Below are 57,671 nucleotides of genomic sequence, written 5' to 3'. Positions count from 1 at the left end.
AATTTAGGGAATACCGTAAAAGTCGAGAATTTTGGCTTTGCGACACAATTTTTGCGCGATGAAATTATCCGTTCGCAAGCATTGGGAGGCACTCAAATCACCATGCATCCAGGTGCTCATGTCGGTGCGGGTCCGGACGCTGCGATTGCGCAAATTGTGAAAGGGTTGAATGAAGTCTTAACTGCTGATCAAATTCCGCAAATTGCCCTCGAAACGATGGCAGGTAAAGGGACGGAAATCGGCCGTAGTTTTGAAGAAATTGCGCGCATTATTGACGGCGTGACACTAAACGAAAAATTATCGGTTACGTTGGATACGTGTCATATTCATGATGCTGGTTACAATGTCAGAGAGGATTTTGACGGTATTTTAAATGAATTTGATAAAATCATTGGTTTGGATCGCTTAAAAGTCATTCATATTAATGATTCCAAGAACATTCAAGGCGCGAAAAAAGACCGCCACGCCAACATTGGTTTTGGTGAAATTGGTTTTGAGGCCTTACATAAAATTGTTCATCATCCGCAATTAGCTCATTTACCGAAAATTTTAGAAACCCCTTATGTGGGCGAAGATAAGAAAAATAAAAAGCCGCCATATGCCTTTGAAATTGCGATGTTAAAGAGTGGTGTGTTTGATCCTACTTTATTAGAAAAAATTGAGAATCAAGGATAAAAGATAGCTTTACTTGCATAATCAGTAAAAAAAGCTCTTTCTTTTAAAATCTTTACCGATTGCGCCTTTTCTTTTGTTTTAATATCTAGTAAAATGTTTAGTTGAGAGTACTCGTAAGGAAGGAGTGTTACCATGAACTGGGGACTAGCTATTTTATTTATTGCAATCGGTGCAGCGATCGGTGCCGTCGGTGGTTTCTTTCTTGCACGTAAATACATGCAAGATTATTTAAAGAAAAACCCACCAATTAATGAAGATATGTTGCGCACAATGATGTTATCAATGGGTCAAAAGCCTTCTGAAAAGAAAATACGTCAAATGTTGCAACAAATGAAAAATCAAAAATAAACGATTTTTTAAACGGGCTGATTATAGCCTGTTTTTTTTTAGGAGAGAAAAAATAAAGGAGTGTTAAAATGTCTATTTTTCGCAAATTAAGTTGGTTCTTTAAAGAAGAGAAAAAGCACTATCTGCTAGGGGTTTTTGCGCTCGTAGTCGTTGCGATTGTGCAACTTGTTCCCCCGAAAGTAATTGGAATTATTATTGATAAAATCGCAGCCGATGAAATTAATCTTCAAGAAATTTTTGCCTGGATTGGTTTATTACTGCTAGCCGCCATTGCGCAATACGTCTTTCGTTTCATTTGGCGAACGAACATCTGGGGGAGCGCCGCACGTTTAGAAAGAAGTCTGCGTCGTCAGTTGTTTCATCATTTCACCCAAATGGATCACTTGTTTTACCAAAAATACCGGACCGGTGATTTAATGGCTCATGCAACCAATGACTTATCAGCAATTCAAAATGTGGCAGGTGCCGGAATTTTAACGTTTGCTGACTCGATGATTACCGGTGGCATGACCTTGATTGCGATGATGATTTTTGTGGATTGGCGTTTAACCTTGATTGCGCTGATTCCCTTACCGTTATTAGCGGTCGCTTCACGCGTCTTAGGCTCAAAGTTACATGATGCGTTTCGGGATTCCCAAGAAGCCTTCTCGTCGATTAATGATAAAGCACAAGAAAGTATTACAGGCATGAAAGTCTTGAAGACATTCGGTCAAGAGCAAGAAGATATTGCCGAATTTACCGAAAAAGTCCAACAAGCGATTCAAAAAAATCGACGAGTGAACTTTTTAGACGCCCTGTTTGACCCAGTCATTACACTAATTATTGGGTTGTCTTATGTTTTAACAATCATCGTAGGTGGACAATTTATTATGAATGACATTATCACGATTGGACAATTGGTTTCATTTGTGAGTTATATTGGGATGCTGATTTGGCCGATGTTTGCCATTGGTCGTCTTTTTAATGTTTTGGAACGAGGCAATGCGAGTTACGATCGTGTTTCAGAGTTACTAGGGGAGAAAACGCATATTGTCGAAGCATTTAATGCGCGGAAAGAACCTGCTAAAGGGAATATCATGCTTGATTTAGCTTCTTTCACGTATCCAGATGCTGATACAACAGCCCTAGAAGAGATTCAAATTTCACTAAAAGAAGGAACTGTTTTAGGCATCGTTGGCAAGACGGGCGCCGGTAAAACAACGCTCTTAAAATTGTTAATGCGTGAGTATGATCATTACGAAGGCACGATTTTATTTGATGGGCACAATATTAAAGACTATACCTTAGACGCTTTATTGCAATCAATGGGGTATGTGCCACAAGATCACTTCTTATTTTCGATGAGTATTCGGGATAATATTCGTTTTGCGAATCCGCAGTTACCACAAGAGCGTGTCAATCAAGCGGCTGAATTAGCAGGCATTCATTCGGATATCGAAGCCTTCTCGCAAGGATATGATACATTAGTCGGAGAGCGTGGTGTGTCCCTATCAGGCGGACAAAAGCAGCGCATTTCAATTGCCCGTGCCTTAATTACGAATCCTGAATTATTGATTTTAGATGATGCCCTGTCGGCCGTCGATGCGAAAACGGAAGAAATCATTCTTTCTAATTTAAAAGCGTATCGTCAAAACAAAACAACGATTATTGCTGCTCATCGATTGAGTAGTGTCATGCACGCGCAAGAGATTATTGTCTTAGATGAAGGAAGAATCGTCGAGCGTGGTGTTCATGAAGCGTTAATCACAACAGGTGGTTGGTATCAAAAAATGTGGGAAAAACAACAGTTAGAAGCTAAAATTGAAGGGGGAGAAGAATGATGGAAAAAAAGCAATCCGAATGGGCAAAATCAATGCCCTTTAAAGAACAACTTGTCGTGATTAAACGCTTGTTTGCTTATGCGAAACCGTTTAAAATGACGTTTATCATCGCTATTGGTTTTGCACTTGTTTTAGCGACAATTAATGTTTTAATGCCAAGAATTTTGCAAACGTTGATTGATCGCTATTTAACGACCCAAAGTGCAACGTTACAAATTATTTTGTTTTTTGCGATGCTATATTTATTAGGGACGATTTTGAAAGCTGTCATTTGGTTCTTTCAATGGTTTTTATACTCCAATGCGTCACTCCAAAGTTATCAACATATTCGTGTCAAATTATTTGAAAAATTACATACCCTCGGGATGCGTTATTTTGATCAAACGCCGGCAGGATCCGTTGTCTCAAGAGTTTCTAACGACACGGAAACCTTATTTGAATTTTGGCACGTTTTCTTAACCGTGTTAACCGGGATTTTTGCGGTCGTATCATCGTTTATTGCGATGTTTCAAATTAATCAAAAAATTGCCCTACTAATCTTAGCTTTCTTGCCAATTCTCGGGTTTGTGATTTGGTATTATCAAAGTTTTAGTTCCCGTGTTTATCGCCAAATGCGTGAGAAATTAAGTCAATTAAATACAAAATTGAATGAATCGATTTCAGGTATGCAAATTATTCAACAATTCCGACAAGAAAGACGATTTATGAAAGAATTCGAAGAGACGAATGACGAGTACTTAGCTACCCGATACGCGATGATTAAGATGAACTCCCTCTTATTGGGCCCAATTATCAGTCTACTTTATACATTTGCTTTAGCGGTCGTCTTAACGGCTTTTGGGTTCAACGCCATGCAATCACCCGTTGAAGTCGGGTTAATCTTTGCCTTTACAACCTACGTTCAAACATTTTTTAATCCTATGACACAAATGATGGACTTTTTAAGTACGTTTACGGATGGAATCGTAGCGGGTAGTCGTGTGTTGCGAATTATTGATGAGACAGAGTACACGCCCCAACAAAAAGACAACGCCCATGCGAAAATCATCGAAGGAAAAATTGAATTTCGAAATGTGACGTTTTCTTATGATGGAAAGGTGAATGTGTTAGAAAATATTTCGTTTATCGCAAATCCCGGAGAAACGGTGGCGTTAGTCGGGCATACCGGGAGTGGTAAAAGTTCGATTATTAACATCTTAATGCGTTTTTATGAATTTGGAGAAGGTCAAATTTTAATAGACGACCAAGATATTCGTGATTTTTCTTTGGAAGAATTAAGACAAAAAATGGGTTTGGTTTTACAAGATGCCTTTATGTTTTATGGGAATGTCGCGGATAATATCCGCTTGTTGAATAAAGAGATTACGGATGAAGAAGTCGTTCAAGCGGCAAAATTTGTCCAAGCAGATCGCTTTATTGAAAGCTTACCAGATACTTATTATTCAAAAGTGATCGAGCGTGGTGCGAGTTATTCGAGTGGGCAACGACAATTAATTTCGTTTGCACGAACAATGGTGACGAAACCTAAGATTTTAGTTTTGGATGAAGCGACGGCCAATATTGATACCGAGACAGAGAGTCTGATTCAACAAGGCTTGACGAATATGCGACAAGGCCGGACAACGATTGCCATTGCGCATCGCTTGTCGACGATCCGTGATGCGAATTTAATTTTAGTCTTAGATAAAGGGAAGATTATCGAACGCGGAAATCACGACGAATTAGTTCAGTTCGACGGCTTATATTCGGCGATGTATCAACTGCAAAGTAGTGACGTCTAATTTTCACGAAACACCTTTAAATTAGTGCAACAAAAAAGACAACGACTTTGAGGTCGTTGTCTTTTTGTTAGCCTAATGCTTTTTCGATAGGATCAATCATTTCTTTTGGACTTGTTTTTGGAGCGAAACGCTCAACGACTTCTCCGTCACGATTAATTAAGAATTTTGTGAAATTCCATTTGATATCGTTCGTTAAGAGACCAGGTGCTTGTTCTTCTAAGTAGAGGAACAAAGGATCGGCTTCTTTGCCGTTAATCACTGTTAGTGTATGCATTGGGAACGTCACACCATAAGTCATCCGACAAGCTTCTGCGGCTTTTTCTCCTGAATCGGGTTCTTGATGAAATTGATTCGATGGGAAGCCTAAAATGACGAGACCTTGATCCTTATAGGTCTGGTAGATGGCTTCTAGTTCTTTAAATTGAGGGGCTAAACCACATTTTGACGCTGTATTGACAATGACAATGACTTTTCCTTTGTATTGTTCGAGAGAGTAAGTTTCTCCTGTTTCCAGAGTAGCATTAAATTGATAAATTGACATCGTATTCATCTCCTTTTTTTAAGTATACAAGATTATAAAAAAAGATGATAAAAAAACGACTTACAAAAAGCAAGTCGTTCATTTTTTTAAACGGAAACTTCATCTAATGTGGTCGTCTGTTGCACGAGTGACTTGGATTCCCAAATTCTGGAGCGCCACCGTCGAATCATTAAAATCGACCGCAAGGCCTCATCAATCGCATAAGCAATCCACACACCAACTAAGCCAAATCCTGCCCAAATTGCAAGAGAATAGGAGAAGGGTAAACTAATCACCCATAAGACAAGCAAACTACAAATGAGTGGGAATTTGACATCGCCACTTGCATTGAGCGAACCCACTAAAATCATATTAATCGAACGCGTGGTTTCGAGGACAATTTCCACTAAAAAGACTTCTTTCGCGATATGGATGACTTCCGGATTGCTTGTGAAAATCCCCATGATTGGTTCGATAAAGATAAACGTAATCAGACAAATAATCAAAGACGCACTTGCACCGATGATCGTCGTTCGCATGCCTCTGTTATACGCACGCTCAAATTCGCCTGCTCCGACATCGCGACCAATCATAATCTGATTCCCTTGACTTAAAGCTGAAGCAATCAAATAAACGAATTGGGTAATCGCACTAATATAAGATTTGGCAATTAACACACTAGCACCCAGTGATGCCACAATCATTGTCACCACAACTTGGGCGCCTTGATAAGATAATGTTTCTCCTGACGAGGGTAAACCATACGTCAAAATGGCTTTCAAAATAGGAAACGAAATTTTTCTGAAGCGGAAAGAGAAAATAGAAAAGCCGATGTAGCGTTTTAAGAGTGCTACTGAAATGATTAAGCCAATCATATTACCGAACACACTCGAGTACGCGAGGCCACTGACACCAAAACTTGGCAAGCCAAAAGGTTGATATAGTACAAAATAGTTACCGATTACCGATAAGAGACTAGCTGTCATTGGAATGAGCAAGGCTGGTTTTGTATGACCATGTGTTCGTAAGATGGCAATAATCACCGCAGAGAGCGCAGAAATAATGAGACTACCACCGAAAATTTGCAAATAACTATTTCCAATTTGGATTAGTTCCTCATTTAAGTTCATGAAAGTGAGTAAAGATTTGGAGAAAAAGAAGAACACGATACTAATAATCATACCAATTGTAAATGAACCAAATAATGCCGTGTGAATCACGTGCTTAATGTCACGTAACTTATTGGCCCCAATGTATTGAGCAATAATAATCTGGGTACCAATCGTAATGAAACCGTAAACAAATACCATCAGGTTTAATAATTGGTTGGCCGCGCCAATGGAAGCGACAGCAGGTTCTGAATAGTGGGAAATCATCCACACATTAATATTTCCGATGACGACTCTGAGAAATAATTCCACAAAGATCGGCCAGCTGAGAAAGAGTAACTCACGATCAGATGGCGTAATTTTTTTTATGCTTGTCAAATTGCTTTTCCTCTCTTATAGTTATTATTTGTAATGTCTTGGCAATTTTACAAGATAGGTATAAAATGTCAAGGGTTTTCAGCCACTTCCATTCATTTTATTGGAGCATATTGTTAGACAATGGATAATGAAAAGAATAAAGTGATTGTAGTGAAAATATCGGAGGGATACAATATATGTTAGATGTAATAGTTATCGGTGCGGGACCGGCAGGAATGACGGCAGCATTATACGCTTCAAGATCCAATTTATCAGTTTTATTAATCGAACGTGGTGCTCCAGGTGGCCAAATGAATAACACCGCTGAAATTGAAAATTATCCAGGGTTTGACCGAATCATGGGACCAGAATTAGCCGAAAAAATGTATAGTCCCCTTGAAAAATTTGGCACAAAACATGCCTATGGAATTGTAGAAGGGATTAACGATTGTGGCGACTATAAAGAAGTCAAAACAGACAGCGAGATTTATCAAACCAAAACGGTTATTATTGCAACGGGCTGTGAACACCGTCAATTAGGTGTCAAAGGCGAGCAAGAATTTGCGGGTCGCGGTGTGTCCTATTGTGCGGTTTGTGATGGGGCGTTCTTCCGCAATCGCAAACTATTAGTCGTAGGTGGAGGCGATTCTGCTGTCGAAGAGGCTTTGTTTCTGACACAGTTTGCTTCAGAAGTTGTGATTGTTCACCGTCGTGATGAATTACGTGCACAAAAAATCATTCAAGATCGGGCATTTGCGAATCCTAAAATTTCTTTCTTATGGGATTCGGTTGTCACAGAAATTAAAGGAAACAAGATGAGCATGACGGGTGCTATCATTGAAAATGTACGAACAAAAGAAACTCATGAAGAAGAAGCAGGTGGTATCTTTATTTATGTAGGGTTAGATCCACTAACTGAAGCTTTCAAAGATACAGGAATTACCAATGAGGACGGATGGATTATCACAGATACGCAAATGCGTACCTCAGTTCCGGGTGTTTATGCGGTTGGTGATGTTCGTGAGAAAGAATTACGTCAAGTGACTACTGCAGTCGGCGATGGTAGTATTGCTGGACAACAAGTTTTTCAATTTATTGAAGAGCAAAAAGATCTTAAGACAACCGTCTAAGCAAAGACACAATCGTTCAAAAAGTAATAGATAGATAACAGTTATTTTCTAAAATAAAAAAGTGATTAGCTTTGAAGGCTGATCACTTTTTTAGCGTTTAGAAGAATGATAACAGAAAGAAGACAAGCTCTTTTAGTCTAAAGTTAATAATGGTATAATTGGTTTATCTACTTATTTTGAAAGTGAGGTTTTTTTATGTCTTGGAGAAAAATTTACGAACAATGGTCTACTTATGAAAATTTAGATGAGTCGTTATCGCAACAATTGGCCGCGTTAAGCGATCAAACAGATGCACTAGAAGATGCTTTTTATGCGCCACTTGAATTTGGAACGGCAGGAATGCGTGGTATTTTAGGTCCTGGTATTAATCGAATGAACATTTATACGATCCGTCAAGCAACGGAAGGGCTAGCTCGTTTCATTGATACACAAGATGAAGACACACGCAAACGAGGAGTTGCAATTGCCTACGATTCGCGTCACTTATCGCCAGAATTTGCCTTAGAAGCGGCCTGTACGTTAGCCCAACATGGCATTCCTTCGTATGTCTTTGAGAGTTTAAGACCGACACCCGAATTATCATTTGCGGTTCGTCATTTAAATACCTTTACGGGCATTATGATCACGGCATCGCATAATCCAGCGAATTACAATGGTTATAAAGTTTACGGAGAAGACGGAGGGCAAATGCCGCCTGCCGATGCTGCGGCCTTAACCACGTTTGTTCGTGAAATTGAAAATCCATTAGACATTGCCGTTTTATCTGAAGAAGCAGCAAAAGCACAAGGATTGATTCATTTTATTGGTGAACCAGTCGATCAAGCCTATTTAGCTGAAATTAAATCCGTAACGATTAATCAACCATTAATTGATGAAATGGGTGATGAGTTAAAATTGATTTATACGCCTTTACATGGAACTGGAAAAATGTTAGGAGAACGGGCATTAATGCAGGCAGGATTCAAAAAGTTTATTATTGAACCGACTCAAGGCGAGCCTGATCCAGATTTTAGTACCGTAAAATCACCTAATCCTGAAGAACACTCCGCTTTTGAGTATGCGATTGCCCTAGGAGAAAAAGAAGGGGCAGATTTACTCATTGCGACCGATCCAGATGCTGACCGTTTAGGTGCGGCGATTCGTTTGCCAAATGGTGAATATCAAGTGTTGTCAGGAAATCAAATTGGCGCGATTTTGATCCACTATATTTTAGAGGCCCATCAAGCAGCAAAAACCTTACCGAAAAACGCGGTTGTCTTAAAATCGATTGTTTCAAGTGAACTCCCTACCGCGATTGCCAATAGCTATGGCGTAGAAATGATGAATGTGCTTACAGGCTTTAAGTTCATTGCTGAAAAAATTCAACAATTTGAAACCGATCACTCTCATACGTTTATGTTTGGTTTTGAAGAGAGTTATGGCTATCTAGTAAAACCTTTTGTACGGGACAAAGATGCGATTCAAGCTTTAGTTTTATTTGCTGAAGTTGCCGCTTATTATAAAAAACAAGGCAAAACATTGTATGATGCGTTACAAATGATTTTTGATACGTATGGTTATTTCTCTGAAAAGACGATTTCAGTGACAATGAGTGGGCAAGAAGGTTCAGCTCAAATTGCAGCCTTGATGCAGACGTTCCGAGAAAAAGCACCAACGCATTTTGCCGATGTAAAAGTCATTCAAACAGAAGATTTCAAACACTTAACGAAAACGTTTGAAGATGGAACAGTTGAAATGCTAACAACGCCACCGTCAGATGTTTTAAAATATGTCTTAGCGGATGATAGTTGGATTGCGGTACGACCATCTGGAACAGAACCAAAAATGAAGTTTTACATTGGTGTCAAAGCGGACTCACAAGTAGCTGCGGATGAAAAAATTGAGGCCCTCGAAGCAGCGATTAACGAAATCGTTGGTTAGTGGTTTTCAAAAAAGTAAAAATAAAGAGATTAATCACGGAGGTGTAGGATGCAAGAGTTACCGACGCTTCAAGAAATCGAGAAAGTCAGCCGGATATTTAAACTTTTGAGTGATGCGACACGTCTGAAAATTTTATTGACCTTGGAGCAAGGTGAACGAAATGTGACGTCAATTGCTGAAGTAGTCCAAATGGAGCAATCGGCCGTATCTCATCAACTGAAATTATTAAAAGACAATCGAATGGTGAAGGCTCGTCGTGAAGGAAAGACGGTTTTTTATCGCTTAGATGATCAGCATGTTTTTGATATTTTAGAAGAAACCCTCGAACATATTCGTCACTAATTTGTGAAAAAAGAGGAGGAAGACAATTCTTCTCTTTTTTTTTGTGGCGGTTTTTGATATATTAAGAGTAAACATTAAAAAATGATAATTTTTTCTAATAATTTTTTAAGAATAGGGGAGCATATGAAAACAGAAATGAATATTGGCCTATTAGGGTTAGGCGTCGTCGCAACGGGTGTGGTAGAAATGCTCGCAATTCAAAAGCATAAAATCGAAAAACAAACCGGAGTCACGTTGAATTTATCAAAAGTCCTGGTCTTGGACAAAGCTGAAAAACAAGCACTAGCAGCAGAACATGGCTTTGAATTAGTAACGGATTTAAAAGAAATCACAGAAGATCCAACGATTGATATTGTCATCGAATTGATTGGTCGTATTTCACCAGCCAAAGACTATATTTTAGCTGCATTAAGGAACAAAAAACATGTGGTGACAGCGAATAAAGATTTAATTGCACAACATGGAGAGGAATTAATTCAAGTCGCAAAAGATCACCACGTCGGGTTTTATTATGAAGCTAGCGTGGCAGGAGGCATCCCGATTTTACGGAGTTTAGCGACTAGCTACATGGCAGATCACATTACGAGTATTCAAGGAATTGTGAATGGTACAACGAATTATATGTTAACAAAGATGGTTGAAGAAAAAATGGATTATGCCACTGCTTTAGCGAAAGCACAAGCACTAGGTTTTGCTGAATCAGATCCAACAAACGATGTGGATGGGATCGATGCTGCCTATAAAATGATTATTTTAGGCGCGTTTGCCTTTGGAAAAAGCTTAACGATCAATGATTTATCAATCGAAGGGATTCGTCGCTTAGACTTAGCAGATATTTTTAGTGCGCAATCACTTGGTTATGAAGTGAAGTTAGTGGGAGAGGTCAAGCAAACTTCTGCTGGTATCTCAGCTTCAGTCGGACCGGTCTTGTTACCGAAAGAGCATCCATTAGCTACCGTTAAAAACGAAAATAATGGGGTCTATATTGAAAGCCGAGGGATTGGGAAATCCATGCTTTACGGCCCAGGGGCGGGGGCTTTACCAACTGCCACTAGTGTCCTGGCAGATTTAATCGAAATTGCCAAGCAATCTCAAGGAGCTCAATTGTATCCACCATTTAATGAATTAAAAGAAGAGCTTCCGTTGGCACCAAAAGAAACGATTGTTAATCATTACTATCTCAGTGTCCATTTAGCAGAAACGATGGCGTCACAAGACAAAGTGAATGCATATTTAGACGACCAAAAACAAGCAATTGCTTTTTCTAAAATTGAGGAAACGGATCGCCTCATCTTATTACTTAAAACCGTGACCGAAGAACAATTGCAAGAACAATTATCTTTTGTGGCACAATTCGGTGAAGTACAAAGTGTACTTCGGATAATGGGGGAAATCGATGAAAATTAGAGTACCAGCTACCAGTGCGAATCTCGGTCCAGGCTTTGATTCTTGCGGCATCGCCTTGTCCTTATATCTTTTTATTGAAGTTTTAGAAGCGCAAGAACAATGGGAAATTCTCCACGATTTAGGAGACGATGTACCGACAGATGCGTCGAATTTAATGATTACAACAGCCCTTAGTCTGGCGCCAACAATGCAACCACATAAAATTAAGATGAGTTCTAATATCCCGTTAGCCCGTGGTTTAGGCAGCAGCTCTTCGGTTATTGTCGCAGGAATTGAATTAGCGAATCGTTTGAATCAATTAAATTTATCACCTAAAGAAAAAATAGAAATTGCGACAAAAATAGAAGGCCATCCCGATAATGTTGCGCCTGCGATTTGTGGGGACTTTGCGGTCGCGTGCTATTTTCCAGATCGTCGACAAGATAGTGTCAGTCATGTGAAGCATTACTTCCCAGAATGTGACATTATTGCTTTTATCCCAAATAAAGAACTACTGACTTCTGCCAGTCGTGAAGTGCTGCCGACTTCTTTTTCTTATAAAGAAGCAGTCGAAGCTAGTGGAATCGCAAATGTGATGATTGCGGCTGTGATTAGTGGGAATCTCCCTCTTGCTGGAAAAATGATGCAAGAAGATCGATGGCACGAAAAATACCGTCAAAAGTTAGTTCTGCATTTAGCGAGTATTCGTCAAATATGCAACGATGAAGAAGCGTATGGTTGTTATTTAAGTGGAGCAGGTCCGACAGTGATTGTCTTGTGTCCTGAAGCGAAGACTGAACGCATGGTTCAGTTATTGAAAGCTTTAGATTCTACGGCGCGAATCGAAACATTATCGATTGATCGTGAAGGGATCCAAGTTTTTTAAATACCAATGAAAACACCCCTAAAAGTTAGACCAAAAATCTAACTTTTAGGGGTGTTTTTAGGCTGTATAACGATTACTGTTGAAGAGTACGTTTGTATCTGTATTACGCTTCGTTATCTTCGGTAATATAGTAGCTATGGTCTTCTAAATTGAGTGCATTTAAAATCATTGATGCCGTTTCTTCGATCGATAAGCTAGCGACATTGATAATAATACAGCCGAGCTTTTCGTACAGTTCATTGGCAAAGGTTAACTCTGTTTTAATTTTATCCAAATCTGAATAAGCAGTATCGGGATTCAATCCGTAAGCAATCATGCGTTCTTTACGAATACCGTTTAGAATCTCAGGGTCGTTCGTCAAACCAACAATTTTTTTAGGATCGATTTCCCATAATTGTTTCGGAATGTGTGCTTGTGGCACAATAGGTAAATTGGCTACTTTTAGATTTTTGTTGGCTAAAAATAAGCTAAGTGGTGTTTTAGAAGTTCGCGAGACACCGAGTAAAACAATATCGGCTTCTAAAAAACCTCTTGGATCTTTGCCGTCATCATATTTCACGGCAAATTCCATCGCTTTAATTCGTTTAAAATAATTTTTGTTCAAATGGTGTAAAGCACCTGGTTCTCTAGATGGAATCACGCCGGTCCGTCGCTGAACTTCAAGAACGGGTGGTGTTAAGACATCAAAATGGAATAATTCACTTGCTTCACAAAAATGATCAGCCAAGGCAACTAATTCTTCGTTGATTAACGTATGTAAGATGATGGCGTCACATTTTTTAGCATCGGTTAACGCTTTAATTAAGGCTTCTTTGGTAGTGATAAATGTGCGGCGGAAAATTTCAAACTCAACCGTTGGATATTGGGCCATCGTCGCTTGGGCTAACTTTGAGGCAGTTTCTCCGGCAGAATCAGAAATGATAAAAAAATATAATGGTTCTTTCTTGTTTTTTTCAGTCATAAGCATCCCTCACTTGCAATTTAGTCACTCTTATTATACCATACAGTCGATGAACTATTCGCATGGATTTTGGCGTTAGGAGGGGAAGTTAGTGGGAAATCAATTATCTGTCAAACATGCACTTCAAATTTTAAAAGATAGCGGTAAAAAACATACACAAACGCGCGAGAAGATGCTTCATTATTTAGCACAATCCAACCGGTATGTTTCAGCAAAAGAAGTGCATTTAAATTTGTTGAAGGAATCTTCTCGTTTAAGTCAAGATACCGTTTATCGTAATTTACATGAATTCTCTGAAATCGGCATTTTGGAAGAAACGGAATTAAATAGTGAAATGCATTTTCGTTTCCATTGCTCAGCACCTGGTTCCGATCATCACCATCATCATTTTATTTGTACCGTTTGTGGTAGCACAAAAGAAATTAATTTTTGCCCGATGGATCTCATTCAAGAACAGTTGCCTGGTTGTTTAATTGAAGATCATCGGTTTGAAATATTTGGTAAATGTGAAGCTTGCCATTAAAAAGAAGAGAGAACAGCGAGATAAATTAGGAAATAGACGATTTATTGTTGTTATTTTAAAAAAAGATAGAAGATTTCGCCAGAACAGCTTGACACTATTTCAAGGCTTCGCTATAATTTTCAAAGGACAGTATTGTGAGCGTTAGATTTTTTGACATTCACAAAAACGGTTACTTTTTAAGCTCGGAGGGAGGGATTAACATGTCAAAAACAGTCGTTCGCAAAAACGAGTCTCTTGATGATGCTCTTCGTCGCTTCAAACGTTCCGTTTCAAAAGCAGGTACATTACAAGAATCACGTAAACGTGAGTTTTATGAGAAACCAAGCGTGAAACGTAAGAAAAAATCTGAAGCTGCTAGAAAACGTAAAAAATTCTAATTTCTAGTTTTCTAGAAGCAAAGAATTGGAGTTGGTAGTGTGTCACTACTCAGCAGATTGAACGATGACTTGAAGTTAGCGATGAAGGCAAAAGAGAAAACTGTTTTGCAGGTGATTCGCATGATTAAAGCGTCGTTGCAAAATGAACAAATTAAACTTGGTAGAGAATTAACTGCCGATGAAGAATTGACGCTGTTGTCTCGTGAGATGAAGCAACGTCGTGATTCATTAGCTGAATTCGAAAAAGCCAATCGTGATGATTTGGTCGAAAAAGTGGTAGCAGAAATCGCAATTGTTGAAAAATACTTACCGACACAATTAACGGAAGAAGAAATTCGTCAAATTGTTGCGTCGGTGATTGAAGATACAGGAGTGACTTCCACACAAGCTTTTGGGCAAGTGATGGGCAAGGTAATGCCACAAGTAAAAGGCAAAGCCGATGGAAACTTAGTAAATGAAATCGTAAAAGAACAATTAAATAACCTGTAACCACAAAAAGTCGTAGGAAACTCTCCTACGACTTTTTTTATGGCTTCTTTTTCAAAGAGAAGTGAGAATAGGATTTGACCCTTTAGGGATGCAAGCGGACAAGCCACTTTAGTCGCGGATGTTTTGTCTAGTTTTCTTTCGTCAAGCAATTCTTCTTTTTCGAAGAATATGGTATCATAGGGTAGAATGTTTTAGAAGAAGGAGCGATTTTTTTGGCAGAAGAACAAATCACCATTGATATCCAGTTGTCAGAGCATGATGATGCACATTTACTACTAGGTGCCCATGATAAACATATAAAAATCATTGAAGAAGCAATACAAGTCATCATCCGGACAAGAGGACAAATGATCCAAATTCAAGGGGCTCCTAGCAATGCTGAAAAAGCGTCTCTCATTATTAAAAGTTTACAAGAACTGATTCATCGTGGTATTCCGGTGAGTTCACCTGATGTGGTAACGGCAATCAAGATGGCTGAAAAAGGCACGATGACTGATTTTGTCGCGATGTATGAGGAAGAAATTCTGAAAGATCGCCACGGAAAACCCATTCGTGCCAAAAATGTCGGTCAAAAAAAATATATTCGCGCGATTGAAAAACACGATGTTGTCTTTGGCATTGGACCAGCCGGAACAGGAAAAACATTTCTAGCGGTTGTACTGGCGATTCGTGCCTTGAAAAAAGGGGAAGTCCAAAAAATTATTTTAACACGTCCGGCTGTGGAAGCTGGCGAAAATCTCGGCTTTTTACCAGGTGACTTAAAAGAAAAAGTTGATCCTTATTTAAGACCGGTTTACGACGCTTTGTATCAAGTTTTTGGTATGGAGCATACGAATCGCTTAATGGAACGTGGCGTGATCGAAATTGCCCCGCTAGCCTACATGAGAGGTCGCACACTGGAAGATGCCTTTGTTATCCTAGATGAGGCACAAAATACAACTGTCGCGCAAATGAAGATGTTTTTAACACGCCTAGGCTTTAATTCTAAAATGATTGTCAATGGCGATACGAGCCAAATTGATTTACCAAAAGGGGTGACCAGTGGCCTTGTTCATGCTGAAAAAACCCTGGAAAAAGTTCGGGCGATTTCTTTTGTTGCCTTCGATGCTAATGACGTGGTTCGTCATCCTGTAGTCGCTCAAATTATTCGAGCTTACGACGAAGGAAACGATAAATAATCTGTGAAAGAGGGGGAGTGCCATGATTATTCAACCTTTAATTAAAATATATGAAAAATTAGGAAAGTTTCTGATCCCTTTTGTTTTAGTCCTTTTCTTTTTATTTTCTTCTCTTCTGATCTTTCCTAACGTTCAACAACGAGCGGTCGATTATAAAGAAGGACAAGTAGCTGAAAAAAGTATTCGAGCGAATAAAACGATCGAAAATACCCAAGCTACTGAACAAAAAAGACAACTTGCTGCAGAATCGGTCACCCCAGAATATACTTATGATGAAGATTTAGTGAAACGTCAAGAGCAGTTACTCAAAACGCTTTTTAGTCTGATTGGCGAAGTAAAGACAGAAGCAGCACTTGAAAATGAATCAAGACAAAAAGCGGTTAAAGAAAATGAGACCTTTCAGGCCGTTACGATTGACGAACAAATTGCTTTATTAAAAAAACGATTCGAACAAGTGGACTCAGATGATTTGACATTTTATCAAAAAATACCGAACCCTTTCTATGAACTCATTTTTTCGATGACCAATACAGAGATAGAAGAGGTCGAGACACAAACATTGGCCATCATGAATGAGCAGATGGGTCAACAAGTTCGAGCGAGTAATCTAGAAGATATCAAACAAAATGCGAACGACAAAATCTCTTTTTTAAATGTTTCAAATGACCAAGCACAAGCGATTCGCTATTTAATTAACCAAGGAATTGTTGTAAATTCTGTCTTAAATGAAAAACGGACGGAAGAGCTCATGCAAGCTGCGAAAGAATCCGTGCAACCGGTAATGATTTTTCAAGGGGAAGTCATCGTACGAGAAGGTTCTCAAATCGATGCTAATATGATTGAAAAATTAAATTTACTGGGAATGACGAAACAAAGTACGAGTATTTTCCCGCTAGTCTCGATGATCTTATCAAACGTGTTACAAGTGCTCGTCTTATTGTATTTTCTAAAACAGATTCAACCCAATACGACACGCTTTATTGCTGTTATTTTTTATACAGCGATGATGTCTTTTAGCATCGTTGTCATGAAGTTCCTTCAACTGTTTCAAATGAACAACACCCAGTATATGCCGCTCCTTTTCCCAGCAGCATTTGTGCCTTTGATATTAACCGTTTTTATTAGTCGAAGGACTGGTGTGCTAGCCGCGTTATTCCAAGTTATCTTGGCAACTTTTATTTTCTACGATTCAATTGGCACCAATTTCTTGAATATTATCTTATTATCTTATTTGTTTTCTGGTTTAATGGGAACTTTATTAAAACGAAAACGAATTTCTGAACAAGGATTCGCTGCGATTGTTTGGCTAATGTTATTTCCATTCTGGATGAACGTTATTTTAGTCATTTATCAAGGAATGAGTTTTACCGATAGTCGTTCATGGATGAATCTTGCGACAAGTTTAGTGGGAGGAATTCTTTCTTTAATTCTAACGATCGGGTTACATCCCTATATTGAGCTATTAATTACCGATAATAGTATGATTGTGTTGAATGAATTAAGCAATCCGAACCATCCTTTATTAAAGCAACTATTAGAAGAAGCACCAGGTACGTATCATCATAGTATGATGGTCGCCAATTTAAGTGCGAATGCTGTAGCAGAAATCGGTGGGCAATCGCTCTTAACGCGCGTAGCCTGTTATTATCATGATATTGGAAAACTGAAACACGCGAACTTTTTCGTCGAAAATTTACCGCCAGGGGCAGAGAACCCGCATAATTTTTTACTGCCAAGTGATAGTAAACAAATTATTTTCGGACATGTCATCGATGGAGCCGTTGTGTTGGAACAAAATAAGATGCCGCAAATGGTAATTGATATTTGTCGTCAGCATCATGGGACGACACTGATGAAGTTCTTTTACTATAAAGCAAAAGAACGCAATCCTGATATTTCTGAACAAGAGTATCGTTATCCTGGTCCGATTCCTCAAACGAAAGAAGCAGCTGTTGTGAGTATTGCGGATAGTTGTGAAGCTGCAGTGCGTGCAATGGATCATCCAACGAACGAAAAAATTAATGAATTTGTGACAAATTTAATTCATGATCGCTTACTGGATGGTCAGCTAGATGATTCTGGCTTAACGATGAAAGAAATTAAAATCATTCAACAATCTTTAGTGAATGGGTTATGCAGTACATTCCACTCCCGCATCAAGTATCCTAAAATGAAATCAGAAGCAGAAGAAATGAAACAAGAACAAGAAAGAAGAGATCGAAATGGAAATTAACTTTATTGATGAGACGAACCAAGTCCCACCCGCGCAACAAAAAGAAGTCGATTCTTTATTACAATTTGCAGCAGACTTCTTAAATCTGCCAGAAGAAACAGAGATGTCTGTGACATTTATGAATAATGACGCCATCCAAGAAATTAATCGAGTCTACCGTCAGAAGGATGTCCCGACTGACGTGATTAGTTTTGCTTTTGAAGAAACAGGTGAAGAGGAAATGGCGATTGTTTTTCCAGATGATTTTCCAGATGCCGTTGATTTCCCTAAAATTCTCGGTGACATTATGATTTCGATTGATAAAGCGAAAGAGCAAGCGAATGAATACGGGCATCGCTATGAGCGAGAATTAGGTTTTTTAGCGGTTCATGGTTTTTTACATTTAAATGGTTATGATCATTTGACACCGGATGAAGAAGCAGAGATGTTTGGATTACAAAAGGAAATCTTGGATGCTTATGGACTACAAAGATAAGCAAGAGGAGATTGGTAAAAACAAACATTTTATTCGCTCGTTTGAATTTGCTTTGACAGGAATTAAAACGGTCTATCGCGAAGAACGAAACATGCGCACACACACGATAGCAGGAATCCTTACAATTATTGCAGGAATCATTTTCCGCTTAAATCGTTGGGAGTGGCTTTGGCTATTACTTAGTATTTTTTTAGTGTTAGTGATGGAAATGATCAATACTGCTTTTGAGAATGTTGTCGACATGGTCACTGATTTTCACTTTCATTCAATTGGGAAAAAAATCAAAGACATGGCAGCCGGGGCAGTATTACTGACCGCTTGCTTTGCAATCATTGTCGGTATGTTCATTTTTTTACCAAAAATTTATCAATGGATATTTTAAGAAAGAGGTACAATTATGTCAAATTATAAATCAGGATTTGTAGCCATCGTTGGTCGCCCTAACGTTGGGAAATCGACTTTATTAAATCGGATTGTCGGTCAAAAAATTGCGATTATGAGTGATAAATCACAGACGACTCGTAATAAAATTCAAGGCGTTTATACAACAGATGAAGCGCAAATCGTGTTCATCGATACACCAGGAATCCATAAACCGAAACATCGTCTTGGCGATTTTATGGTAGCGACTGCTTATAGCGCTATGCGCGAAGTGGATATCGTGATGTTTATGGTCAGTGCAGATATGAAGCGCGGCCGAGGCGATGATTTAATCATTGAGCGTTTGAAACAAAGTTCCGTTCCTGTTTATCTCGTTATTAATAAAATTGATACGATTCATCCAGATGAACTTTTAGAAATTATTGATGACTATTCGAAACAAATGGATTTTGCAGAAATCGTTCCAATCTCTGCTACTGAAGGCAATAACTTTGAACGCTTGATGGAAACATTAGTTGCTCAAATGCCCGAAGGTCCGCAATATTTCCCGGAAGATCAAGTAACCGACCATCCGGAACGTTTTATTGTCTCAGAATTAATTCGAGAAAAAGTATTGTTCTTTACGAGAGATGAAGTGCCTCACTCTGTTGCGGTCACGATTGAATCAATGAAACGCAACGAAAATAATAAAATCGAAATTCAAGCAACGATTATTGTGGAACGAGATAGCCAAAAAGGGATCATTATCGGAAAAGGTGGAAAAATGCTGAAACTAATCGGCACCAAAGCCCGTCTTGATATTGAAAACTTACTAGGCAGTAAAGTCTATCTCGAGCTATGGGTTAAAGTGCAAAAAGATTGGCGCGACAAGAAGACGCATTTAACTGATTTTGGTTACCGCGAAGAGGACTATTAAAAAGAAACGAGACAAGTATGATTGTCTCGTTTTTCGTTTAGGACCTCAATGATTGTAGAAAGGAGCGACGTCACGATTGAAAAATGTCGTAGAATCGAAAGGAATCATCTTATTTACGAAAGATTATAAAGAAAAAGACAAATTAGTTAAAATTTTTACAGAGTCTTCCGGCAAGCTAATGTTTTTTGTTAAAGGGGCTCATCGAAAAAATAATCCCTTAACCCCTGCCATCATGCCATACACTAAAGCAACTTACATGGGACGATTCAATGAAGAGGGACTTTCGTTTTTAAATGGGGCCAAGTATGTATCGCCGTATTTAATGATTCAAAAAGATATATTTATCGCGGCTTATGCGACTTATCTTTTAAATTTATGCGATGCAGCCATTGAAGACCGCGTCTATGATCCAAATTTATATACTTTTTTAGAACAAGCACTGGATCATTTGGAAGATGGCAAGGATCCAGAAATTATTACGAATATTTTTGAAATTCAAATTTTGCAACGTTTTGGTACCGCATTTAACTGGCATTCTTGTCAAATATGTAGCGAGACGAGGGGGAAATTTGATTTTTCACCTAAATATCACGGAATCCTGTGCGAACGGCATTTTTCAGAAGATCGACGTCGCTACGGCGCAGATCCTCTAGCCATACATCTCATCCGTCAATTTTCCCAAATTTCTTATCAAGATATTCAATCGATTAAATTAAAGAAAGAAACGAAGCAATTGATTCGTCAAATTATCGATCAGCTTTATGAAGAATATGTGGGGATTCATTTAAAAAGCAAAAAATTTATTGAGCAAATGAATGAATGGGGCCAAATTATGCAAAGAGATGCGCAAACGCAGGAAAAGCAGGAAAATGATTGACAAAGTACGGGCAAAAGAATTATGATAGTTAGTAACTGAATCGTGCATTGATCATTAAAAAAATAAAGAATTATCCTTATAGCGAGTTTGGGTGAGTGAGAGCCAAATAGTCGATAACTTTATTTGAGGCGAGTGAGAGCACAGTGAATAAAAGCTGCCGATTTTTATCGGAAGTAGGGTGGAACCGCGAACTTATTCGTCCCTATACTTGTCTATTTGGGCAAGTATAGGGACTTTTTTATTGACTGGATGATCAATCAGCATGAAAAAATTGGGAGGAAATAAGATGACAGAAAAATTAACGGTTCAAGAAATGATTATGACCTTACAAAACTTTTGGTCGAGTAATGGTTGTATGTTAATGCAAGCCTATGATACCGAAAAAGGAGCGGGTACAATGAGCCCTTATACGTTTTTAAGAGCGATTGGCCCAGAACCTTGGAACGCGGCTTACGTAGAGCCGTCACGCCGTCCTGCTGATGGTCGTTACGGGGAAAATCCTAACCGTTTGTACCAACATCACCAATTTCAAGTTGTGATGAAACCATCACCGGAAAATATTCAAGAACTTTATTTAGAAAGTTTACAATTACTTGGAATTGATCCTCTTGAACATGACATTCGCTTTGTCGAAGATAACTGGGAGAACCCATCGATGGGGTGTGCGGGTCTTGGTTGGGAAGTCTGGTTAAATGGTATGGAAATTACGCAATTTACGTATTTCCAACAAGTTGGTAGCTTAGCATGTAAGCCTGTTACGGCTGAAATCACTTATGGGCTAGAGCGGTTAGCTTCTTATATCCAAGAAGTCGAAAGTGTTTATGACCTAGAGTGGACAAAAGGCGTGAAATATGGCGAAATTTTCAAACAAGCGGAGTACGAACATTCCAAATATTCCTTTGAAGTGAGTGATCAAGCGATGCTTTTAGATAATTTCAATAAATTTGAAGAAGAAGCAAAACGTTGTATTGCAGAGAACTTAGTGCATCCAGCCTATGATTACATCTTAAAATGTAGTCATAATTTTAATTTACTTGATGCAAGAGGAGCTGTTTCGGTGACTGAACGTGCCGGATATTTAGCGCGTATTCGGAATCTATCACGAGAAATTGCTAAAATTTTCGTAGAAGAAAGAGCGAAATTAGGTTACCCCCTACTAAGCCCTGAAGAAGCACAAAAATGGTTAGAGGAGGAGAAATAAGATGAAAAAAGACTTATTATTTGAAATAGGATTAGAAGAAATGCCTGCGCATGTAGTCGGACCGAGCATGGAGCAATTAAGACAAAAAGTCGAACGTTTTTTAATTGATCATTCCCTAACATTTGAGGCGATTACGGCTTATTCTACTCCTCGACGCCTCGCGGTATTCGTTCAAGATTTAGCAGATAAACAAGCAGATACCGAAGAAGAAATCAAAGGACCAGCGAAAAAAATTGCGCTTGATGCCCAAGGAGAATGGTCAAAAGCAGCACAAGGATTCGTGCGTGGTCAAGGGTTAACGACGGATGATATTTACTTCAAAGAGCTTAAAGGCGTCGAATATGTCCATGTCACAAAATATTCAAAAGGAAAACCAGCTTTTGAAGTTCTAACAGGATTAAAAGAAGTCATGATGAGTCTTACTTTCCCAGTAACCATGCACTGGGGAAAGTATGATTTTGAGTATATCCGTCCCGTACACTGGATCGTAGCTTTACTTGATGATGAAGTCATTCCTTTTGAGTTTTTAGACGTTCCAACCGGTCGTACGTCTCGTGGTCATCGCTTCTTAGGACATGAAGTTACCATTGCCAAAGCGGCTGACTATTTAGAGAAATTAAGTGACGTTTTTGTGATTGCGGATGCTAAGCGCCGTCAACAAATGATTGTCGATCAAATCCAAGAAATTGCGGATGCGAATCAGTGGTCCATTGATTTTGATTCCAACTTGCTTGATGAAGTCACCAATTTAGTTGAGTATCCAACAGCTTTTGTCGGAAACTATGATGAAAAATATTTAAGTGTGCCAGAAGAAGTGCTCGTTACTTCAATGAAGGAACATCAACGTTATTTTGACGTGCGTGATCAAGAAAAGAATTTATTGCCGCACTTTATCTCGGTTCGTAATGGAAATCACCATGCGATTGAAAATGTGATTAAAGGCAATGAAAAAGTCTTAGTTGCACGGTTAGAAGATGCTGCCTTTTTCTATCAAGAAGATCAAAAACTATCGATTGCACAGTGTTTAGAAAAATTAAAACAAGTGACGTTCCATAAGAAAATTGGTTCGATGGAAGAAAAAATGAATCGGGTACAAATGATTGCCCAAATTTTAGGCAAACAATTCGGATTAACATCGGAAGAATTAGCTGACTTACAAAGGGCTAGTGAAATCTATAAGTTTGATTTAGTAACGAACATGGTTGGCGAATTCCCTGAATTACAAGGAATTATGGGAGAGAAATATGCCTTATTACAAGGAGAAAAGCCAGCAGTTGCTCGTGCAGTCAGAGAACATTACTTACCAATTTCAAGTGAAGGAGACTTACCGACATCTAATATCGGTGCGGTGTTAGCGATCGCGGATAAATTCGATAGTTTGTTGACGTTCTTTTCCGTCGGTATGATTCCAAGTGGTTCAAACGATCCTTACGCATTACGTCGTCAAAGTTATGGTATTGTTCGCATCTTAGAACAAAAGAAATGGCAGTTCCCGTTAGCTGCATTACAAGCGGAAATGGTTACCGTCATTAATGAAGATCCAATTCGTTATGGCTTAGCTCTAGAGTCGAAACAGCAAGAAATGACAGCCTTTATTCATGCGCGTCTCAAACAATTCTTAGTGACTAAAGAGATTCGCCATGATGTGATCGAAGCCGTGATTGCGTCACAACAACCGGATTTATCACAACTATTTGATGCTGCTGAAATTTTGAAAGCTCATCTAGACGATCCAGAATTCAAAGTATCGGTGGAAGCCTTGACGCGAGTTATTCATTTAGCGGAAAAAGCAACCAATGACACGCTAGAAGTTGATCCTAGCTTGTTTGAAAATGATGCTGAAAGAGCGTTGTTTGATGCTGTAAGTGAAGTCGAATCACAATTTTCGACGCGTACGATGGCACAAAATTATGAGGCTTTAATCCAGCTACGTCCATTGATTGAAGCGTATTTTGCCGAAACGATGGTCATGGTTGACGATGATCGTATTCGTAATAACCGTTTAAATCAATTGCAACAAATTTCTCGCATGGCTCTTGTGATTGCAAGTTTAGATCATTTAATGACGAAATAAGCAAGCAGCTCTTGAACGAGTCGTATATTTTTACAAATAATTGCTGAGTTCTTAAGCTACTCGCGCTCATTTTGGGCGATGAATGCCTTCAATTGATTGGCACAAAAGTTGTTCATTCAACTAAAAAAAGAAGCCAGTTCCTTTTATGGGAGCTGGCTTCTTTTATCATTTAATCGCTTGTTTTATAAGGGCGATTTCCGTTGTTGTTTTCCTGCATTACGACCGCCACTATTAGTGTTTGTCGCGTTCAGTTTTTTAGCTGGAGCTTTTGTTTCTTTGACAGGTGTCGCTTCTTTTCTTGGTGTTACAACGACTTTTGGTGGATTTTTCTTCATCTCTTCTTCAATCGAACGTCTAATACGAGGTTTCATTAATACATTTGTAATGAATGTTTGAACACATCCAATAATCCCTCCGACTACCCAGTATAATGTTACACCGGCAGGAGAGGAGAAAGACATCATGACGATCATTAAGGGCGAAACAATTAACATACTACGCATTGTTTTCTTTTGTTCTTCAGGAACGCCAATTAATGAAAGGTATCCTTGAAGCGCGTAAGCTAAACCAGCAATCGCAACGAGGATGATGCTGCTTTCGCCTAAAGAAATTCCGTAAAAACTCGTTTGATCAATCCCAGGTGTATAACGAGCGGTATAAAAAAGAGCGGTAAAGACAGGCATTTGTAAGAGTAATGGTAAACATCCAATCCCACCAAACATACTTAGCCCATTTTCTTTATACACATTTTGCATTTCTAATTGAGCTTGCATTTGTTCTTCACGAGTGACTGCTTTTTTTGCATTTGCTTGAGCAATATCGATTTGAGGTTTAATGTACTGCATTTTTTCAGCTTGAACCATTGATTTATACGATTGGTTAATCCCTAAAGGTAAAATGATTAACCGTACAATAATCGTAATCACAATAATCGCCCAGCCATAACCCATATTCCAATCCGTTGCAATAAAGGTTAATCCGCGACCTAAAGGCTCAACCATAAAACGGTAAATGAGTCCTGTTGGATCAGGGGTCCCATCATCTAGCATACTCACACAACCAGAGAGTGTCATTAAAACGGCAAATAGCCCGGAACCGACGAGCCAATTTTTTCTATTTTTCATTGAATTCTTCCTTTTCTATCTAAAATGAACACAAGATTAACTATACTAAAAAAGTAAAGAATTATCAATGTTACGAGTAAAAAAGCCATGGATTCTTCACAATTGATTAATTAGTATAGAACTTTTGTCGCAACTCGATGGTAGGATCTTCCGTGAGTGTAAATGAAGCGACTCTGCCGTACGGGGCAGGGGAGGCTTTTACTTTTTCAATAAACGTCTCCAAAGCCTCGTCAGGCCCCATTGCTTCAATCACGACGGACCCATCGTCTTCATTCGTAGCACACCCCCAAATTCCTAGTTGATCGGCGACCATCTTTGTCATAAAACGAAACCCCACACCTTGGACACGACCAGTGACACGCATTCGTACTTTTCGCATAAGAATACCCCCTTTTTAGTAAATGATACCGTTTTTTTTCCTTTTCAACAAGTTATCTTGTTTTCTTCATGCTATAATTCAAGTGGGTGAGATAAATGAAAGAAATTCAATCAAGTAAAAATCAATTGATTAAAGAAATGAAGAAATTCCATCAAAAAAAACAACGCGACAAAGAACAAAAGTATCTTTTAGAAGGTTACCACTTAGTCGAAGAAGCCGTGTTACATGGCGCGATGATTGAGCAGCTTTTTGTCGATCCAAAGGGCTTGGCTGATTACGGGGAGTGGCTAGAAAAACAAGCGCTAGAGCTGACACTTGTGACAGAAGAAGTATTGAAAAGTTTGTCTGAATTACCAACGCCTCAAGGAATTGTCGCATTAGTTCATAAAGAAGAACGGATTATCAGCGATTATCGTGGGAAATGGCTTTTGCTTGACCACGTTCAAGATCCGGGAAATGTCGGGACGTTAATCCGAACGGCAGATGCCGCAGGGTTTTCAGGAGTCATTTTAGGAGAAGGTTCGGCAGATATTTATAGTACGAAAGTGTTGCGTAGTATGCAAGGAAGTCATTTCCATCTACCAGTTATTTCGGCGAATCTATTTGAGGTCATCGATCAATTAAAAAAAGAAAAGGTTCCGGTTTATGGAACAGAATTAAATCCAGAAGCGATTACGTATACGAGCATCCCAGAATCTGCTTCGGTGGCTTTTATTTTAGGGAATGAAGGACAAGGTGTACAAAAAGAGCTCCTCACACAAACGGATCAAAATGTTTATATTCCGTTATACGGAGCAGCTGAATCGCTGAATGTTGGGGTAGCAGGAGGCATTTTAATGTATCATTTTGCTTCTTTATCAAACGTAAACGAACACTTAAGGAAGTGTTAATTTTTAACTAAGAAAACGAGCTTCTTTAGACATCTGTGAAAAAGGTGCTATACTTTAAATTATGAAAAAACATAGATGAAATTAAAGGTGGCAAAAAATCATTATGACCCAAGAATGGCAGCAGGATGCAGAATACTTATCATATGTAGAGGACTTACTTGAAACAGAAGAAGTTAAAAGCCTCGCGACGTATGTCCAACACTATCACTCCACTCGTTTAGAACATTCCATTAGCGTCTCTTACTATAGTTATAAATTAGCAAAAAAATGGAAAGGTGATGTCCGTTCGACGGCTCGTGCAGGTTTACTTCATGATTTATTTTTTTACGATTGGCGTACAACTAAATTTGATGAAGGCTCCCATGCTTATATGCATCCAAGAATTGCGATGAAAAATGCAGAGAAAATCACGGAATTATCTGATTTAGAACGTGATATTATTGTGAAGCATATGTGGGGAGCAACACTAGCCTTACCACGCTATAAAGAAAGCTATATTGTGACAATGGTTGATAAATACTGTGCGATTAAAGAAGCAACAGGTCCAGTTGCTCTAAAATTTAGAAGTCGCTGGCAACAACTAGTCTTAAAAAATCAAACAATGATTTAAAAAGTTCAAGTGATTCCCGAACGGGGGCACTTGAACTTTTTTTTATCCGGTGATAATGGTAATGAGCGCCAGTAAAGAGAAAATAATGCCCGCTCCCGCTAAAAAAAGAAAGTGGGTGCGACGATGCATGGCAATCATGGCAATGAATTCTCGTAAAAAGGCCGTAGGTAGATAATAGAGGGCGGTTTTTGAACCGAGCCCGTCCGCATGCAAATGATTCAGTCGCGCATAAACACCACCACGGAAGATATGGTAATTATTAGAGGTAAAGATGACCTTTGCCTGTTGTGGATGTCGTTGATCGATCAAGCGTTTAGAAAACTTCATATTTTCAAAAGTCGTCGTCGATTGGTCTTCAAGCAATAAATCAGTTAAAGGGTAACCTTTTTCTAAGGCGTAGTTTTGCATCGCGACTGCTTCAGGTATTCGTTCGTCGGGTCCTTGACCACCTGAGAAAATAATTTTCGGTGGTTGTTTTGTGTACGTTTTTTGTTGTGTATAGAAGGCTAATGCACGGTCAATACGCTGTGCCAAAAGGGGAGTAACGGTCACACCATCTAATAATCCAGCACCTAGTACAATAATATAATCTTGATTATAGGCTGGCCGATTCAATTGATAAATAAGCGAAATCGTTAAAAAATTGACAAACATTAATGAGAAGTAAACGAAGCTAAAAGGAATAATGGATAAAAATGTTGCGAGCCACTCTGGGATAATTGTCACAATGAAGCGATCATAAAGTGTCATAATAATCAAGAAAATGGCTAAGATTAGTGTCAATAAATTTGTAATAGTGCGACCTTCGCGCCGAATCATGAAGCGTGCATTCCAAACTAAAAGTAAGATTAAACTCCAAGTACCAAATAAAAGGAAAAATAGGCCAATAATAGCTAGGCAAACGAGTAAACAAAAGAGAAGGAAATCTCTCGTTAATAAATAGTGATAAAAAAGGTAAAAACTAAATGAGAGCAAAAAGAGATTGAATAAAAAACCGTTGAATAATAATGTTTTGTTTCTACGATAGTTTAAAAAGAAAAACAGTAAAATTACAGAGGGTAAGAGAAAATAGAACGTTCCTTGTTTGATTTCCAAAATCATCACATAACAAGCGAAAGAAACGATCGTCCAACAGCTTATTTTGAACCTAAGATTTGGTAGCGTTGCTTCTTTCGCTTGGTAATAAAGCCAAACGACTCCTACACTATATACGAGTAAGAGTGAAAAAAGTGCAGTCATTTTTACCCCTCCAATAGAATATGCATCGATTTAGTTAAATAATTGACGCCATAATCGAACAAAGAAATTGACACGTTCGACATCATTATTTGCGTAGAATGTTGTCGTATTTGCGATTAAGGCAGCTTCGCGATCAGATTCTTCTAAATAGACGAGGCTGTCTGCTGGTAGTTGGACTTGTACCTCACCGAGTGCTTGGTTTTTTGCAATCGGCGCTTTAAGTTTAGTGGAAGAATCGTCAAACAACAGGGTATAACGAAAGTCAAATGGTTCTGAAGCAATCGGTAACAGCGCCGTCAGTTCTTCATTCACAATCACTGAAACGGCTTCTTCCTTGCCTTCTAATACTTCGACTGGTGAGACGCTTGGGATTTCATCTCCGGCGTTTAGGATTGTTTGATAAGCCCATTGATTATAAGCATAGTCCATGAGTCGACTTGTTTCGCTGAAACGCGCCTCAGAAGTCTCTGCGTTTAACAGTACCGTGATGACTCGGCGGCCATCTTTTTCAATCGTACCAACAAAAGAAGGACCTGCTAAATCGGTTGTTCCTGTTTTTAAGCCATCAACGCCAGCTTTTTCGTAAGGCATTCCGGCTAATAGCCAATTAGTACTATACATCGTTGCCGGACCACCTGATTTCGATTCAAAGACAGCAGAAGCTTTATTCGTATAGTCTAATGTTTCGGGAAAATCTTGGAGGAGATGACGCGTAATGATAGCAATATCTTTTGCTGTAAATTCATTCTCATCTGTCGGGTTGGACGATGGATACAAAGGCGTTGTCATATCTTCATTGTTTAGTCCTGTGCTATTGACAAGAACGAAATCGGTTATTCCCCATGTGGTTAACTGTTCTTTCATCAAGTCAACAAAAGCAAATTCGGAACCTGCAACAAGCTCGGCTAGTGCAACCGTCGCTGCATTCGCAGAAAGAATGACGGCCGTTTCAAATAATTCTTCAACTGTATAGGTTTCTCCTGGTTCAAGAATGACATTTGAGAGTGCTAGATTTTGACTTAACGTCGCAATATCAGATGAAATCGTCACGTTATCGTCCCAACTGAGTTCTCCGTTGGCGATGGCTTGTTGGACGAGATAGAGACTAAGAAGCTTTGTAATCGATGCGACTGGCATTCGTTCCTCACTTTGTTGTTCATAAAGAAAGGTCCCCGTTTGCATATCTACTGCTAAAGCAGCCTTAGCCTCAATGGAGAAGTCATCTGGTGTCGTGACTGTTTCAGCGAAAAGATCTAACGGAAAGGCCAAGAGACTGCTGATTGTCAAAAAAAGAACAAGAAAAGAATGAGTGATAGGTTTTAAATTCATGAGTAAGCTCCTTTAACATTCGAAAAATAGTCGTAGTAAATATAAATCGAAGGATAATTATTTTTTGTCTGGTTAAATATGCTTAAAAATTTCATACACGGCATCTTCGGCTTCATCGAAATAATAGAACTGCTGATCTTTTTGTTCAAATACAATTTCATAGCCCAATTGATCTAAAAAAACAATCCGATGCGGAAGGATGGTTAATGCCGCGACAGGTTGTTTTTTCCCTGGAATGAGGAGTTCAAAATTGGGTGTAATCGTCAGAGTTACTTTGGTTTGATTTTTTTTTGAGTAATACCATTCACCAACGAAAACATCATTAGGTGAAAGGTTTGGCTGTTTGTGTTTTTTAATAATGAGTGAACCAACGAGTCCGGTTGCAAGTGAGGCAGTAATCAAAAATAGTTTTTTATTCATGTTATCACATCCCTAGTTATCTTATAGTTGAAAGTATAGCATAAATAATTGAAAAGACTTGATACTTTCCTTGATTTTTTCTGCTGAGAAGGGGAATTTATGATACAATTCAGGCAGGTAGATGAATCAATGCGCTTCAAAGCATTATTTTTGCGAAGCCATCATCTTTTTGATGCGAGTTATTTTAAGAATGAGCCAATCGGTGATGGAAAAAAGCCAAGATCCATCGTTGACTATTCAAAACATATGCAAGTTCTTGCTAGGGCACATTGAGAGAATCATAATCGATTTAGAGCCAATCACACACCATAATGAGAAAGAAGGAATGTCAGATGATGCATTTAGGGATTATTGGGACGAACTGGATTACCCACCAATTCGTCGAAGCCGCACTTGCGACCAAAGAATACCAGTTAACCGCTGTTTACTCACGAAAATTAGCGACAGCCGAAGAATTTGGTTCACGGTATGGAGAAGTTATTTGCGAAACAGATTTAGATGAATTTGTTCATTTACCTGAAGTGGATGTCATTTATATCGCTTCGCCAAATAGTTTACACTTTTCTCAAGCAAAGGCCGCGATCTTAGCGAATAAACATGTTATCGTTGAAAAACCGGCATTTTCAACTCCAGAAGAAATGGTTGAAATTATGACATTAGCCAATGAAAAGAACGTATTGTTTTTTGAAGCGGCTCGTAATATTCATGAAGACAATTTTAAAAAGGTGAAGAAACTTCTTCCGCCGCTAGAAGAAGTCATTGGAGCTAATTTTAGTTATATGAAATATTCTTCTCGGTATGACGCTGTTTTGGCAGGAGAAGAGCCGAATATTTTTTCACCAACCTTTTCCGGTGGCTCGTTAGCTGACTTAGGAGTCTATCCGGTCTATGCATCCGTCGCATGGTTTGGAATGCCTAAAGAGGTCCATCACTTTGCGCGTAAAATTGCAACAGGGGTCGATGGCATTGGCACGGTGATTTTACGTTATGAAAATTTTGATGTTACGATCCAACATGGGAAAATCGGCGATTCTTTTTTACCGTCAGAGATTTATACAACGACCAAGACATTTGTCTTAAGTAGTGTCAATGCGATTAATCATGTTACGATTCATCAAAGAGCCGATCACACCGTTGAAGAAATACCACTTCATGTCGAAGAAAATCCAATGATAGAAGAAGCGCGCGTCTTTGCAGCGATTATGCAAGATCCTACCGTACACCATGAAACGTACCAAGATTTATTAACGTTAGCGCAAGGCGTCAATTTACTACTTTATAAAATGAGAAAACAAGTAGATGTTTCTTACGCTGCAGATAAAGAATAGAGGGAAATTATGATACAAGAAAACTTGCCAGCAGTCTGGCAAACAAGATGGGCAGAAAACCATTTTTTAGCCCCATCTTTGATACAAACAGCCGTTTTTGAACCATTACAGTCTGGAAAAGACGTCGTAGGGATTTCACCAACGGGATCAGGTAAAACATTAGCCTATTTGCTGCCAACATTATTAAAAGTGATACCTGGTCAAGGAAATCAATTATTGATTTTGGTTTCTTCCCAAGAACTTGGAATACAAGTGGCAGAAGTCGCTCGCGTATGGGGGAAAGATTTAGGCTTAAAAGTGCAATCACTAATTGGTGGTGCGAATGTTAATCGCCAAATTGAAAAACTAAAAGAAAAACCAGAAGTCTTGGTAGGGACACCGGGGCGAGTCAACGAGCTAATGAAACAAAAGAAAGTAAAAACGCAACAAATGAAAGCAGTCATTCTAGATGAAGCCGACCAGTTATTACAACAAGGAACCATTGAATTCGTGGATCAAATTTTGCGAACACTTCCTCAAGAAACGCACTATGCTTTCTTCTCAGCAACAGCAGATGTGGCGTTACCTGCGATTCGCCAAATTGTTCAAACGGATTTAGAAGTGATTGACGTTACGGATTTGAATCCAGAGAATGAGCGCGTGAATCATTATTATTTGAATTATTCCAAACGACAAGTCGTTGAAGCATTACGACGCTTTGCTCATCTCAAAGATTTCCAGGGCTTTGTATTCTTTAATCAATTATCAGAATTAGGGAGTGCGGAAGAAAAACTTCTATACAATCAAATTCCGGTAGCTTCCTTAGCGTCAGATCAATCAAAAGATGCCCGTAAGAAAGCATTGAACCGCTTTAGAGACGGATCTGTCCGCCAACTATTAACAACGGATTTAGCCTCTCGTGGCCTAGATGTTGCGAATGTTCCTTTTGTCATTAATGCCGAAGTTCCTCTAACAAAAGAGAGTTACTTACATCGTGCGGGTCGGATTGGACGGATGGGTGCTGCAGGAACGATTGTGACGATTGTTCAAGACAACACACTTCGTGATTTAAAACGAATTGCCCGTGATTTAGAGATTACTGTAACCGAAACCTTTATTTATGGCGGCGAACTAGTTGCCGAGCTACCTGAAAAATATCGCGTAGAAGTGACGGAACGAAAAAACAGTGATAAAACGTCGGTCAACAAAGGCAAAATGATGCCAAAAGAAAAATCATTCGCTGCGCCATCGAAAGAACGTTCCGTGACGACAAGACCGGAAGAAAAGAAACGCAAAAAGAAAAAAACAAAAACTGCGAAACAAAAAAATAAAGGTGCTCGAAAAAAAACACCACCTGCTATGTAACCACCAGGGATCATTTAAGGAGATAACATGAATTCTAGAAAAAATGAAATTCTGCGAATCATCGAAAAGCACCCTGAAGGCTTGACTGCTCATGCAATCGCAGATTTATTGAAGATGGATCGAAGCAACGTCAGTCGTTATCTAAATGAACTATATAAAGAACAACAAATTGCTAAAGGTGAGGGAAGACCTGTCATTTATGCCGCTTTAGCAACAGAAAGTGAAAAAAATCATGTGGATACGTCATCTGCCATCACCTTTGATAATCTTGTCGGAGCGAATGATTCCTTAAAAGTGAGCATCCAACAAGCGAAGGCAGCGATTTTATATCCACCTAAAGGCCTTCATACCATTATTTTTGGTGAGACAGGAACAGGAAAATCGATGTTTGCTGAATGCATGTATCATTTTGCTGTTTCTTCGAAAACGTTAAAAGAAAATGCGCCATTTATCTCATTTAACTGTGCCGACTACGCGCAAAATCCACAGTTGCTTTTTGGCCATATCTTTGGAGTTCGTCAAGGAGCTTATACCGGCGCACTGGAAGATACGCCGGGTTTAATAGCCAAAGCGGACGGTGGAATCTTGTTTTTAGATGAAATTCATCGCTTACCTCCTGAAGGACAAGAAATGCTCTTTACATTTATCGATAAAGGGACATTTCGCCCTTTAGGAGAAAGCGATAAAGTGTCAGAAGCCAGTGTTCAGATTATTGGGGCAACAACAGAATCTTCGGATGCCTTTTTAACAACATTTAATCGTAGAATACCAATGTCGATTACCTTACCGAATTTGATTTCTCGCACGATGGATGAACGGTACCAAATTATTTCATTGTTTATTAAACAAGAAGCGAATCGCTTAAACCAGCGTATTCAAGTAGAAAAATCAGCCATTATTGCTTTTATGTTATATGATGCGGAAGCCAACATTGGACAAATCAAGCGCGATTTAAAATTGGTATGTGCCAAAGCATTCCTTCATTATCGCACGTATGAACAAACGCATTTAATCGTACGAAAAGAAGATTGCTCACTAGCGGTACAAAAAGGACTATTGAAGGTGAAAGAAGTAGCCGATCGCCTCGATTATTTTTTAGAAGGAAAAGGCGATTATTTAACATTTGATCCTGGAGCGAGCGAAGTCGTCTGGTCACAAGATCCTGAAAGAGATATGCAAGTCTATAATGATATCGAGGAAAAAGTGGCAAGTTTAAGTGAAACAGGGGTCGCACTGGTTGATTTAGAAAATCTAATCTCGCATGATGTGGATGCTTATTTTGAGACTTATGTGGAAGAGTTAGTTCAATTACCGGTTCATAAAGAATTAGTTCCTTTAGAACTTTGGGAATTAACCAATCGTCTATATGATTTAGCTGAAAAACAATTGGATCGTAAGTACAATGAAAAAATTCGCTTTGCTTTTGCATTGCATTTACAAAGTACATTAGATCGTGTCTCAAAAGACCACATGATTGTTCATCCAAACTTAAATAATGTCCGAAAAAATCTAAAAGCTGAATTTCAAGTAGCGATGGACTTGTCTTCCATTATTGAAGAAGAGCAAGGCGTAGAAATTCCTTTTGATGAGATTGGCTTTATTAGTATGTTTTTATCCTTAGAAGCAGGCGAGGAACAGTCGCTAAATATCGAAAAAGTTGGCGTCATCGTGTTAATGCACGGTGAAGCGACTGCAAGTAGTATGTTACAAACCGCGCAGGAGTTATTAGGAACTTCCATCGGTCACGCGATGAATATGGCACTTGATATTGAGGTAAAAGCCATGTATGGACAGTTATTAAAACACATTCGGGCAAATGAGAAGCGTTACGAAAATGGCATTTTATTATTAACCGACATGGGATCATTAAACTCATTTGCGCATTTACTATTTGAAGAAACAGGCATTCGTACCAAAGCGATTTCGATGACAAGTACGATGGTTGTCCTTGAAACGCTTAGAATGGCAGATGTTGGTCGTAGTTTGGAAGACATTTATAAAAACGTTCAACGTTCTTTTGAAATGGCCGTACATGAGCAATTCAAGCAAGTAGCTAAAAAAGAAGATCTTAAAAAAGCTATCATTGTAACCTGTTTTACGGGTGAAGGCGTCGCGGCTCATTTGTACCAACGAATCTTACCAATCGTGGATCAATCGAAAGTGGAAGTGATTCAAATGCAATTTATTGAGCGGGAAACCTTTAAAAAACATATTGATGAACTACTCGATCAATATGAAATTAAGGCAATTGCAGGGACTGTTGAGGTAGAGTATCAAAATATCCCGTTCTTTTCGGCATATGATATTTTTGATGATGAAAAATTAAATATTTTAAAACGAATGGTTAGTGAGAGTTTACCAGTGGAGACGATTGTTAAATCACTGCAAGGAGCCATCACGCATGTCCCTTCATTGCAACAACTAATTGAAGAGTTACAACGATTGGTTCATCAAGTTCAAAATCAACTCCATTTAATTGTCGATCCTGCTGTTGAATCGGGGCTAGTGATTCATCTTGTTTTCTTAGTTGAAAGTATTTTAAGAGGGGAAGAACGGCCAATTTTCAAGCATCTAAATGATTTTCAAAAGAATTACCGTTTAGAAAGTGATCTCATGCGTACTGGCTTGATGAGTATTGAAAAGAAATATCAAATTCGAATTTCTGAAGATGAGGTTGCCCATCTAACTCAAATGTTTTTAGAAAATAAGTTAGAAATGCAGCAAGGTGAGTTACACACTCGCTATTAGTGTGTGATTCATTAAATAAATGATTAAGACAAGTTTATCCTTCTTTGATAGGATTAGACTTGTCTTTTTTTTAGAGTCATTTCTCTTATTTTTTATAAATCGGCATAAGGATATAAAATTTCAACTGTTTTTAAATGCTTGTCATATAAAGACGATTCTACCTCCATTCTAGCTTAGTGTTGAAGTTCTTTGCCGAATTAACAAAAAGGAAGCAAAAATTAAAACCGAAAAAAACTGAACAGATAGCGTGTACTCTTAGTGTGTAAGTGTTCTCTTTTTGCAAACATTGATTTATCGGGCTTTAGAACACTTAAAAAGTTGGCATACTTATTGCTTATAATATAAGTGTAAGAATAAAAATATGAGGTGAATGTTATGGCAAAAAAAACAATCATGTTAGTTTGTTCAGCAGGGATGAGTACGAGTCTGCTTGTGACAAAAATGGAAAAAGCGGCTAAAGAAAGAGGAATGGAGGCAGATATTTTTGCAGTTTCTGCGTCAGAAGCTGATCAACAATTAGAAACGAAAGCAGTCGATGTTTTGCTGTTAGGCCCACAAGTTCGTTTTATGAAAGCACAGTTTGAGCAAAAATTAGCAGCAAAAGCCATTCCATTAGATGTCATCGATATGCGCCACTATGGCATGATGGATGGAGACAAAGTATTAGATCAAGCATTAGGTTTGATTAAGTAAAACGACTAGGGGGATATTATTGTGGAAGAAAAGAATTTAGAATCAATTATGGGCTTAATTATGTTTGGAGGAAACGCTAAAAGTGATGCGATGGAAGCAATCGCAGCGGCGAAGGCAGGAGATATCGCATTAGCGGATCAAAAAATAGCAGATGCCCGTGCATCACTAGTGGAAGCGCATCGTGCCCAAACTGGTTTATTAACTCAAGAAGCACAAGGTGATCATATGACCGTGACGTTACTAACTGTTCATGCTCAAGATCATTTAATGACGTCGATTGCGTTTACTGATTTAGCAAGTGAATTCGTGGATGTCTATCGTCGCTTGGAAGAAAAATAGATTTTTAGGAAGTTCTGTTTTGGTAGGAGTTATCATGTAATACAAAATAGGAGGAAGTAATAATGGATAGATTTGTAGAGTTTATGGAAGAAAAGTTTGTTCCAGTAGCTTCTAAAATTGGAGCACAGCGCCATTTAATTGCCATTCGTGATGCCTTTATGGTGACGATGCCCCTGATGATTTTAGGTGCGTTAGCGGTAATGTTCAATAACTTGCCAATTGATGCTTTCCAGAATGCCATGAATACCGTTTTCGGTGGGGAAGCTTGGAAAGGGTTTGGAATCTCTGTCTGGAGTGGGACATTTGCGATTTTATCAGTTTTAATTGCCTTTTTAGTTGCTTATAATCTCGCACATGGTTATGGAAAAGATGGCTTAGCAGCAGGAGCAGTTTCGTTGGGAGCCTTCTTTGCACTAGGTGGCGCTCTAGGAATGTCAAGTAACGGCCTGTTTATCGCGATTATTGTTGCCTTAATCTCAACTGAAATATTTGTTCGCTTAATTGGGAATGATAAATTAGTCATCAAAATGCCCGATGGTGTGCCACCAGCTGTTGCTCGTTCATTTGCAGCGTTACTACCAGCTATGATTGTCATCAGTTTGTTTGGTTTAATTGCCGCAATTTTTGCCGCATTTGGTATTACTGATATTATTGGTTCATTTTACGCGGCTGTTCAAGAACCGTTTATGGGACTAGCAAATAGTTATCCATCGGCTCTACTAATCGCCTTTATTACACCATTCTTATGGTTCTTTGGATTACACGGTGCCAACATGATTGATCCGTTTTTACAAACGATTAATGCACCTGCAATCGAAGCAAACTTAGCAGCCGTTACAGCAGGAAAAGCGGCTCCTTACATTGTCAACAAACCATTTATTGATAGTTTTGTAAACTTAGGAGGAACAGGAGCGACCTTTGGACTAATTATCGCGATTTTCCTTGTGGGACGGAAACATAAAGCTTATAATGTTGTCAACAACTTAAGTATGGCACCAGGATTGTTCAATATTAATGAGCCAATGTTATTCGGTTTACCGATTGTATTAAACCCAATCATGTTTATCCCGTTTATTTTAGCACCAATGACGTTAGTCACGACGGCTTACTGGGCAACTAGATTAGGACTTGTCCCAGTTGCAACGGTAATGCCACCATGGGTAACACCACCGATTTTAGGCGGATTTTTAGCAACCCAAAGTTTCTCCGGAGCGATTTTGGCAGCTGTTAACTTGGTCATCTCTGTTGCGATTTATGCACCGTTTGTCCGCATTGGGGTTTTACAAGAACTTAAACGTGAACAAAGCCTTTAATAAATTCGAACAAAACTTTGGTGAACCTTACTAAAGTTTTGTTTTTTTTAATCAAAAACGAGGAGGAAATTTGGTGCAAAAAATAAAAAAAATGCAACAACAGGAGTATTCCCAGATGTTTGACCTGGCACAATATGCATTTCAATTTGAAAATAGTGCAGAGTATCAAAAACGATTTCACTACTTGGCAGAGCATTCGATTAATTATGGCTCCTTTGAAGGAGATGACTTAGCGAGTCAAGTGATGCTAACACCATTTGACGTAAACTTTTTCCAAAAAACACACAAAATGGGCGGCGTAGGCTTTGTTTCGTCCGATCCTTCTTTTCGTGGAGGAGGCCGTATTGATGCCATTATGAAAGAACTCTTAAAAGATTGTTATGAGCAAGGGATTTTATTTTCCTATTTAGCACCTTTTTCGTACCCATTCTATCGTCGTTATGGTTATGAGCTTTTATTTGAACGTTCTAGTTACCGTATTTCGCATCAAGACTGGCCTCGGGTGGCCTCACCAAAAGGAAAAGTCTTAAGGAAAGACTGGCAAGAAGCGAAAGCGTCGATTGCAAAAATTTATGCAGCGACGATGGCCCAGGAAGAAGGTTGCTTACTGCGTGAAACCTGGTGGTATGAGTATAAGTATCAAATGAAACCCGGGAATTATTTTGCACTTTATTACGATGAAGAAGCGCAAGTCCAAGGTTATTTGGTCTATCAGATGAAAGCAGGAGTCTTCACCATTGTCGAATGGGTATATCTAACGGAGGCTGCTTATCGAGGTTTGCATAAGTACATTGCATCGCACGCCGATTCTGTCCAAGAATTTTTTTATGAGCGCTCTGCTAATGGTCAAACGCCTTTTTTCTTAAACGAGCGTCCCATTAGTCAGCTATCTAGTCGACCAGATATGATGGTAAAAATAGTAGATATTGAAGCATTCTTGAAAGTCTATCCATTTGAGTATTTACAAACTTCTTTTGCTATAGAAATCGAAGAAGATTCTTATAGCCCTTGGAATACTGGGATTTTTGAAATTCACGTTCAATCAAATCGTGAGGTTGTTATCCAAAAAGTAGTCGAAACTAGCTTACCGTTGATGAAAACCTCCATTCAACGATTTACGCAATTATTTTTAGGGTACAAGTCGTTGGAGGAATTAGTCTTTTATCGCTTCTTAGTTCTTGAACCGGGGTTAGAAAACGCGATTTCGGCTATATTTCCTAAAAAACGTCCAATTTTAGAAGATTATTTTTAAATAATATTGCACTCTTTATTTATCCGCGTTAAGATGAATAAAGAGTTTTTTTGTCCCCTTAGTAAAATGGATATTACAAGACCCTCCTAAGGTTTAGTTGTAGGTTCGATTCCTACAGGGGACATTTTAATGGAGGAATCGATTCTTTTATGTAGGACCATTCGATAGAACTTGTGCGACATTTGTGTTAATGGCTTTATCGAGTCGTAAAAAACTCGCACTGGATCACACACTGATGACTCCATCTAATCCCGATGGATGATTGCAAGATGAAACCTTTGGAGAAACCTCCAAAACTTCAGAAATTATTTTTTCCCACTAATTTGTAATCGTTTTCCTTTCTAGAATGTCTGTCTTTTGGTACACTAAAGGTGTAAGAAGAAAAAATTGTAGGAGGAATTTGTTTATGGCGAAAAACAGCAAAGATTTATTACTACAACTCACATCGAACCAAGTAGAAGGACCTTTTGTTACCATTATGTTAAATACGCAGGTGGCATTCCAACAAGTGGAAAAAAGTCACTTGAAATTCAAGAATTTTGTCAAAGAAGCAAAACAACGCTACGAGAAACGGTATCCAAATCTCGATTGGTCTGTGATTCAAGAAAAAGCAGATAGTATTTTAAACGATCGTGATTTTTGGCGCAATGGCTCGAAAAGTCTAGCAATTATTTTAACACCTCATGAAACATTTGTGCATCCATTAAGCATTGAAGTGGATGATCAATATTACGTTGGGGACACACCTTATCTACTAGCGATTATCAAAAATGCGCAATTTAATTATTCCTATTATGTTTTAGCCTTGAATCGTGATTCAATGGCTTTGTATAAAATGGAGAATAAAAAGTTAGTAGAAGTGCCGTTACCTGCTGATGCGCCAACGACCCTGGAAATTGCTTTAGGGACAGAACGCGATGATAGCCGTGGTGTCTTGCATTACCGCTCTTCAAGTAACCTTGGTAACCACGCGGGACACGGGACCAATACAAAAGAAGAAGAACTTGAAATTGATTGGAGCAATTACTATCTTGCAATCGGTAAATATTTGAAGAATTTTATCGAAACAGAAGAAAAACTGCCGGTTTTCCTTTATGGCCTTCCGGAAAATCAAACATTATTTAGAAAAGTTGTTCGCTCGATTCACGTAGATCAGACTATTTCCGTTCCGTCTTCGCCAACACAACTATCCCTTCAAGAATTGGAAAAAAATCTAGAATCGATTCAAAAAGAGTTACAAGAAAAAGAAGTGTTAGCTTACCAAAGGTTAATGGATGGAAAATATGTGCATCATTTATCCGATATTAAACAAAGTGCAAAAACAGGGCGTATCGGTCAGCTGTTTATTGCAACATCCAATTTAACGGATGGCTTTGGAGATGATCCAGACACAGAGTATGATTGGCGCCAAGAGTTAAACTCCTTATCGATCGATACCTTAATAAATGGCGGCGATGTCTATGTACTAGAACAGAAAAATGCTCCTGGACAAAAAGGATTAATTGCAAGCCTCCGCTATTAAGAAAACGTATTAAAAAGAATCGAATTTTAAAAAAAGTTAAGAAAAGTCTGTTTTTTTTGGATTTGTGTGTTATACTAAGTATGTAGTTTTTGGTAATGGTAAATGTTGGTAGCTTGTTTCAACTTAAGAACATCTCCCAAATTTTCACCTTAACAACGAATTGCAAAATATGTGTGTGAGACACAAGGAGGATTTTTAATTATGGAAACAGGTACAGTAAAATGGTTTAACTCAGATAAAGGTTTTGGATTTATCACTGCAGAAGACGGTAAAGATGTATTCGTACATTTCTCAGCTATCCAAGGCGAAGGTTTCAAAACTTTAGAAGAAGGTCAAGCAGTGACTTTCGATGTTGAAGATGGACAACGTGGCCCTCAAGCAACTAACGTTAACAAAGCTTAATTTAAACTAAAATTAGTAAAAGACGAAGCCTCGGCTTCGTCTTTTTTGTTTTTTATCCATAAAGAAGGTCTCGTATCAGATGAAAATATAGTATAATATCAAAAGAACAAGAGAAGGAGGGGATATTTCGATGACGACAACTTATGCGATTGTTGACATTGAAACAACCGGTACCGATCCAAAAGTCGATCGGATGATTCAATTTGGTTGTGTTTTGGTTGAAAATCAAAAGATTGTCGGACGTTTTTCAACGGATATTAATCCAAGTCAAATGATTTCTCGTCAAATTCAAAGTTTGACTCAAATCTCCAATCGCCAAGTACAAAAAGCTCCTTATTTTGAAGACATTGCCCAAACCATTTATAACCTGTTGCAGGATACGGTTTTTGTGGCTCATAATATTCATTTTGATTATCATTTTTTAAACCATGAGTTGGTTCGTTGTGGGATGCCTCGCTTAACAATTGCCGGGATTGATACGGTGGAGTTGGCCCAAATCTTTTTGCCGACCGAATCAAGTTATCGCTTAAATGACTTAGCTGAAAGTTTGGGTATCATACATGAAAATCCTCATCAAGCAGCCAGTGATGCGGAAGTAACGGCTGATTTATTTTTAAGAATTGAAGAACTAGCGAAGGCCTTACCCCTTGTGACGATTGAAAAAATCGCAACATTGAGTTCGGTCACGAGTCATCAAACGAGTGATTATATTAAACAATTAGCCCTTGAAATGAAGCAAAATCCAACAGAATTAGCAACCGACTTAATGGTAGTGAACCAAATTGCCTTAAAAAAGAAAGAAGTTACTCTTTTTGAACAACCGCTTTATGAAATCACGTATCCAAAAACCAAAAAACAAAAGCAAAGACTATTTCAGGAACGGTTAAGTTATCGGCCACAACAAGGTAAGCTGATGAATTTAATTCATAAACACGTAACGAACGTAGATGAAAAAGACTTATTAATTGAAGCCTCGACTGGTATGGGGAAAACGATGGGCTATTTGTTACCCCTTAGTTATTTGGCAACGCCTGAAAAACCAGTCGTCATTAGCACAGCTTCCATTTTGCTTCAACAACAATTGATTGAGGAAGATATTCCTAAATTAAATCAACTGCTCGATTATAAAATTCAAGCAACCGTCATCAAAGGAAAAGGAAACTACATCGATTTACAACGTTTTAAAGCAACTTTAGATGCGCCAATTGTCCAAAAACAATATGGTCTCTATCAAATGCGCCTGTTAGTCTGGCTCACGCAGACAGAAACCGGTGATTTTGGTGAGTTAAACTTAACGAGTCTCAATCATTTACTCTTTGAAGAAATTAAACATCGTGGTGTCGACTATCTATCTAAAAAACAAGCTTTCTACCAAGAAGATTTTTTAGTTCATCTTAATCAAAAAATGACTCAAAGTAATTTTTTAATTGTCAATCATGCTTTTTTAGCACAAGAAACAAGAAGAGAAACACCTTATCTTCCGAATAGTCAGATCTTAATGATTGATGAAGCGCATCATTTACCAGAAGTGATGGAACAAGTGACGAATCAGTTTTTTGATACAGAGGTCTTTCAACGACAATTACGGCATCTTGGAGAAGATGGACAGTTATTTGATACGTTGCGAGCGATGCTGAGTCAAGAAGCCGAAATCCTTCAGCTATTTGAGTTGTATCAAACGATTTTGTCCGAAATTAGTGAGATTCAAGAAGAAATTTTTGCCGAATGGTTATTACCTTTTCAAGTGAAAGAGGAACTGTTTGTGACACGAGATGATTTGAACTTATCAAATCAAGGAAAGAAAAATCTAAAAAAATTATACCTTTATTATGAAGAGAGTCTCTTGTTACAACAGCAAATTGCAGCAGCTTGCTTCCGACACAACGAACAGTGGCTCGCCCGCGAAAAAATCGTCTATGGTAAAGCACTGATTTTCTTTGAGGAGCTCAGCGCGCAAGCCTCTTTTGTGAAACAGTGGTTTACATCCTGGGAACCAAGATATGTGCATAAATTGTATATTTACGGCAGTCAAAATACGGTGCGTATGCAATTAATTGATTTAGAAGCAGCAATTTTACCGAATACGGCCTGGTATCCTCGCTATGAAAAAATTCTATACGTTGGTGGGACACTAAAAGTGGCAACATTCACGAATTATTTTGCCCAAAGATTAGGAATCCCTGATGCAAAATTAAAAGTGATTCCACCGCCCTATCATTATGATGAACAAGTCCGGTTATTTGTTTTAAACGAACAAGTAGCGATTAAAGAGCTGTCAATTTATGAGTATGTCGATTTTATCGTTCGCACACTCTCACCGATTTTAGAACAGCAAAAAGAATCAACGCTCGTTTTATTTACATCGCATGATATTTTACAAAAAGTGTATTATCGAATGCAAATGTCCTTTTTAGAAAATGGTCGTGAAATTATTGCCCAAGGAATTGGCGGGAGTCGTGAAAAACTCTTAAAACGTTTCCGGCATCGTAAAGGAGCGGTATTATTTGGTGCAGATAGTTTTTGGCAAGGCGTTGATTTACCGGGCGATACGTTACAGTTACTGATTGTGACACGCTTGCCGTTTGATCACCCGCAACGACCGATGATTGAAGCAAAATCGCGCTATCTTGATGAACAAGGAGACAACTATTTTAAAAAAGAAGCCTTACCAAAAGCATCATTAAAATTGCGTCAAGGTTTGGGGCGTTTGATTCGTTCGGAAGAAGATCGCGGCGTGATGGTTGTACTCGATTCTCGGTTAATCCATTCTTCGTATGGTCAAAAACTGCAACAATCATTACCAAAAGATTTAGCGATTCATGAAAGAAGTGTGGCCGAGATGTTACCTGAGATCGCTCAATTCTTCAAAAGAGATTATCCAAAAGAAGAAATAGAAGCCGATTCTCCTCAACATTCTGTTATAATAGAGCCAAGTAAAGGAGTGAAATCGGGTGAATAAAGCCGAAAAAAAAGAGCGTAAAAAAATCCTGATTTTATTCAGTTTGATTGTCGCCTTACTGTTAATCATTTTATTTTCAGCAATTTTTTATATTCGTGCCTCTCGTCCGATGCGTCAAGCGAAAGAAGAGGCTATCCAACTAGCAAAAGAGCATGTCGATATCCAGCGAGTCGATCAATTTTATTGGTTTACACGGGAGGAAACCTATTTTAGTTTAGTGGGCGAAACAGAAGCCGGGAAAAATGTTGTCGTGATTATTCCGAAAACGGGCGAGAAATTATTGATTTTTGATGAAAAAGATGGATTGACACAAGAACAAGCAAGAGCCGTTGTGCAAGAGTTGGCTCCGCAAGAAAGAATCAAAAAAACAACACTAGGTATGTTTAATGATCAAGTTGTTTGGGAAGTAATGACTAAAGGAAATGACGAGCTGCATTATTATTTGATTGATTTTAAAGACGGATCGCTCGTTCACCGTCTTCCCTCGCAAGAGTAAGGAAATGTTTGAAAACGAAAGGATTGATGAATGAAAATGGAGTTATCAAAACGTGCTAAACAATTAAAACCGTCCGTGACGCTGGCTGCTTCAGCTAAAGCCAAGGAGTTAAAGGCTCAAGGTCTTGATATTTTAAGTGTCACTTTAGGAGAACCAGATTTTCCCACACCAGAGAATATTCAACAGGCTGCCATTGCGGCGATTCAATCAGGAAAAGCAAGTTTTTATACACCAACGGCAGGGATTCCTGAACTTCGTCAGGCGGTTGTAAGTTATATCGAACGTTACTATGGCCTAACCTACTCACCTAAAGAAACATTGATTACCGATGGTGCGAAATTTGCCCTATATGCATTATTCCAAGTCATTTTAGATGCACAAGATGAAGTCTTAATTCCAGTTCCTTATTGGGTTAGCTACGCAGATCAAGTCCAATTAGCAGAAGGCGTCCCAGTCTTTGTTCAAGGCAAAGAAGAAAATCAATTTAAAGTGACGGTTGAGCAATTAACGGCATGTTTAACAGAGAAGACTAAAGCACTTGTCTTAAATACGCCATCTAATCCAACGGGAATGATTTACACGAAAGAGGAGCTTCAAGCAATTGGTGAATGGGCTGTTGAACACAATATTTTAATCATTGCCGATGACATTTACGGTCGATTAGTTTATGGAGATGCGACGTTTACACCCATCGCGACGATTTCAGAAGCGATTCGTCGCCAAACAATGATCATTAACGGTGTTTCAAAAACCTATTCGATGACCGGATGGCGCATTGGATTTGCGGTAGGGGATCAAAAAATTATTGAAGCAATGACCAATATTGCTTCGCAAGCGACAAGTAATCCCACTGCCGTTAGTCAATATGCTGCTGTAGAAGCACTGACGGGTCCACAAGACTCTGTAGAAGCAATGCGCAAGGCCTTTGAAGAACGGTTAAACCGTTTGTATCCTTTAGTATTAGAAATCCCTGGCGTCAAGTGTGCGAAGCCTCAAGGAGCTTTTTATTTATTTCCAAATGTTAAAGAGACGATGGCAATCTGTGGCTATGATGATGTGACAATTTTTACCGATGACTTACTAAAAGAAGCGCACGTGGCATTGGTCACAGGTGCAGGTTTTGGCGCACCTGAAAATATTCGGATTAGTTATGCGAGTGATTGGGAAACATTGGAACAAACCGTCCAAAGAATCAAAGCTTTTGTTGAAAAAAAACGTCAAAAGTAATACAATCTTGAAGAATCTTTAAATATAGAATGGAGAGACATCAGTGGAACAAATTCAAATTATTGATGCCAAAAAACATATTGGCGAAATCGTTCAAATTGGCGCCTGGGTTGCAAACAAGCGTTCAAGTGGTAAAATTGCGTTCTTACAACTACGTGATGGAACAGCATACTTCCAAGGAATCGTTGTTAAAAATGAAGTAGGAGAAGAGATTTTCCAAATCGCAAAAAACCTTCATCAAGAAACTTCTGTCATGATTACGGGTGAAATTCGAGAAGACAGTCGTTCGAAATTTGGGTATGAAATTGGCATTCAAGGGATTGAAGTCATTGGGGAAAGCCATGATTATCCCATTACTCCTAAAGAACATGGAACGGAATTTTTAATGGATCACCGTCATTTATGGTTGCGTTCGTCTAGACAACATGCCATTATGCAAATCCGTAATGAAATCATCCGTGCAACGTATCAATTCTTTAACGAACGTCACTTTGTTAAAATTGATCCACCGATTTTGACAGGCTCTGCGCCAGAAGGTACGACTGATTTGTTTGAGACGGATTATTTCGGCGATAAAGCCTATTTATCCCAATCAGGTCAATTATATTTAGAAGCAGCAGCGATGGCATTTGGGAAAGTCTTTTCATTTGGACCAACATTCCGTGCTGAAAAATCTAAAACACGTCGTCATTTAATTGAATTTTGGATGATGGAACCTGAAATGGCTTTTACAACACAAGAAGAAAGTTTAGTTGTTCAAGAAGAATACGTCGCTTATTTAGTTCAAAGTGTCTTAGATAACTGCGATTACGCGTTAGACGTATTAGGCCGTGATCGTGCTGTCTTAGAAAAATACACGCAATTACCTTATCCACGGATTTCTTACGATGATGCAGTAACGTTATTAAACGAAAATGGCTTTGACGATGTAACATGGGGAGATGACTTTGGTTCACCACATGAAACCTTCATTGCGAATTCATTTGAGCAACCAGTCTTTATCTTGAATTATCCAAAAGCAATCAAACCATTCTATATGAAACCACATCCAACGCGTGAAGACGTCGTTATTTGTGCAGATATGATTGCACCTGAAGGATACGGCGAGATTATCGGCGGTTCTGAACGCGCAACCGATTATGAATTTGTGTTAGAACGTATTCGTGAATTTGGTCTAAATGAAGAGGAATATTCTTGGTATTTAGATTTACGTAAATATGGAACTGTTCCACATTCAGGTTTTGGCTTAGGATTAGAACGAGCAGTTACTTGGCTCTCTGGAATTGAACATGTGCGTGAAGCAAGTCCATTCCCACGTTTGATTAACCGTATTTATCCTTAATAGAGAATGCAAAAGATCAAGTAAAGAATCGTTTACTTGGTCTTTTTCTTATTCTTAATAAGAATAGTCATGAATTTTAGTTTTAGAAGCATAAAAATTTGTGAAAATCCTTGATCTACTTGTAACTTCTTCAATTAAGTGTTATTAATTAAGTAGTAAATAATTCACTTAGGAGGCGTTACGATGTTAGAGGATTTAGTCATCGGTAAAAAGTATGAAGTGAAAACAAAGGATTTTCAACGACCATTTGTGGGGGAAATCAAAGAAATTTTTGAAGATTACGTTTTAGTAGAAGTCGAGCATTGTGAATTGATTGATCAAGAGAAATTTAAAGACAAAGCCATCGTCAAAGCGCAACAATATGACATTAAAGGTCCAGTGGATGAGAAATACTTTTTTAGTTAAAAGGAAATAGCGGAGTAATTCGATCGTTTTGTAACCAAAACGTTAAATTACTCCGCTATTTTTATGGAGAAAATGGCATAAGATTTATGATTAATAGCTATCTATTCTAGTATTTGATTGAAACATACAATAAGTATTGTTTTATATTAATATTTGATGACAGAATACAATTATTTTTTGTTTATGTTATAGTTTTATTTAGAGATTGATACAGGAGTCGTGATGATATGTTAACATTAATTTTTATTTTATTGGTGGATTATATAATTAACTTAGCCATTTGAAATAAAAAAAAACGCCACGTGAATTCCATGTTATATTGAAGTTACCACTAACTAACAATAGACAAGGATGATTTCACATGACGCAAACCTATAGTAACACAAATTTACGCAAGGGAAAACATCTCTCCTACTCAGAACGTTGTCAAATTGCCATTTTGAAAAAAGAAAGCTACTCCAACCGTCAGATCGCCAAAGTCCTAGGGCGTGTTCCACAAACAATAAATAATGAGATTAGTCGCGGGACCATCACCCAACTAAAACGCCAAATACAAAATGGAAAAGTCTATGAGACTTACTATTCTGTTTATGATGCTGACGCAGGACAAGCCTTCTATGAAAAGCAACGACTGAATTGTGGTAGACGCCCCAAATGGGCTAAAACAGATGCTTTCATTGACTGGGCAGATGACAAAATGTTAAATGAAAAATGGTCACCGGACATCGTAGTCGGATTTGCCAGAAAACATAAGCTATTCGATTTTCCCATCATTCCTGGTACAACCACACTCTATCAATGGATTGACCGGGGCATCATGAAAACAAAGAATATTGATTTGCTCGAAAAACTGTCGCGTAAAATCAAAACGGTTCGTTCTAGCTATCGTTCTAACAAGCGTATTCTCGGAAAATCAATTGAAGAACGCCCTAAAGAAATTGAAACCCGAGAAACTTTCGGACACTGGGAAATCGATACAGTCATAGGAAACAAAACCAAATCGGATGCCGTATTACTGACACTAGCAGAACGGCAGACACGCTTTGAAGTCATACTGAAATTGGCTGGGAAAGATGCTCAATCGGTGGATCAAGCAATACACAGCCTGAAGGAGAGGGCTGGTGATGCCTTTGACCAGCTATTTAAAACCGTCACCTCAGATAATGGCTCAGAGTTTGCCGGGTTACACGAAGTCTTGCAGAATGTGGCAGATGTTTATTTCAGTCACCCCTATGCTTCTTGGGAACGCGGGACGAGTGAAAACCAACACAAGTTGATCCGCCGTTTTATCCCGAAGGGTAGCCCAATTAGTGAGGTGAGCGAGAAACATATTTTGCGAATCCAACGTTGGATGAACGGTTATCCTCGGAAAATTTTGGGATACGCGACACCATATGATATGTTCGCCCATGCATTCAAACAAGAGCGATTAGCGGATTTACCCGTGAACCCTTGACAACGAGCCTTCCTCGGCATGGCTTGTTGTCTGGGAGCTGACCTGAGGCCATCCCATCGGCAGATTACCATACCTCAGCTCATTATCAAGGATTCACTACCTTTCATAACAATCGATCAATAGTGGTACAGAATTTTTTAGTCACCAAGGGTGGCTAATTTAAACTTGAAATTTACAATCCTTAAAATCGTAAGATACCCTTAAATTTTTTATAAGATAGACACGCGACTCAACCTAGATTATTATGAGTAGCGGGAATTAATGTTTCAAAGTCAGATTGTTTTTTGATTATTTAACTGTTTTAGTGTAAAATTTCAACGAGAATGAATAGAAATAAGGTGAATCATAGATGACACATGAAAAAGATGTAAAAGTAAAATTAACAATGGTGACAAAGCAATATGATTTATATAAGCGAAAATCAGATAAGGTAAAAGCCTTATTCAAATTTTCTCAAAAAAATGTTCCACATTTTTGGGGATTAAAAGGGGTGGACTTAGAAGTTTATGCGGGTGAGGCCATTGGTTTAATTGGAATTAATGGATCTGGTAAATCGACATTATCCAATATATTGGCTGGAATAATACCACATACCACTGGCGAAATGTATATTAATGGGGAAACTTCTATTATTGCAATTAATGCAGGTTTGAAACCCCAACTAACAGGAATTGAAAATATCCGCTTAAAGTGCTTGATGAACGGTTTTACTCATGAACAAATTGATAATGTATTAGATGACATTATTTCTTTTGCTGACATTGGCGAGTTTATCAATCAACCTGTTAAAAATTACTCGAGCGGAATGCGTTCTAGATTAGGATTTTCAATCGCTATTCATCATAACCCGGATGTATTAATCATTGACGAGGCATTGTCAGTTGGAGATGATACTTTTTATCAAAAGTGTGTAGATCGCATAATGGAATTTAAGGAACAAGGCAAAACAATTTTCTTTGTTTCTCATTCGCTGCCTCAAATTGAAAAGTTGTGTGACAAGGTCGTGTGGATGCACTATGGCGATTTAAGAGAATACGGTACTACAGCAGAAGTTGTCGAAAACTATCGTAAGTTTATTGCATGGTTTCGAAGTATTTCTCCTGAGCGTAAAAAAGAGTATCAAGATGAGTTTAAAGCACGACAAATCGAGTACGATTTAGATGAAATCGAAAAAAGAATCATTTCTAAAGGTTATGATAAAAGAGTATTAAATGGCCCGTCGATTGGTAAAATGTCATTTTTCACGAAAATATTTATCGGAGTGATTATAGCATCATTACTGTTTTTTGGGACTTTACACATTTCGAACCGTTCCTTTAGATCAATCATTAGTACTCCAAAGATAGAACAAGTTCACCCTGATTTTTTTATGGGCGAATATAAAGAGGTTGATTGCTATTTTTAAGCAAACATATATGTTTTTGATTTCAATATACTCCAAATTCTTATCTTTTGCTAAAACAAAAAAGCGTGTGATTTATTTGTTAAGTTTTCCTGATAATAATCATGGCTTTATAGAACAATTGAATCAACAACAAACAGTCATTGTTTTCTATAATAAAAAATGTCATTCAGAGGCATTACGTTTACGAGAAAAAGGGATTAAAATCTATCCACTTGATTCTCTCTTTTACTTTATTAGTTACACTATCCCAGTTATTACTAATAGTAGAGTAGTGATTTGTGATAATTATTTCCCTTTTTTAGGTGCAATTAAGAAGAAAAATCAAGTTTTTATTCAAATCTGGCATGCGGTGGGTGCCGTAAAACGTTTTGGATTAGAAGAACATAAAATATCTAGTTGCACTAAGGCAGACTTAAAAAGATATAAAAATGTTTACCGTTCTTTTGATAAGTATATTGTGAGTTCGCATAAAATGAGTCAAGTTTTTCAAAGAAGTTATTTAGCTCAAGAGAGACAAATGCTTTATTTTGGGTTGCCACGAACAGATTTTCTTTTTCAACAAATAAAAGTTGAAAGTGACTTTGATAAGCGAAAAGTAATTTTGTACGCACCCACTTATCGAGATAATCAAGTAGCACTTCCACCATTAGACATTAAACAATTGGAAGAAAAGCTTGGTGATCAATATCGATTAATAGTTAAACTACATCCTCATATTCAGTTTTTAATTGGGACGCAAGAGGACACGTCATTTGTCCGATGGTGTCGAAAAGATGAGTCTTTGAATAATCTGATTTTGGAAGCAGATATTTTAATTTCGGATTATTCTTCTGTACTTTTTGATTTTAGTTTGGTTAATCCTAATTCACCAATAATATTATTCTGGTATGATCGTGATTTATATGAAAAAAAAATTGGCATACAAGAAGATTTTTTAAAGATTGACTCACTGCCAGTGGTGAATTCTACAACAGAAATAATCACCTTATTGACATCAGATACTCTTACGTCCACAAATTTGTTTAATAAGGAATGGAACACTTATAATGACGGTCAGGCAACAATTCGGTTGTTGGCATATGTAAGAGATATCGTGGGAGGAAATAAATGGTAAAGTCAGAGAAAATTTTAGGCTTTTCAATAGAAAACTGGCAATTAAAGGAACTTATTGAAGAGGTTCCCAAATATTTTAAGATGAATAAGAAAATGTTGTTAACAAGTCTAAATCCGCAAATTCTGTTAATAGCTTTGAAAGATGAACAAGTTGGAAAGTATCTACACCAATCGACTCATAGGTTTCCAGATGGCATTGGAGTAGTTAAAGTGTCTAAGTGGACTAATGGAAATATTCAAGAACGTGTGGCAGGAATCGAAGTAATGATGGAATTAATTCGATTTGCGGAAAAAAATAGTAAATCTATTTTTTTATACGGTGCAAGTCCTAACGTTGTCGAGAAAGCTGTATTAAATTTAAAAAGACAATATCCTGAACTCAAAGTGGCCGGCTATATTGACGGCTATACTACAAAATCAGATAAGGAAATAATAAGAAATATTAATGATAGTCAGGCGGATATTATCTTTGTTGCATTAGGTTCACCCAAACAAGAGAAATGGTTGTTAAAGTACTATTCTCAATTAGATAGTACAGTTTTTCAAAATGTAGGTGGTAGTTTTGATGTAATAAGTGGTGAAGTAAATCGAGCTCCTGCGTGGATAATTGAACACAATCTAGAGTGGCTATATCGCTCCCTATCGAATCCAAAACGTATTTATCGAATTTTACAATTACCGGTATTTGTTGTTAAGTCACTCTATTGGAATTATAGATATGGGAATGAATAAAGGAGAATGTTGTAGTGAATGATGTTAAAACTGTTCTAATTGAACAAATTAAAAATTTTGGAACAATTAGTCGAATTTCTAAGTACGAAGAACGTGCTACATATCAAAGTCATTACTTAGGATTAGTATGGCAATTTTTAAATCCAGCAATTCAGGTTGGTATTTATTATATCGTTTTTGGTATTGGCGTTAATCGAGGACGATTGATGGAAGGGACTCCTTACATTATATGGATGTTAATAGGGATTATTGCATGGTTTTTCATTAATAATTCATTACTGGGTGGATCAAATAGTATTTACTCTAAAGTGGGTATGGTTTCCAAGATGAAATTTCCAGTTAGTATATTACCTACAGTAAATATGTTTAGTAACTTTGTCAGCTATCGCGCCATGATGGGCGTCTTACTGATTTCAATGTTTGTATTTAATGTTAATCCTAGTATTTATTGGCTACAGTATTTTTATTATTTTATTTGTATGATCGCTTTTCTATTTTCTTTTGGAATTTTGAATTCAACTATTACGGTTCTTGTGCGTGATTATCATATCATGTTGCAGTCTGTATTGAGACTATTATTTTATTTATCGGGAGCAATTTGGAATTTCCAAACATTAATTCAAGGTGAAAGTAATCGGTGGGTTGTGAGAGTGCTAGAATTAAATCCGATATATTATATTATTGATGGATTTAGAGATTCTTTTTTATCTAAAAGTTGGTTTTGGGAAAAAGGCAGTCAAACGATGTTTTTTTGGTTAGTTATTTTACTTGTAATGATTGTCGGCTCACATCTTCATATGAAATTTAGAGCACGATTTATTGATTTTATTTAACCAATTGAGGAGGTAATAAATATGATTTATGCACAGATATTAGCAGCCGGTAAAGGTACGAGAATGGGTAATGTAAATATGCCTAAACAGTTTTTATCTATTAAAAACAAACCAATTTTGATACATACAATTGAAAAATTTATACTAATAGAAGATTTTCATAAAATTATCATTTCTTGTCCTGAACTTTGGATTGAGCATACACGCGATATTATTGAAAAATATGTAGATGATGATCGAATTGAAATTGTAGCTGGTGGGAAAGAACGTAACGATACATTAATAAATAGTATTCATTTCATTGAAGAAAATTATGGACTCAATGATGATGATGTTATTATTTCTCATGACGCGGTCCGTCCATTTGTTACAAGAAGAATTATTAAAGAGAATATCGAAAAGTTAAAAAAATATCGTGCTGTAGATACTGTTATTCCTGCTTTCGACACTATTGTTCGAGGAATGAATGGAGAACTATTAGAGATACCTGTCAGAGAAGAAATGTATCAAGGACAAACACCTCAATCATTTAACATTAAAACATTCGTCGAGAGTTATGAAAAATTATCTGAGGAGGAAAAGAGCCTTTTAAGTGACTCATGTAAAATTATTTTATTAGCAGGTGAAAAGGTCGCAATGGTTCAAGGAGAAAGCTATAATATAAAAATTACTACACCATATGATTTGAAAGTAGCTAATACAATTGTAGAGGAGCGAATATAGATGTTAAACCAAGTATATCGCTTAGTTTCTCCCCGTCAATTCGAATCAATTACAGTAAATGAAGAGTTAAACGCAGACACAATAATTGTTAGACCCCTGTATTTATCGATTTGTCATGCAGATCAAAGATATTTTACGGGGAGGCGTGACAAACAAGTTTTAGCTGAAAAATTACCAATGGCCCTTATTCATGAAGGTATTGGAGAAGTTATTTTTGATTCTCTTAATGAATTTAAAAAAGGACAAATTGTCGTAATGGTTCCAAACACACCTCATGAAAAAAATGAAATTGTTCATGAGAATTATTTGAAAAACTCACAATTTCGATCAAGCGGATATGATGGTTATATGCAAGAATATGTTTTTTTACGACGAGATCGAGCAGTTATTTTACCTCAAGATTTTGACCTTGAAATGTCTGCATTTATTGAATTAATTTCTGTTGCTTACCATACAATTAATCGTATGGAAGAAAAAATGAATAACGATCAAGAAATATTTGGCGTTTGGGGTGATGGGAATTTAGGTTATATCACATCTTTAATTCTGTCTTTTAAATATCCAGAGTCCAAGATTTATGTTTTTGGCAAGCATGAAGAAAAATTAGACTATTTTTCATTTGTCGATAAAGTTTTTCAGATAAACCAAATTCCAGAAAATCTGACAATTAGTCATGCTTTCGAGTGTACAGGAGGAATGGGGAGTCAAACTGCAATTAATCAAATTATTGACTATATTAGACCTGAAGGAACGATTGCACTAATGGGGGTTTCTGAATCACTAATTGAAATCAATACGAGAATGGTTTTAGAGCGTGGTTTGACAATGATTGGTAGTAGTCGTAGTGGTGTAGAAGATTTTCAACAAACAGTTGATTTTTTAGAAAAACACCAAGGTGCAAGAAATCGTTTGAAAAACCTTATAGGATCAGTCAAAACAATACATACTATTCAAGACATTATTGATTGTTTCGATGAAGATTTAACGACAAATTGGGGCAAGACTGTCATGAAATGGGAAATATAAAAAATGAAACTTTTATTATTAAAGAAAACAATTAATTTCTTGTATCACTTTTTTTCTTTTTTATTCCCTACAAATAAAAATAAAATTACTCTGTGTACTAATCGAAGTGATAGTTTGTCTGGAAATCTAAAAAATATTTATCAAGTGATGCAAAGTGATGAAGAGTTACAAATAAAAATAGTTTGTTTTAATTATCATCGTAGTCTGCGAGGTAAAATAAATTATTTTTGGTATTCTATCATTTCGTTATTTCATCTGGCTACATCTTCTGTTTTTATAATTGATGATTATTTTTTCCCTATATATTGTATTCATAATAAAAAAAAACAGAACCAAATTATTCAAGTGTGGCATGCAATTGGTCATCTAAAGAAATATGGTCTGAGTATTAAAAAAAATAAAGAGAGTATTATCAATCATCATTCAAATTATGATTGGGTATTAGCTAATGCAGAAAGTGATCGTTTTGCATTAGTTGATTCTTTTGCAATATCACCAGACAAGGTAATTATAACAGGTGCACCACGATTGGATGATTTAACAAAACTAGGATCTCCATCTATTAGTGATACTAAAATTAAATTACTTTATGCACCGACATATCGAACAGCTAAAAATGACGATCCCGCATACGAATATATTAACAATTTTCTAGCAGAATTTTCTAAACAATTTACCGATGAATCGATAAAACTATATGTTTCGTTACATCCTTATTTTAAATTGGATAAAATTATTGAGGTAAATAATTCTAAAATTGAAATTTTTCAAGATACATCTAGATCGAGTTCGTTATTGAGTAAAGTTGATTGTTTAATAACCGATTACTCTTCACTCCTTCTAGATTATTCTTTTTTTGAGAAAACGATAAAAATATACGCTCCTGATTATGAAGAATATACTAATAGTGTTGGTTTTTTTGTTGATTACCAAGAGTATCTCGGTTTACCTATATATAAAACAGCAACAGATTTAATTAATCGTCTATTTGAATTTCCAATCAAAGAAAAAGAATGTATTCAACGGTTAAAACAAGAAAATTTTCCTTTCTTGGATAGTAAAAATAGTGAACGTGCTTATTTGTTTGTAAAAAAAATCATGACAGAAAAATCAAAGTAGGTTTTAAGAAATGAAAGATAAAATGGTTTCCGTTATTATCCCGATGTATAATGTTGCAGATTATATTGAACAATGTTTAACTAGTATTCTTACACAGACTTATTCCAATATAGAGTTAATACTGATTGATGATGGTTCGACAGATGATACTTTAAATATTGCTGAAATTATCACTAAAGATTCAAATAATACAAAAATATATTCGATTATAAATCAAGGACCAGCTTATGCTCGTAATCTGGGTATAGAAGCTTCTAAAGGAGAATATATTATGTTTGTCGATAGTGATGATTACTTGTCAGAAGAAGCAATTGAAACATTATTAAAAATCATAACAGAAAATAATTGTTTACTTGCTCTTGGAAGAACGCTAAGAACAGATGGGTATAAAAACTGGTCCGTTCCCTCGCATCACAAGTATCAAGTAACGTCAGCGGATGGAGTAAAAAACATTGCTGAACATACGGAATTGTTTTATTCGATAGGTCCTGCTGCAAAGCTGTATCATCATTCCTTATTAGATAATAATTTTTTTGATTCTTCACTAAACTTTGCAGAAGATCAATTGTTTGTTTTAAAGACTTATTTAAGATCAAATAAAATTGCTGTTACTCATGAAGCTATTTACTTTTATCGAGTTAGAGGTAAAGAAAATCAATCATTAACGCAACTTTATCAAAAGAATTCAATCGAAAACTTGAAAAATATTTTAGCTATAATCAATGACGCATACAACATGATTACTATTGAAAGAAACTATACGGTAGAAGAAAAGAAAATAATGTATTTAGGTTACATAAATAGATTGACTGAAATAGAATTACGCGTGTTGTTTAAAGCAAACTACCGTGAAAGTGGCGATAAGCAAGCAACATTTTTTAATGTAGTATTAGAAAAAATATTGCTTGGGTCAGAGCCGTTTATTTTATTGTTCAGCGAGTCTGCTAATTTCAAAAAATATATTTTTTTCGAACTTCAATCATTTTATTTTTTAATTCGTAGACCAGCATTACCTGTGTATTATTTATTGATCGAAAATATTATCAAACTGCAAAACGATAGTAGTAAAAGTACGTTTTTAAATAAAATTCAAAGGATTCAAAAACATCGCATTCAAGAATTTTATTTAAAAATCTTTACATGTTGCAGTTATTTCATTAAGAGGTTAGGTAGGAGAATTAAATGACTTATCAAATTATTCAGCAATCAAAAAAGAGAGAACCAATTATTTCAATCATTACTCCCACGTATAATGTTGAAGATTTTATAGAAGAACAAGTTTCTTCATTAATGAGTCAAACATTGGAAGAAATCGAACTAATTTTAATTGATGATGGTTCAACTGATAGGACTTTGGATATTCTTAAAAAATTAGCGAAAGATAATCCAAAAATAACTTTAGTCACGCAATCAAACAGTGGTCCAGCAAAAGCAAGAAATACAGGGCTAGAGTTATTCAGAGGTGAATATGTTTACTTTGTAGATGCAGATGATATCGTGCCAGCGTATGCTTTGGAAGCCTTATATACAGCTTCAATACAAGAAGATGCGGATATTGTAATGGGAAGATCTTTAAGTTTTAATTCTACAAGTTCGTGGTATATTGCGGGACATTATAACGCGGGCTTATTTAAAGAAGGAGCAAGAAGCATAGAAACTAATCCTGAATTAGTCTATTCACTGGGGCCTGCAAGTAAACTATATCGCAAAAAGATTATCAGAGATTTAAGAATGCCCGAAACAATTAAAATAGGTGAGGATCAACCTTTCGTATTAGAAGCACTCTTGCGGAGTAATAAAATTTATACAATTGATCAAATAGTCTATAATTATCGCTCTAGAGAAACAATAGAAGCATCCTTGTCACAGATTGTAAAAGTAAACCCTTATGCTACTTTTACAGATGTCAGTCAGAGTCTTTTTATTGGATTACCTCTCTTTGAA

General features: G+C 37.5%; 54 protein-coding genes and 1 tRNA gene (1 of these 55 running past the window's edge). 47 read left to right on the top strand and 8 right to left on the bottom strand.

The features are described from left to right. The 4 genes from IGI68_RS00275 to IGI68_RS00260 form a co-directional block, all read left to right on the top strand. A protein-coding gene (locus IGI68_RS00275; RefSeq protein WP_438729399.1) for a deoxyribonuclease IV crosses the window boundary here: on the top strand, positions 1–675 show its 3' portion. The gene continues 219 nt to the left of window position 1, outside the view; the window shows 675 of its 894 coding nt (coding positions 220–894); the start codon falls outside the window, past its left edge; its stop codon occupies positions 673–675. Between the two features lie 132 nt (positions 676–807). Further along, positions 808–1,023, top strand: coding sequence for a YneF family protein (locus tag IGI68_RS00270; protein WP_071874188.1), 216 nt, complete (start codon positions 808–810; stop codon positions 1,021–1,023). A gap of 68 nt (positions 1,024–1,091) precedes the next feature. Next, positions 1,092–2,843 carry an ABC transporter ATP-binding protein gene (locus IGI68_RS00265; RefSeq protein WP_438729396.1) on the top strand — a complete coding sequence of 584 codons (1,752 nt, stop codon included), beginning with the start codon at positions 1,092–1,094 and terminating at the stop codon, positions 2,841–2,843. Beyond that, a complete protein-coding gene (locus IGI68_RS00260) occupies positions 2,840–4,624 on the top strand; it encodes an ABC transporter ATP-binding protein (RefSeq protein WP_438729393.1) in 1,785 nt (594 codons plus the stop codon). The genes IGI68_RS00265 and IGI68_RS00260 overlap by 4 nt, the downstream gene beginning before the upstream one ends. Before the next feature lie 67 nt (positions 4,625–4,691). On the opposite strand, the gene IGI68_RS00255 is transcribed toward IGI68_RS00260, so the two are convergent. Together IGI68_RS00255 and IGI68_RS00250 are read right to left on the bottom strand one after the other, a co-directional pair. After that, positions 4,692–5,165, bottom strand: a complete 474-nt coding sequence (locus IGI68_RS00255; RefSeq protein WP_273233279.1) for a glutathione peroxidase — start codon at positions 5,163–5,165, stop codon at positions 4,692–4,694. 86 nt (positions 5,166–5,251) lie between these two features. Further along, positions 5,252–6,631 (bottom strand): MATE family efflux transporter, encoded by a 1,380-nt coding sequence (locus tag IGI68_RS00250; RefSeq protein WP_438729389.1) that lies wholly within the window; start codon positions 6,629–6,631, stop codon positions 5,252–5,254. A 176-nt stretch (positions 6,632–6,807) separates the two neighbouring features. Between IGI68_RS00250 and trxB the strand changes: the two genes are divergently transcribed. The 5 genes from trxB to thrB all read left to right on the top strand — a co-directional run bounded on the left by trxB (position 6,808) and on the right by thrB (position 12,274). Next, positions 6,808–7,740: a thioredoxin-disulfide reductase gene (gene trxB / locus IGI68_RS00245; protein WP_273233275.1), complete on the top strand. Its 933-nt coding sequence runs from the start codon at positions 6,808–6,810 to the stop codon at positions 7,738–7,740. Positions 7,741–7,935: 195 nt separating this feature from the next. Further along, a complete protein-coding gene (locus IGI68_RS00240) occupies positions 7,936–9,660 on the top strand; it encodes a phospho-sugar mutase (RefSeq protein ID WP_438729385.1) in 1,725 nt (574 codons plus the stop codon). Between the two features lie 48 nt (positions 9,661–9,708). Continuing rightward, positions 9,709–10,002 carry an ArsR/SmtB family transcription factor gene (locus IGI68_RS00235; RefSeq protein ID WP_071874181.1) on the top strand — a complete coding sequence of 98 codons (294 nt, stop codon included), beginning with the start codon at positions 9,709–9,711 and terminating at the stop codon, positions 10,000–10,002. 123 nt (positions 10,003–10,125) lie between these two features. Next, a complete protein-coding gene (locus tag IGI68_RS00230; RefSeq protein WP_273233268.1) occupies positions 10,126–11,409 on the top strand; it encodes a homoserine dehydrogenase in 1,284 nt (427 codons plus the stop codon). Beyond that, positions 11,399–12,274: a homoserine kinase gene (gene thrB, locus IGI68_RS00225; RefSeq protein ID WP_438729381.1), complete on the top strand. Its 876-nt coding sequence runs from the start codon at positions 11,399–11,401 to the stop codon at positions 12,272–12,274. Before IGI68_RS00230 ends, thrB begins: the two co-directional genes overlap by 11 nt. Positions 12,275–12,377: 103 nt before the next feature. Here the strand turns inward: thrB and IGI68_RS00220 are convergent, their stop codons facing one another. Beyond that, positions 12,378–13,235 carry a pyruvate, water dikinase regulatory protein gene (locus IGI68_RS00220; protein WP_071874178.1) on the bottom strand — a complete coding sequence of 286 codons (858 nt, stop codon included), beginning with the start codon at positions 13,233–13,235 and terminating at the stop codon, positions 12,378–12,380. 91 nt (positions 13,236–13,326) lie between these two features. Between IGI68_RS00220 and IGI68_RS00215 the strand changes: the two genes are divergently transcribed. The 11 genes from IGI68_RS00215 (at position 13,327) to glyS (ending at position 23,959) form a co-directional block, all read left to right on the top strand. After that, positions 13,327–13,758 carry a Fur family transcriptional regulator gene (locus IGI68_RS00215; RefSeq protein ID WP_071874177.1) on the top strand — a complete coding sequence of 144 codons (432 nt, stop codon included), beginning with the start codon at positions 13,327–13,329 and terminating at the stop codon, positions 13,756–13,758. A gap of 200 nt (positions 13,759–13,958) precedes the next feature. Further along, complete coding sequence (rpsU, locus tag IGI68_RS00210) at positions 13,959–14,135, top strand: 30S ribosomal protein S21 (protein ID WP_002356740.1); 177 nt, start codon at positions 13,959–13,961, stop codon at positions 14,133–14,135. A gap of 39 nt (positions 14,136–14,174) precedes the next feature. Next, complete coding sequence (locus IGI68_RS00205; RefSeq protein WP_273232593.1) at positions 14,175–14,624, top strand: GatB/YqeY domain-containing protein; 450 nt, start codon at positions 14,175–14,177, stop codon at positions 14,622–14,624. A 212-nt stretch (positions 14,625–14,836) separates the two neighbouring features. Continuing rightward, the gene (locus IGI68_RS00200; protein ID WP_071874175.1) at positions 14,837–15,802 is read left to right on the top strand and encodes a PhoH family protein; all 966 of its coding nucleotides are present in this window, start codon (positions 14,837–14,839) and stop codon (positions 15,800–15,802) included. Between the two features lie 22 nt (positions 15,803–15,824). After that, positions 15,825–18,035, top strand: a complete 2,211-nt coding sequence (locus IGI68_RS00195) for an HD family phosphohydrolase (RefSeq protein WP_438729374.1) — start codon at positions 15,825–15,827, stop codon at positions 18,033–18,035. After that, complete coding sequence (ybeY, locus tag IGI68_RS00190; RefSeq protein WP_071874173.1) at positions 18,025–18,510, top strand: rRNA maturation RNase YbeY; 486 nt, start codon at positions 18,025–18,027, stop codon at positions 18,508–18,510. The genes IGI68_RS00195 and ybeY overlap by 11 nt, the downstream gene beginning before the upstream one ends. Continuing rightward, entirely contained in the window at positions 18,494–18,892 is a 399-nt protein-coding gene (locus tag IGI68_RS00185; RefSeq protein ID WP_211272547.1) for a diacylglycerol kinase family protein, read from the top strand. The genes ybeY and IGI68_RS00185 overlap by 17 nt, the downstream gene beginning before the upstream one ends. Positions 18,893–18,907: 15 nt before the next feature. Beyond that, positions 18,908–19,807: a GTPase Era gene (era, locus tag IGI68_RS00180; protein WP_071874171.1), complete on the top strand. Its 900-nt coding sequence runs from the start codon at positions 18,908–18,910 to the stop codon at positions 19,805–19,807. 76 nt (positions 19,808–19,883) lie between these two features. Next, entirely contained in the window at positions 19,884–20,684 is an 801-nt protein-coding gene (gene recO, locus IGI68_RS00175; RefSeq protein WP_273232587.1) for a DNA repair protein RecO, read from the top strand. A 286-nt stretch (positions 20,685–20,970) separates the two neighbouring features. Then, positions 20,971–21,885, top strand: a complete 915-nt coding sequence (gene glyQ, locus IGI68_RS00170; protein WP_071874169.1) for a glycine--tRNA ligase subunit alpha — start codon at positions 20,971–20,973, stop codon at positions 21,883–21,885. A gap of 1 nt (position 21,886) precedes the next feature. After that, the gene (glyS, locus tag IGI68_RS00165) at positions 21,887–23,959 is read left to right on the top strand and encodes a glycine--tRNA ligase subunit beta (protein WP_438729367.1); all 2,073 of its coding nucleotides are present in this window, start codon (positions 21,887–21,889) and stop codon (positions 23,957–23,959) included. Positions 23,960–24,141: 182 nt separating this feature from the next. Here glyS and yidC read toward each other — a convergent pair whose 3' ends face one another. Further along, positions 24,142–25,083, bottom strand: coding sequence for a membrane protein insertase YidC (gene yidC / locus IGI68_RS00160; protein ID WP_071874167.1), 942 nt, complete (start codon positions 25,081–25,083; stop codon positions 24,142–24,144). 106 nt (positions 25,084–25,189) lie between these two features. Then, positions 25,190–25,462, bottom strand: coding sequence for an acylphosphatase (locus tag IGI68_RS00155; RefSeq protein WP_273232581.1), 273 nt, complete (start codon positions 25,460–25,462; stop codon positions 25,190–25,192). A gap of 95 nt (positions 25,463–25,557) precedes the next feature. On the opposite strand from IGI68_RS00155, the gene IGI68_RS00150 reads away from it, so the two are divergent. Then, complete coding sequence (locus tag IGI68_RS00150; RefSeq protein ID WP_273232579.1) at positions 25,558–26,352, top strand: RNA methyltransferase; 795 nt, start codon at positions 25,558–25,560, stop codon at positions 26,350–26,352. Positions 26,353–26,455: 103 nt separating this feature from the next. Next, positions 26,456–26,962, top strand: coding sequence for an HD domain-containing protein (locus tag IGI68_RS00145; RefSeq protein ID WP_071874164.1), 507 nt, complete (start codon positions 26,456–26,458; stop codon positions 26,960–26,962). 42 nt (positions 26,963–27,004) lie between these two features. Here IGI68_RS00145 and IGI68_RS00140 read toward each other — a convergent pair whose 3' ends face one another. From IGI68_RS00140 to IGI68_RS00130, 3 genes are all read right to left on the bottom strand, one after another. Further along, positions 27,005–28,201 (bottom strand): YdcF family protein, encoded by a 1,197-nt coding sequence (locus tag IGI68_RS00140; RefSeq protein ID WP_438729362.1) that lies wholly within the window; start codon positions 28,199–28,201, stop codon positions 27,005–27,007. Between the two features lie 30 nt (positions 28,202–28,231). After that, entirely contained in the window at positions 28,232–29,530 is a 1,299-nt protein-coding gene (locus IGI68_RS00135) for a serine hydrolase (protein WP_438729359.1), read from the bottom strand. A gap of 72 nt (positions 29,531–29,602) precedes the next feature. Further along, complete coding sequence (locus IGI68_RS00130) at positions 29,603–29,950, bottom strand: DUF4828 domain-containing protein (protein WP_071874161.1); 348 nt, start codon at positions 29,948–29,950, stop codon at positions 29,603–29,605. Positions 29,951–30,282: 332 nt separating this feature from the next. On the opposite strand from IGI68_RS00130, the gene IGI68_RS00125 reads away from it, so the two are divergent. From IGI68_RS00125 to IGI68_RS00005, 25 genes are all read left to right on the top strand, one after another. Further along, positions 30,283–31,278 (top strand): Gfo/Idh/MocA family protein, encoded by a 996-nt coding sequence (locus tag IGI68_RS00125; RefSeq protein ID WP_438729354.1) that lies wholly within the window; start codon positions 30,283–30,285, stop codon positions 31,276–31,278. Positions 31,279–31,287: 9 nt separating this feature from the next. Further along, on the top strand, positions 31,288–32,622 hold the full coding sequence (locus IGI68_RS00120) for a DEAD/DEAH box helicase (RefSeq protein ID WP_273232569.1): 1,335 nt from the start codon (positions 31,288–31,290) through the stop codon (positions 32,620–32,622). Between the two features lie 27 nt (positions 32,623–32,649). Next, positions 32,650–35,370 carry a sigma 54-interacting transcriptional regulator gene (locus IGI68_RS00115; protein WP_273232567.1) on the top strand — a complete coding sequence of 907 codons (2,721 nt, stop codon included), beginning with the start codon at positions 32,650–32,652 and terminating at the stop codon, positions 35,368–35,370. Positions 35,371–35,745: 375 nt separating this feature from the next. Then, positions 35,746–36,063: a PTS sugar transporter subunit IIB gene (locus IGI68_RS00110; protein ID WP_071874157.1), complete on the top strand. Its 318-nt coding sequence runs from the start codon at positions 35,746–35,748 to the stop codon at positions 36,061–36,063. Positions 36,064–36,084: 21 nt separating this feature from the next. Continuing rightward, on the top strand, positions 36,085–36,402 hold the full coding sequence (locus tag IGI68_RS00105) for a PTS lactose/cellobiose transporter subunit IIA (RefSeq protein WP_071874156.1): 318 nt from the start codon (positions 36,085–36,087) through the stop codon (positions 36,400–36,402). Between the two features lie 62 nt (positions 36,403–36,464). Continuing rightward, positions 36,465–37,715 carry a PTS sugar transporter subunit IIC gene (locus tag IGI68_RS00100; protein WP_438729348.1) on the top strand — a complete coding sequence of 417 codons (1,251 nt, stop codon included), beginning with the start codon at positions 36,465–36,467 and terminating at the stop codon, positions 37,713–37,715. A gap of 73 nt (positions 37,716–37,788) precedes the next feature. Beyond that, positions 37,789–38,967 carry a GNAT family N-acetyltransferase gene (locus tag IGI68_RS00095; protein ID WP_438729345.1) on the top strand — a complete coding sequence of 393 codons (1,179 nt, stop codon included), beginning with the start codon at positions 37,789–37,791 and terminating at the stop codon, positions 38,965–38,967. A 52-nt stretch (positions 38,968–39,019) separates the two neighbouring features. Next, positions 39,020–39,091: transfer RNA gene (locus IGI68_RS00090), tRNA-Arg, on the top strand. Positions 39,092–39,373: 282 nt separating this feature from the next. Next, positions 39,374–40,489 (top strand): baeRF6 domain-containing protein, encoded by a 1,116-nt coding sequence (locus tag IGI68_RS00085; RefSeq protein ID WP_438729342.1) that lies wholly within the window; start codon positions 39,374–39,376, stop codon positions 40,487–40,489. Between the two features lie 201 nt (positions 40,490–40,690). Continuing rightward, the gene (locus IGI68_RS00080; protein WP_071874153.1) at positions 40,691–40,891 is read left to right on the top strand and encodes a cold-shock protein; all 201 of its coding nucleotides are present in this window, start codon (positions 40,691–40,693) and stop codon (positions 40,889–40,891) included. 130 nt (positions 40,892–41,021) lie between these two features. After that, positions 41,022–43,850: a helicase C-terminal domain-containing protein gene (locus IGI68_RS00075; protein WP_438729339.1), complete on the top strand. Its 2,829-nt coding sequence runs from the start codon at positions 41,022–41,024 to the stop codon at positions 43,848–43,850. After that, positions 43,843–44,346 (top strand): cell wall elongation regulator TseB-like domain-containing protein, encoded by a 504-nt coding sequence (locus IGI68_RS00070; RefSeq protein WP_071874151.1) that lies wholly within the window; start codon positions 43,843–43,845, stop codon positions 44,344–44,346. Before IGI68_RS00075 ends, IGI68_RS00070 begins: the two co-directional genes overlap by 8 nt. Positions 44,347–44,382: 36 nt before the next feature. Beyond that, positions 44,383–45,573 (top strand): pyridoxal phosphate-dependent aminotransferase, encoded by a 1,191-nt coding sequence (locus tag IGI68_RS00065; RefSeq protein WP_438733160.1) that lies wholly within the window; start codon positions 44,383–44,385, stop codon positions 45,571–45,573. 43 nt (positions 45,574–45,616) lie between these two features. Then, positions 45,617–46,915 carry an asparagine--tRNA ligase gene (asnS, locus tag IGI68_RS00060; protein ID WP_438729336.1) on the top strand — a complete coding sequence of 433 codons (1,299 nt, stop codon included), beginning with the start codon at positions 45,617–45,619 and terminating at the stop codon, positions 46,913–46,915. 183 nt (positions 46,916–47,098) lie between these two features. Continuing rightward, positions 47,099–47,320, top strand: a complete 222-nt coding sequence (locus IGI68_RS00055) for a hypothetical protein (RefSeq protein WP_071874149.1) — start codon at positions 47,099–47,101, stop codon at positions 47,318–47,320. Positions 47,321–47,681: 361 nt separating this feature from the next. Beyond that, positions 47,682–48,776, top strand: a complete 1,095-nt coding sequence (locus IGI68_RS00050) for an IS30 family transposase (RefSeq protein WP_438729333.1) — start codon at positions 47,682–47,684, stop codon at positions 48,774–48,776. A 349-nt stretch (positions 48,777–49,125) separates the two neighbouring features. Continuing rightward, positions 49,126–50,181 (top strand): ABC transporter ATP-binding protein, encoded by a 1,056-nt coding sequence (locus IGI68_RS00045; RefSeq protein WP_071874147.1) that lies wholly within the window; start codon positions 49,126–49,128, stop codon positions 50,179–50,181. Beyond that, positions 50,165–51,295, top strand: a complete 1,131-nt coding sequence (locus tag IGI68_RS00040) for a CDP-glycerol glycerophosphotransferase family protein (RefSeq protein ID WP_438729329.1) — start codon at positions 50,165–50,167, stop codon at positions 51,293–51,295. The genes IGI68_RS00045 and IGI68_RS00040 overlap by 17 nt, the downstream gene beginning before the upstream one ends. Next, complete coding sequence (locus IGI68_RS00035; RefSeq protein ID WP_438729326.1) at positions 51,289–52,026, top strand: WecB/TagA/CpsF family glycosyltransferase; 738 nt, start codon at positions 51,289–51,291, stop codon at positions 52,024–52,026. Before IGI68_RS00040 ends, IGI68_RS00035 begins: the two co-directional genes overlap by 7 nt. A 14-nt stretch (positions 52,027–52,040) precedes the next feature. After that, positions 52,041–52,859, top strand: coding sequence for an ABC transporter permease (locus IGI68_RS00030; RefSeq protein WP_071874144.1), 819 nt, complete (start codon positions 52,041–52,043; stop codon positions 52,857–52,859). A gap of 21 nt (positions 52,860–52,880) precedes the next feature. Further along, positions 52,881–53,582 carry an IspD/TarI family cytidylyltransferase gene (locus IGI68_RS00025; protein ID WP_438729322.1) on the top strand — a complete coding sequence of 234 codons (702 nt, stop codon included), beginning with the start codon at positions 52,881–52,883 and terminating at the stop codon, positions 53,580–53,582. Next, positions 53,583–54,608, top strand: coding sequence for a ribitol-5-phosphate dehydrogenase (locus IGI68_RS00020; RefSeq protein WP_438729319.1), 1,026 nt, complete (start codon positions 53,583–53,585; stop codon positions 54,606–54,608). It begins immediately after the preceding gene. 3 nt (positions 54,609–54,611) lie between these two features. Continuing rightward, a complete protein-coding gene (locus tag IGI68_RS00015; protein WP_438729316.1) occupies positions 54,612–55,727 on the top strand; it encodes a CDP-glycerol glycerophosphotransferase family protein in 1,116 nt (371 codons plus the stop codon). Positions 55,728–55,737: 10 nt separating this feature from the next. After that, a complete protein-coding gene (locus tag IGI68_RS00010) occupies positions 55,738–56,913 on the top strand; it encodes a glycosyltransferase family 2 protein (RefSeq protein WP_438729313.1) in 1,176 nt (391 codons plus the stop codon). Then, positions 56,910–57,671 (top strand): glycosyltransferase family 2 protein (locus tag IGI68_RS00005; RefSeq protein ID WP_438729310.1); only part of this gene is annotated, 762 nt, incomplete at its 3' end. The genes IGI68_RS00010 and IGI68_RS00005, both read left to right, overlap by 4 nt.

It is taken from the genome of Enterococcus sp. DIV1314a, from assembly GCF_051713805.1.
Taxonomy (GTDB): Bacteria; Bacillota; Bacilli; order Lactobacillales; family Enterococcaceae; genus Enterococcus_I; species Enterococcus_I aquimarinus.
Note: the sequence above shows the minus strand (reverse complement) of the source record. Positions and strands in the feature narration are given on the sequence as shown.

Bases quoted from the DNA above. Each gene is read 5' to 3' on its own strand.
- IGI68_RS00270 (WP_071874188.1), top strand. From the start codon at position 808: ATGAACTGGGGACTAGCTATTTTATTTATTGCAATCGGTGCAGCGATC.
- IGI68_RS00265 (WP_438729396.1), top strand. From the start codon at position 1,092: ATGTCTATTTTTCGCAAATTAAGTTGGTTCTTTAAAGAAGAGAAAAAG.
- IGI68_RS00260 (WP_438729393.1), top strand. From the start codon at position 2,840: ATGATGGAAAAAAAGCAATCCGAATGGGCAAAATCAATGCCCTTTAAA.
- IGI68_RS00255 (WP_273233279.1), bottom strand. From the start codon at position 5,165: ATGTCAATTTATCAATTTAATGCTACTCTGGAAACAGGAGAAACTTAC.
- trxB (WP_273233275.1), top strand. From the start codon at position 6,808: ATGTTAGATGTAATAGTTATCGGTGCGGGACCGGCAGGAATGACGGCA.
- IGI68_RS00240 (WP_438729385.1), top strand. From the start codon at position 7,936: ATGTCTTGGAGAAAAATTTACGAACAATGGTCTACTTATGAAAATTTA.
- IGI68_RS00235 (WP_071874181.1), top strand. From the start codon at position 9,709: ATGCAAGAGTTACCGACGCTTCAAGAAATCGAGAAAGTCAGCCGGATA.
- IGI68_RS00230 (WP_273233268.1), top strand. From the start codon at position 10,126: ATGAAAACAGAAATGAATATTGGCCTATTAGGGTTAGGCGTCGTCGCA.
- thrB (WP_438729381.1), top strand. From the start codon at position 11,399: ATGAAAATTAGAGTACCAGCTACCAGTGCGAATCTCGGTCCAGGCTTT.
- IGI68_RS00220 (WP_071874178.1), bottom strand. From the start codon at position 13,235: ATGACTGAAAAAAACAAGAAAGAACCATTATATTTTTTTATCATTTCT.
- rpsU (WP_002356740.1), top strand. From the start codon at position 13,959: ATGTCAAAAACAGTCGTTCGCAAAAACGAGTCTCTTGATGATGCTCTT.
- IGI68_RS00195 (WP_438729374.1), top strand. From the start codon at position 15,825: ATGATTATTCAACCTTTAATTAAAATATATGAAAAATTAGGAAAGTTT.
- ybeY (WP_071874173.1), top strand. From the start codon at position 18,025: ATGGAAATTAACTTTATTGATGAGACGAACCAAGTCCCACCCGCGCAA.
- IGI68_RS00185 (WP_211272547.1), top strand. From the start codon at position 18,494: ATGGACTACAAAGATAAGCAAGAGGAGATTGGTAAAAACAAACATTTT.
- era (WP_071874171.1), top strand. From the start codon at position 18,908: ATGTCAAATTATAAATCAGGATTTGTAGCCATCGTTGGTCGCCCTAAC.
- glyQ (WP_071874169.1), top strand. From the start codon at position 20,971: ATGACAGAAAAATTAACGGTTCAAGAAATGATTATGACCTTACAAAAC.
- glyS (WP_438729367.1), top strand. From the start codon at position 21,887: ATGAAAAAAGACTTATTATTTGAAATAGGATTAGAAGAAATGCCTGCG.
- yidC (WP_071874167.1), bottom strand. From the start codon at position 25,083: ATGAAAAATAGAAAAAATTGGCTCGTCGGTTCCGGGCTATTTGCCGTT.
- IGI68_RS00155 (WP_273232581.1), bottom strand. From the start codon at position 25,462: ATGCGAAAAGTACGAATGCGTGTCACTGGTCGTGTCCAAGGTGTGGGG.
- IGI68_RS00150 (WP_273232579.1), top strand. From the start codon at position 25,558: ATGAAAGAAATTCAATCAAGTAAAAATCAATTGATTAAAGAAATGAAG.
- IGI68_RS00145 (WP_071874164.1), top strand. From the start codon at position 26,456: ATGACCCAAGAATGGCAGCAGGATGCAGAATACTTATCATATGTAGAG.
- IGI68_RS00140 (WP_438729362.1), bottom strand. From the start codon at position 28,201: ATGACTGCACTTTTTTCACTCTTACTCGTATATAGTGTAGGAGTCGTT.
- IGI68_RS00135 (WP_438729359.1), bottom strand. From the start codon at position 29,530: ATGAATTTAAAACCTATCACTCATTCTTTTCTTGTTCTTTTTTTGACA.
- IGI68_RS00130 (WP_071874161.1), bottom strand. From the start codon at position 29,950: ATGAATAAAAAACTATTTTTGATTACTGCCTCACTTGCAACCGGACTC.
- IGI68_RS00125 (WP_438729354.1), top strand. From the start codon at position 30,283: ATGATGCATTTAGGGATTATTGGGACGAACTGGATTACCCACCAATTC.
- IGI68_RS00120 (WP_273232569.1), top strand. From the start codon at position 31,288: ATGATACAAGAAAACTTGCCAGCAGTCTGGCAAACAAGATGGGCAGAA.
- IGI68_RS00115 (WP_273232567.1), top strand. From the start codon at position 32,650: ATGAATTCTAGAAAAAATGAAATTCTGCGAATCATCGAAAAGCACCCT.
- IGI68_RS00110 (WP_071874157.1), top strand. From the start codon at position 35,746: ATGGCAAAAAAAACAATCATGTTAGTTTGTTCAGCAGGGATGAGTACG.
- IGI68_RS00100 (WP_438729348.1), top strand. From the start codon at position 36,465: ATGGATAGATTTGTAGAGTTTATGGAAGAAAAGTTTGTTCCAGTAGCT.
- IGI68_RS00085 (WP_438729342.1), top strand. From the start codon at position 39,374: ATGGCGAAAAACAGCAAAGATTTATTACTACAACTCACATCGAACCAA.
- IGI68_RS00080 (WP_071874153.1), top strand. From the start codon at position 40,691: ATGGAAACAGGTACAGTAAAATGGTTTAACTCAGATAAAGGTTTTGGA.
- IGI68_RS00075 (WP_438729339.1), top strand. From the start codon at position 41,022: ATGACGACAACTTATGCGATTGTTGACATTGAAACAACCGGTACCGAT.
- IGI68_RS00065 (WP_438733160.1), top strand. From the start codon at position 44,383: ATGGAGTTATCAAAACGTGCTAAACAATTAAAACCGTCCGTGACGCTG.
- IGI68_RS00055 (WP_071874149.1), top strand. From the start codon at position 47,099: ATGTTAGAGGATTTAGTCATCGGTAAAAAGTATGAAGTGAAAACAAAG.
- IGI68_RS00050 (WP_438729333.1), top strand. From the start codon at position 47,682: ATGACGCAAACCTATAGTAACACAAATTTACGCAAGGGAAAACATCTC.
- IGI68_RS00045 (WP_071874147.1), top strand. From the start codon at position 49,126: ATGACACATGAAAAAGATGTAAAAGTAAAATTAACAATGGTGACAAAG.
- IGI68_RS00035 (WP_438729326.1), top strand. From the start codon at position 51,289: ATGGTAAAGTCAGAGAAAATTTTAGGCTTTTCAATAGAAAACTGGCAA.
- IGI68_RS00025 (WP_438729322.1), top strand. From the start codon at position 52,881: ATGATTTATGCACAGATATTAGCAGCCGGTAAAGGTACGAGAATGGGT.
- IGI68_RS00020 (WP_438729319.1), top strand. From the start codon at position 53,583: ATGTTAAACCAAGTATATCGCTTAGTTTCTCCCCGTCAATTCGAATCA.
- IGI68_RS00015 (WP_438729316.1), top strand. From the start codon at position 54,612: ATGAAACTTTTATTATTAAAGAAAACAATTAATTTCTTGTATCACTTT.
- IGI68_RS00010 (WP_438729313.1), top strand. From the start codon at position 55,738: ATGAAAGATAAAATGGTTTCCGTTATTATCCCGATGTATAATGTTGCA.